Source organism: Providencia rettgeri (genome assembly GCF_001874625.1).
In the GTDB taxonomy this organism is placed as follows: Bacteria; Pseudomonadota; Gammaproteobacteria; order Enterobacterales; family Enterobacteriaceae; genus Providencia; species Providencia huashanensis.
This window is the reverse complement of sequence record NZ_CP017671.1, coordinates 2,824,524-2,882,194: the sequence shown is the minus strand read 5'-3', so window position 1 is coordinate 2,882,194 and position 57,671 is coordinate 2,824,524. Positions and strand designations below refer to the sequence as shown.

Below are 57,671 nucleotides of genomic sequence, written 5' to 3'. Positions count from 1 at the left end.
ATCAAACGTGTTCTTGCTTACTCAACCATGAGCCAGATCGGTTATATGTTCTTGGCTCTGGGAGTACAAGCTTGGGATGCGGCGATTTTCCACCTGATGACACACGCTTTCTTTAAAGCGCTATTGTTCCTCTCAGCAGGTTCGGTGATCCTCGCATGTCACCACGAACAAAACATCTTCAAAATGGGTGGGCTACGTAAGCAAATCCCATTCATTTATGCTGTGATGTTAATCGGCGGAAGCGCACTGGCTGCATTGCCATTGTTTACCGCAGGTTTCTACAGTAAAGATGCAATTTTGTGGGGTGCGCAGCTTGATGGGCAAACGGTGTTGTTATGGGCAGGTATCCTTGGTGCATTAATGACTGCAATTTATACCTTCCGTATGATTTTCATCGTGTTCCACGGTGAAGCAAAAATCAAAGCGCACAAGGTTAAAGGCATCACTCATACATTGCCACTTGGCATTCTGGCTATCCTTGCAACGTTTGTTGGTGCATTAATTCACCAACCATTAGAAGGGGTATTCCCTGCTGAAGCCGTAGGAAGTGAAGACGGTAAAGTCTTACTTGAAGCGATTTCTGGCGGGTTTGCAATCGCGGGTCTGTTGATTGCTATATTCCTCTATCTATTCAGACGTTCCATTGTTGATGCTATCGCGAAAACAGCAGTTGGCCGCTTTTTCAGTGCATGGTGGTACCAAGCATGGGGATTCGACTGGCTGTATGACGTAGTCTTTGTGAAACCTTTTAAAGGTATTGCATGGCTATTGGAGAGCGATCCGATTAACTCACTGATGAATATCCCTGCACGCTTATCAAGTTTAGCGAATAAAGGGCTTGCTGTGAGTCAAAACGGCCAGATCCGTTGGTATGTTGCCTCATTGGGGCTGGGTGCAGTGCTGATTCTTGCTCTGCTGCTTTTGGTTTAATTAAGGGACACATTGCGCCATGCTATTACCTTGGCTAATACTTATTCCCTTTATCGGAGGCCTGCTAAGTTGGCAGGCTGACCGGTTCAGTCACCGCGCTCCACGCTGGATTGCGCTGGCGACAATGGGATTAACACTTATTCTTTCCGTGCAATTGTGGTTACAAGGGAACTATTCTCTGGTTAATCCACAAGGCATTCCACAATGGCAGTCTATTTTCTTTATGCCGTGGATCCCAGCACTGGGAATCAACATTCACTTAGCGATTGATGGTTTGTCACTATTAATGGTCGTATTGACGGCTATTATGGGCGCGTTTTCGATTCTGAGCTCATGGAGTGAAAACCAAAAGAACCAAGGTGCATATCACTTTAACCTGCTGTGGATTATCACAGGGGTGATGGGGATTTTCACTGCGGTTGACTTGTTCTTATTCTTCTTCTTCTGGGAGATGATGCTGATCCCGATGTATTTCCTAATTGCCAATTGGGGGCACAAAGGGTCAGAGAGTAGAAAACATATCAACGCAGCTACCAAGTTCTTTATTTATACGCAGGCGAGTGGTTTGATTATGTTAGTGTCCATCATTGGATTGGCACTGGCACACTTCAACTCAACAGGCACATTAACATTCAATTACGACCAACTGTTAGGCACACAAATGTCTAGTAGCGTCGCATTTATGTTGATGTTAGGTTTCTTTATTGCTTTTGCTGTTAAAATGCCATTAGTGCCATTCCACGGTTGGATGGCGGATACGCAAGAACAATCCCCAACCGCAGGTTCGGTGGACATTTCTGGTATTATGCTAAAAACCGCGGCTTATGGTTTGTTACGTTTTACTTTACCACTGTTCCCAGAAGCTTCTATCCAGTTCACGCCAGTTGCGATGACACTGGGTGTGATCAGTATCTTCTACGGTGCATGGTTAGCGTTCAAACAAACCGACATTAAACGTCTGGCGGCATACAGTAGCTTATCCCATATGGGGTTTGTGACAGTAGCGATTTATGCAAGTTCAGTGTTAGCGTACCAAGGTGCTGTGATCCAAATGATCACCAACGGCCTGTCAGGTGCAGCGCTGATTATCATCAGTGGTCAACTGTATGAGCGTACACAAACGCGTGATATGCGCATGATGGGTGGGTTGTGGAAACGCATTAAATGGTTACCAGGAATGTCCCTGTTCTTTGCCGCGGCAACGTTAGGCATGCCAGGTACAGGTAACTTCATTGGTGAGTTCATGATCCTGTTCGGTAGCTTCAGCCAATTCACATTAGTGACCTGCATTATGGTATTTGGTGTGGTGTTTGCTTCTATCTACTCGTTGTGGATGATGCAACAAACTTACTATGGCACACCAAAATCAGAAAAAGAAATGAAAGGGTTAACTGCGCGTGAATTCGGTGTGCTGCTGGCTCTAGCTGCTTTACTGGTTATTATCGGTTTCTATCCACAACCAATTTTAGATACTTCAATTGGTTCAATGGAAACATTGCATAACCTGTATTCTGCTTCACTTACAACATTAGGGCTGTAATTCGCCATGACAATAACTCCTCAAGAACTGATCGCAATATTACCACTGATGATCGTCGGGTTGACGGCAGTGGTTGTGATGCTGTCCATTGCGTGGCGACGCGATCACCTGACCAGCGCCGCGCTGACAGTATCTGGTTTTATTATTGCGTTGCTTTCACTGATTTGGGTGGCTGATGGCTACCTGATGGATGTGACTTCGCTTATCCGTGTTGATAACTTTGCACTATTCTACAGTGCATTAGTCTTAGTTGCAGGTATCGGTACTAGTATCTTTGCTTACCATTGGCTAGAAGGCTTTGGTGACAATAGAGATGAGTTTCACCTTTTAGTCGCTATTGCTGTGGCGGGTGGTGTGCTGTTATCTATGTCAAACCATATGGCGTCAATGTTTATCGGTATTGAACTGATTTCATTACCATTGTTTGGCTTAGTTGCTTATACCTTCGAACGTCGACGCACCTTAGAAGCAGGGATTAAATACATGCTGTTATCCGCAGCAGCGTCTTCATTCCTGTTATTTGGTATTGCATTACTGTATGCAGAGTCAGGCAGTTTAAGCTTTGCCGCGGTCGGTCAAAGCTTATCTGACAGCCAAATCCATGCGCCATTAATTATGATTGGTTTTGGGATGCTGATTGTGGGCTTCGGTTTTAAATTATCGTTATTCCCATTCCAGTTATGGACACCAGATGTTTACCAAGGTGCTCCTGCGCCAGTATCGGCATTTTTGGCAACAGGCAGTAAGATTGCTATCTTTGCCGTGCTAGTGCGTATTTTTATGGAAGCGCCAGTGACCAATAGCGACACTTTATCGATTGTTATCTCTGTCATTGCCATTGCCTCTATTTTATTTGGTAACTTGTTGGCAATTAGCCAAAAAAGTGCAAAACGCTTACTAGGTTACTCATCTATCTCTCATATGGGGTATTTGTTGGTAGCACTTGTTGCTTTACGTACCGTACCGGAATACGCCCAAACAACCATCGCTATTTACCTTGTAGGTTATCTATTTGCAAGTTTGGGGGCCTTTGGGGTAATCAGTATCGTTTCCAGCCCTTACCGTGGTGATGACCAAGATGACTTCAGTGCGTTCCGTGGCCTATTCTGGCACAAACCTGTGTTAGCAACGGTCATGACTATTATGATGCTATCACTGGCAGGTATTCCAATCACATTAGGGTTTATTGGTAAATTTTATGTGATTGCATCCGCAGTGAAAGCTGAATTATGGTGGTTAACTGGAGCTGTGGTGGTGGGTAGTGCAATAGGTTTGTATTACTACCTACGCTTTATGGCAAGCCTATATAGCCGTGATGCAGAACACGCAGAACGTTATACAGGCCCTGAAAAAGCGACATTGGGTACTGTGGTTGCCGTTATTTGTGCCATTGCAGTTATTGCATTTGGGGTTTGGCCACAACCACTTATCGATATCACATCAACAGCTCTTGCTGTGATTAACTGACGGTTAAACACATCATGTTGATGAAAACCGGTTACCTCAACAGTAACCGGTTTTTTTTAATCTGGAAGTTGCAATTGGTATTGATATTCCACCTCATTTAAATAGGTCATAAATATCTTACTTGCGACATGAATATGCGGCACATTCAGCGTTTGTTCAGATACATGTTCATTAATAAAGTCGCACCAAGACTCTAAATAGTTCCTCAGCAGGTTAGCTTGAGTAATGACTGACTGTACATTTAGAACGATAGTGGAGATTTCTTCTGATAGACTGATGAGCTTAGACACCCTGAAAATATTCGTATCAATCGCATTCATTTCCCCTTTCAATTCGATTATTAGGTCACTTAAATAGAGCCTAACATCAACAAGTTGCAGAAATTCTAAACCGTCATCAACCACAGCTAAGAGGTTTTTAATATAGCGTAGAGCCATCTTTAAAATCTGTTTTTTGTTTTTCGGTATGTCAATAGAATCTATCGATTCTTGATTTAAAAAGTATTTTTCAAAGAAATCGGTAATTTTTGTTTTTAAAATAATATCTTCAGCGGCTTTAATAATAGAGTGTTGTTGATTAACCTCATTAATTTTCATTTGAATATTTTTTTTGGCGGAGCTTAACAACCCTTTTTGGTTATTATATTCTTGAAGTTTATTCTTATTTGGCTTATCAATATTAAATGTTTGCAATGAATCGGTGGTGAATCGTATTTTATAAATGAATTTTTCTAATTCTAATTTTAGTTCAATGAGGTCTTCTATAAAACCAACTGTTAATATCTTATTCTTTAAATTCTCAATGTTATCAAGGTGATGGTTGTCATTATTGTTTTCATTTAAATCATTAAATATTATATAATCTAATTTTATTTTTATAATTGGGATTGAATTTCTAATAAGTTGATTAAGACTTTCTGTTTTAATGGCGATTTTATTTATTTTATCATAAATAACATAGTCATAATTTTTAATATTCTTATTAAAATCAATGATGCTATTTGATATACATCTTAATTGGTATACATCAATGGAGGGCAATACAGGGATTTCGTTGTTATCATGCATATTCGTACCTTTTATTTAGAAGTGTTGTTATTTATTTGTAATTCATCAAATAATGTAATTAAATGAACTGAGTATTCTTGTATTTTATTCCAAGAGCTGATAACACGTTTAAATTGGGAGATAAACCTGATTAGTTTGTCTGCGTTATTAATTCTTTGAAAAACTTCAATTGATTGAGTAACTTCAGTTAAAATAACCAACCACATATAGTCTAAGTGGTCGATGGCTAGCCTCGCATCCTTGATAAACCCTTCAATTTTATGTAGGTTAATTTGCATATCAAACATCGTTTTTTGGATGAGTTTTTCTTGGTTAATTTTAGTGTTGATTTCTTCTATTTCTTTTAGGATGTTATTCCTTTTTATTCTTATGACTTCTGCTTTTGAACCAAAAATGCTGCTTGTAATAATAAGACCTATCACCCCACCAGCAAGCCCTGTAAAACAGAGTTTCACAAAATGGTTATATTCCTGATCAAGTTGCTGAACCTCATTTTTTTTAATTTCAATCATTTCTTTTAAGAAAGGTTCTGAGCTTTCATTATTACTTGGGTCAAGTTGCTGATAGAGACCTTTAATATTGAACAGTAATGATTCAACATGCTCGAAATTAGAAAGGTACCCCCCTGTAATATATGCCCTAAAATCAGATACGATATTTTTTATTTTTATCGTTTTAATTGACTGGTTTTTTATATCACTTTTAATTAAATTTAAAATGCTTACAAGCTCAGTCGCAATTTGTTGGTCATCGCTTTGATAAATGATTTCATCAAGTTTATTTTCTGCTAGGTCATCCAAATTATCAGACACTCTTTGTAAAATTGGCATGTGATTAATATACTCAATGACCTCATTACCAGTCTGAATGATATTTCGGCTAGTGAGTGAAAGATTAACAGATTGTTCTTTAACATGTTGTTCAACGTTATCCCATGAATTAGCATGGTCGCGAATATTTATAATTGCCGTGGCTATATCATTAGAGTTAATAGGTAATACAGTTGAATCGGTAATGCCAAACCATTTTAAAATATCAGGTTTTTTCAATGGTAAAGAAAGGGCAAATTGTACATGCTGATGGATGTTGAGTAAATCTTCTAAAGTAAAAATGCCTGCAGACCGAGTGGAAAGTGAATCTTGATTTGTTAATAATGCTAATGTTGCATTACCTATATTTTCTTTTTCGATAATTCGGTCGTAATTTTCATGTGTATTCATTATTAATTCCAATTTAATTAAGTTAAAGGAGAAAGTTGAATTTAGTATTAATAACTATAATTATGATTGTAATACCGGTTTATGATGGTCAAGTGATGAAGATTTTATAACCATTAACCTACAAGAAACTGGAAAAAAGGTTGATAATAAAAATGAAAATCAGAGACAAAAAATAATTTATAGCTATAAACAATAATATTCTGTTAAACAAACTCCCATTAAATGGGAAAGAGAGGGTTGTTACCTAATACAAGGCAATATTCATTCAAAGGGGAATTCCTGATGGAATTGTTAATTTAATCCTGAAGGTAAATTTTGGGGTACAAGATGTTTCAAAATGAAATAGACAAAGGGGGAAAGTGCCAATGGTTTAACCATAGTCAGCAAAAGATAAAATGACTGTTATCAATAGATTAAATTAATATGTAATCACCTAATATATATAATAAACTATACTCATAAACTGAGAGATTTAGCGGTCAACAAGTAACAACATGAATGTCTTAAATTCAACCCTTTTATACTGTCTGTGTGATCGCTGGTGGTTATTTGGTGACATGGTGCTTACTGTGGGTCATCAATGTATTAAAAAATTACATTGCGCTATATAATAATTCAAAGTGAATCTGTGTGATGTAGCTGTAGGGATCGAAAGTGACATATAAAAAAATTGATAAAGTGATAACGGAAATTTTGGATCATTTGTCTACATTGACACTCAAAACGAAAGAGCATACTCGTCTTACTTGGCAACTGGATGGGCAACTTACTTTTCCAGGGCTTCCATGGTTATCTGAGCAAAACTGTTATCCGCAGTTCTATTGGTATCAAAGAACTGGCGCACAGGAGTGCAGCGCGATTGGAATGGTGAAATCATTTCATTCGATTGATGATGCACAAGCTTTTTTATCGCAACACCCTGAAAACCCGGATATGCGTTTGTGGGGGCTAAATGGTTGGAATGCAGTCGGGGAAGGTATTCCCGAAACCTTAAAGCAACAGGCCACGTTTTGTTTTTTGCCTCGTCTTGAGATCCATCGATTTCGTTCAACCGTTCATATAAGCGTCAATATAGATGGGGAAGAAGACCGACTGAATGCACTCAGTTTTGTACAACAATTAACGTTAACGGCTAAAACGACATTAGCTCTTACAGCAGATATTATTGCGCAGGAACATATTCCTATGCGTGATGAATGGTGCCGTTTATTAAATTGTGCAATTGAGGATATGAAAGCAGGGAAAATGGAAAAAGTGGTGATGGCACGAGAGACTAAATTAACCCTGTCTGAACCGATTGCAGTCGCTGAACTTTTATCAAAAAGCCAGCAGGTTAATCATCATTGCTACCATTTTATGATGGCTTTTAATCAGCATTCAGGGTTTATTTCTTCTACGCCTGAACGTTTATACCTACGTCAAGGTGAGCAGCTTAATTCTGAAGCCTTAGCGGGAACGGTGGCAAATGACCCTGATGATGTCATTGCTGCTGAATATGCAAAATGGCTAATGGAAGACAAAAAAAATCAACATGAAAACCTCGTTGTAGTTGATGATATTTGCCAGCAGTTACAAGGTGCAGTGACAGGGGTCGACGTTTCTAGTGCGAAAGTCATTCGTTTAAGAAAAATTCAGCATCTTTACCGTTCGATAGTTGCAACTCTCGTCATGCCTTCTGATAGTGACTGTTTACAACGTTTACAGCCAACCGCTGCTGTTTGTGGGCTACCCAGAAATGTTGCGCGGCAATTTTTGGCTAAAAATGAACCTTTTTCACGTGGTTGGTATGCGGGAACAGGTGGGTTTATTAGTCTCAATAAAAGTGAGTTTGCGGTGTCTTTACGTTGCGCACAAATTGAAGGTGAGCATGTTTCTCTGTATTCAGGAGCCGGTATTGTGAGTGGTTCAGACCCTGAGCAAGAATGGATAGAAATAGAGAATAAAGCGGCTGGGTTAAAATCTTTATTTGGAAATAACGAAAAACCATAAAATAAAAGTGGTTATTTTCTTTTTATTTTCTTTTTATTTTCAATTAGTTCATCAAAAATTGTCCTGAGATCAAGAAATTTTTCTTAGTCAGTTTAAACTGATTGATAATTAATAATTTGCTGAGCATATTATGTCTAATTCTGCTTTTAATATCCGTTGGGCTGAAGTGATTATTGAAGCGCTTGCTCGTCACGGTATGAAACATATTTGTATTGCGCCAGGCTCACGCTCTACGCCTTTGACTCTTGCGGCAATTAATAATGCAAAATTACACTGCCATACGCATTTTGATGAGCGTGGTTTAGGGCATTTGGCCCTAGGTTTAGCGAAAGCGAGCAATGAACCCGTTGGTGTTATTGTCACCTCAGGCACTGCTGTTGCTAACCTTTATCCTTCATTAATTGAAGCGGGCTTAACGGGGGAGAAAGTTATCTTCCTGACCGCAGATAGGCCTCCAGAATTAATTGATTGTGGTGCTAACCAAGCTATTCGCCAAGCCCATATTTTTGCTTCACATCCCGCTCAGTCATTAATGTTACCGCGCCCAACGCGCGATATTTCAGCCAAATGGCTGGTGTCAGCGCTGGATAACGGTATGAATCAACTCCATCATGGCGCTTTTCATATTAATTGCCCATTTGCTGAGCCGCTTTACGGTGAAAGTGAAGGCGATTATGAATGGCAGCAGACATTGGGTGACTGGTGGAACTCAAATCATCCATGGCTAAGTGAACCCTTAACTAATTCTGTTGCGCTCGTAGCTGATTGGTATTTTTGGCGACAGAAAAAAGGGGTTGTTATTGCTGGGAGAATGAATGTAAATGAGGGTGAAAAGGTCACTAAATGGGCTGAACAATTGGGGTGGCCAGTATTAGGTGATGTATTATCACAAACAGGGCAACCTTACCCTTGCGCAGATTTATGGCTTCAACACCCCGATGCTATTCGTATTTTAAAGCAAGCAGAATTAGTCGTGCAGTTTGGCTCAAGCCTGACAGGAAAACGGTTATTGCAGTGGCAAGCGAGTTGTGAACCACAAGAATACTGGGTAATCGATACAATTCCACAGCGCTTAGACCCTGCAAATCATACTGGTCGCAAATTAACATGCTCAATTAAAGGTTGGTTAGAAAACCACCCCGCACAACCACGCAGCTTATGGTGTGAGGAGCTTGTTACCTTAGCGCAGAAAGCACAACACTACGTGCATCAACAGTTAAGCGAGCAATTTTCAGAGGCCGCCATAGCGCATCAGTTGCCCGAATTATTGCCATCTCGCGGGCAGTTATTTGTTGGCAATAGCTTAATCGTACGCTTAGTCGATGCTCTAGCTCAATTACCGATGAACTACCCTGTGTATAGTAATCGTGGCGCAAGTGGCATTGATGGGCTGATTTCAACAATGGCGGGAGTGCAGCGAGCAACGGCAAGGCCAACGCTCGGGATTGTTGGGGACCTTTCTGCATTATATGATTTAAACAGCTTAGCATTATTACGTTCACCTTCAGCACCAACTGTTCTGATTATTGTGAACAATAATGGTGGGCAAATTTTTTCTATGTTGCCCACACCGGAAGAGGCAAGAACAAACTATTATTGTATGCCGCAAAACGTGAGTTTTGAACCTGCCGCAAAAATGTTTGGTTTACAGTACTGCGCCTCAACGGATTGGCATTCGTTGAAAGAGACTATCCAGCAATTTTGGCACAATCAGCACGGTACATTACTTGTGGAACTGGTGGTTGATAGCGATGAGGGTGCTCGTACTTTAAAACAATTAGTCAGCGATATCTCGGAGTTATAATGCTGTCAGCTCAACGTTATCACACGAATGCTTCAGGCCCTTGGTTAGTGTGGTTACATGGGCTACTGGGCAGCGCAAATGATTGGCTTCCAGTGATTGAGCAATTCAATAACTACCCATCATTAGCGGTCAATTTGCCGGGTCACGGCGCGTCGAAATCGGAAACTAATCATGGTTTTTTGCATTTTGACCAACAACTTAGTGCTGTATTACAGTATTATCAAATCCATGAATATTACCTAGTTGGTTATTCATTAGGTGCCCGCCTTGCAATGCATTTTGCCTGTTATCATCAGCCAAAGGGGTTATTAGGCTTAGTGATAGAAGGGGGGAATGTTGGTTTGAGTAGTGAGCAAGAACGGGTAGAGCGCAGAGCAAATGATGCTGCATGGGCACAGCGTTTTCGCTGCGAACCGATGAAACAAGTTTTGGATAGCTGGTATCAACAAAACGTGTTTGCTGACTTATCACTACTGCAACGCCAACAGTTAGTTTTATTACGCCAACAAAATAGTCCACAAGGAATTGCTGATATGTTAGAAAATACATCATTAGCAAAGCAACCTTTTTTGGCTGACAAATTGCACCAACTGGATTGCCCTTATCGCTATTTCTGTGGCGATAGAGATCAAAAGTTTCGAAGCGTTTCGCAACAATACGCTTTGCCGTTAACGCTGATTGAAAATGCAGGGCATAATGCTCATCGGGAAAACCCAATAGGTTATGCGGCTGCACTTCACCATTTTTTATCACAATGTGGTTAAAGGAATCTGATAATGATTTATCCAAGCGAAGAAAAATTATACGCGCCAATTGAATGGCAAGATTGTTCTACAGGGTTTGAAGATATTCGATATCATAAATCTCCTGAAGGGATTGCAAAAATTACGATTAACCGCCCTGAAGTGCGTAATGCTTTCCGCCCACAAACTGTGAAAGAGATGATCCAGGCATTATCTGATGCACGTTATGATGACCAAATAGGCACTATTATTTTAACTGGTGAGGGTGAAAAAGCTTTCTGTGCAGGGGGCGACCAAAAAATTCGTGGTGACTACGGTGGGTATCGCGATGAAAGTGGCACACACCATTTAAATGTCTTAGATTTCCAACGCCAAATACGTACCTGCCCAAAACCAGTTGTGGCGATGGTCGCCGGTTTCTCTATCGGCGGCGGTCATGTTTTACATATGATGTGTGACTTAACTATTGCGGCTGATAACGCCATATTTGGTCAAACGGGCCCTAAAGTTGGTTCATTTGACGGTGGCTGGGGCGCATCGTATATGGCACGTATTGTTGGGCAGAAAAAAGCACGTGAAATTTGGTTCCTATGCCGCCAATACAATGCACAGGAAGCATTGGAGATGGGGCTAGTCAATACTGTAGTTCCTTATGCCGATTTAGAAAAAGAAACGGTACGCTGGTGTCGTGAAATGCTAGAAAATAGCCCGATGGCATTACGTTGTTTGAAAGCTGCCTTGAATGCAGATTGTGATGGTCAAGCTGGCCTGCAAGAACTGGCGGGTAATGCAACAATGCTATTTTATATGACAGATGAAGGTCAGGAAGGGCGCGATGCTTTTAACGAAAAACGCGCGCCAGACTTTTCTAAATATAAGCGTAATCCATAATGCGTAAAGCCACACTCTATTCGTTCAGCCTGCCAATGGAGGCAGGCGTCATCCTTCGTTATCAGCGTTTAAAAACTCGTGATGGGTTATTAGTCTGCTTAAAAGAGGGCGATAACGAAGGTTGGGGGGAGATTTCCCCTCTACCAGAGTTCAGTTCAGAAACATTAGAACAAGCAACCGCCGAAACTATTGTTCGATTGAATGAATGGATAAAACACGGCAAAATTTCTGAAAGTCTATTGCCTTCTGTTGCATTTGGTTGCAGTTGTGCACTTGCAGAATTGACTGGTGAATTACCTGAGTCAGCGGATTATCGCAAAGCTCCTTTATGCAGTGGTGACCCCGATGATTTAATTCTAAGCCTTGATGCGATGGATGGTGAAAAGGTGGCTAAGGTCAAGGTTGGGTTATATGAAGCGGTACGTGATGGGATGGTCGTTAACCTATTATTAGAGGCAGTACCCGAGCTTAAATTGCGTTTAGATGCTAATCGGAGCTGGACTCGTGCGAAAGCTGACGGTTTTGCTAAGTATGTTAATCCTGACTATCGAAGCCGTATTGCATTCTTGGAAGAGCCCTGTAAAACCCGTGAAGAATCGTTGAAATTTGCAATGGATACGGGGATTAACATTGCTTGGGATGAAAGCGTGCGTGAAGACGGCTTTAAAGTCGAAGCGCAGGAAGGGGTTGCGGCAATTGTGATTAAACCAACATTGACGGGTAGCCTTAATTATTGCCGCTCTTTAGTTGAGGATGCGCATCGTTTAGGCTTACAAGCTGTGATTAGCTCATCCATTGAAAGCAGTTTTGGTTTAACACAATTAGCGCGTGTTGCACAGTGGTTAACACCAAACACTATTCCTGGTTTGGACACCGTTTCATTGATCCAATCGCAATTGATCCGTCCTTGGCCCCAGTGCGAAATAGCTGTTCAGCAACTCGATGAATTAACGGTCGTATGGCAGAGTTAATCCATTTTAATGACTGGCCTTGGCAACATTGGGCCAATCTTTACCCCGACTCAATCGCATTATTGACGGATTCTGAGCGTATTACTTGGAAAGCCTTAAGCCAACAGGTCACCGACCTTGCCAATTACTTTTCAATGCAAGGGGTCAATCAAGGGCAATGTGTTGTCTTACGAGGTAAAAACTCTGTCGAATTGTTGCTAAGCCAGTTAGCTCTTATTGCTTGTGGTGCAAGGGTGTTGCCTCTTAACCCGCGTCTACCAGAAAGGTTATTAGGGGAACTATTGCCACACCTTGATGTGAGTGCTGCTATTGATTTTACTGGTGAATCAGGTGTCTTAGCTGAGTATCGAAACTTAGATTATCAGCAGTATTATCATTTTATTGATGATAATGCTTTTCAGACAGTTGATTTTTTGACCACATTAGAACAACCCGCAACACTCATATTAACTTCCGGCTCAACCGGCTTACCAAAAGCCGTCGTTCACAGTGTATTTGCCCACTTATGTAGTGCAAAAGGGGTTGTCAGTGTGATGAGTTATCAACAAGCGGATTGTTGGTTGCTTTCTTTGCCGCTATTTCATGTTTCAGGACAAGGTATTATTTGGCGCTGGCTACTCCAAGGGGGCAGTTTAGCGTTGAAAACCTCACCATTGGCCGAAGCCTTGCAGGATGTTACGCACGCATCCCTAGTTCCAACACAATTATGGCGTTTGTTAAACGAAGAAACTGCCAGTCAGCTTGTGTTAAAAGAAGTTTTGTTGGGGGGGCGATGATACCTACGACACTCACAGATTTAGCAGAAAGCCGCGGAATTGCTTGCTGGAGTGGTTATGGGATGACTGAAATGGCATCCACTGTTTGTGCTAAACGTGCAAATGGTAAAAAAGGTGTCGGCTTACCATTAAAAGGTAAGCAAGTACGTATTATTAATGATGAAATCCAAATCAAGGCAGATAGCCAAGCAATAGGGTATTGGTTTGATGGTGAGGTCAAGCCGTTAAACTGTATTGACGGCTGGTTTAAAACCAATGATAAAGGCGCTTTTACTGAAGGTGAGTACCAGATACTCGGTCGATTAGACAATTTATTTATCAGTGGCGGTGAAAATATTCAACCAGAAGATATCGAATCCGTCATAAACTCTCACCCTGATGTCAGCCAAAGTTTTATTATTCCTGTTGATGATGAACAATTTGGTCAACGGCCAGTCGCAGTCATTGAAATTAATGAAACAACGGATTTAAATAAACTGGCAGATTGGTTGAAAGATAAACTCGCCTCCTATCAATATCCTACAGCGTTTTATTATTTAGCTCCTGAGCTGAAAGCTGGCGGGATCAAAGTTTCTCGCCAACAAGTAAAACACTGGCTATATACAAAGGCAGTGTTTAGTCATTAAAAAGTGGCAGGGATTCTCCTGCCACTCAAGCGAATTATTTTTTCAGAGCGTTTAATGCTTTTTCCACGCCTGCACCATACTCAGGGTGAACTTGTTTAAATAACCCAATTTGGCGTATTTGGGTTTCTTCTGTTGTGTCAATCAGTTCCCCCGCAATACGTTTAAACATTCTTTGATGTTCTGCATCATCCAGTAGTTCATACAAGGCGCGAGGCTGGCTGAAATAGTCTTGGTCTTCACGATGATCCCAATGGTCAGCAGCACCTTCGATAGATAATGGCGGCTCACTGAAATCCGGTTGTTCTTGGAATAAGCCTGCTTCATTTGGCTCATAAGTGACATTATTGCCACTATTGCCATCCACACGCATAGCTCCATCACGATGGTAATTGTGGAATGGGCAGCGAGGTGCGTTTACAGGGATTTGGTGGTGGTTGACGCCAAGGCGGTAACGGTGCGCATCGCCATAAGAGAATAAACGCCCTTGTAACATTCTATCTGGTGAGAAACCAATACCCGGGACGATATTTGCTGGGCTGAATGCTGCTTGTTCGACATCAGAAAAATAATTATCTGGGTTACGGTTAAGTTCAAAATAGCCAACATCAATTAATGGGTAATCCTTATGTGGCCAGACTTTAGTTAGGTCAAATGGGTTATAAGGAACTTGCGATGCTTCTTTCTCAGGCATGATTTGAACCTGTAAGTTCCAGCGAGGAAAGTCACCTTTTTCAATAGATTCAAATAAATCACGTTGTGAGCTTTCTCTATCTTTACCGACTAATTGTTCTGCTTGCTCATCAGAGAGGTTTTGGATGCCTTGTTGGCAGCGGAAATGGAATTTGACCCAAAATCGCTCGTTATCACTATTGATAAAGCTATAAGTATGGCTACCAAAACCGTGCATATGACGGTAACTTTGAGGGATGCCTCGATCACTCGCATCAATGGTCAATTGGTGCAAAGATTCAGGTAACTGAGAGAAAAATGCCCACTTATGTTCCATAGTACGTAAATTAGAGCGTGGGTCGCGCTTAACCACGTGGTTTAAATCAGGGAATTTCAAAGGGTCACGGAAGTAAAAAACTGGGGTATTGTTACCAACCATATCCCAGTTACCTTCTTCTGTATAAAATTTCAGTGCAAAACCTCGGATATCACGTTCTGCATCTGCGGCACCACGCTCACCTGCAACGGTAGAAAAGCGGGCAAACATTTCGGTTTTTTTTCCAATTTGTGAGAAAATTTTTGCCCTTGTGTAACGGGTAATATCATGTGTCACCGTAAAGGTACCGAATGAGCCTGAACCTTTTGCATGCATGCGTCTTTCTGGGATCACTTCACGGTCAAAATGAGCTAGTTTTTCTAAAAACCAAACATCCTGTAATAACATAGGGCCGCGTTTACCCGCGGTCATGACATTATTATTATTGGCGACGGGAGCGCCAGAAGCGGTAGTAAGCCCTTTCTTTTTCATCAAAATACTCCTAATTCTGGATTAAATGACTACACAAACCTAACTAATAAGTTAATCTTTTGTAAAAAAATAAAATCATTACTACAATGAACCTATAAACCAGTATAATTACCATGGTATTAATAATCTAATTAATATGACCAATTACTGTGATTAACATGGCAATAGTGGTATTCATATTACTGTTATTGAATGATATACCTTTGATTTGATAAAATTATTTGAGAATTTGTCGTATTTTATGTATAGCTTGAGTAAATCTGAGTAATAAAGACTGAGGATTACGTAAAATTCGCGTAGTATCCGCATGTAATAATTTGAAGAGGATAAGATAATGCGCAAAGTATTGTTATTAGCAGCGGCCATGTCGCCATTTTTTGTTGGTACTGCACAGGCAGTTTCAGTTAGTGCTCAAGCAGGTAAACATTTTACGGAATTGTCCGCTGGGTTGGGTAACCCAAATGCCGGTTTAGCGTTTAATGGTTCTTGGGCGCGCAGTGACCATGATGGTCAAATGGGGAGCCTCGGCGCTACATTTGGTTTGCCAATTGGGCCTTTTTCTGCTCATGTTGGTGGTAAAGGGTTATATTTATCGCCTGATAACAATAGTAATGGTGCTGCATTAGCTGTTGGTGGTGGGGTAAATTGGCAAGCTTTGCCTTCATTAAATATTTATGGTGAAGCTTATGGTGCTCCTGAGCAACTGACATCAGGTAGCAAATCGTACGTAGAAGCTAAAGCGGGCGCACGTTACACGGTATTCAAGCCGCTATCTATTGATGCTGGGTATCGGTTAATTGAAATGAAAGGTAGCCATGGCAACAACAGTGATAAAGTTGCAGATGGTTGGTATGTGGGAGCAGGGCTTTCATTTTAAAACTTTTCTCGTATTTTAATCAGTTCCTAATCCGGGATTAACCCCTTAGATTGGGAACTGATAATTCCACCTTATTTTTTATTATCATAAATATTCTTTATTTAAAAGCCGCTTGAAACAAAATAATAACTAAGCTTATTTATTACGATGTTGCTCACATTGCACATACTAATAGCTGTTAGAGGGTTACTGTAATGAAACCAGTACTTCACGGCTTAACCCCGTGCTTTCCATAATAATTTCTAGGCTAACCCCTTGTTTAAGTAAATTACTCGCCAAAACAATTGTTGCCTCTTCACGCCCTTTTTCTCGCCCTCGCTCAATGCCTTCAAGTAGACCTTCTTGGCGGCCTTTATCCTGTAACCGCTGTGCAATATTCATTATAGTTTCCTTATGTTTTTCGGTTTGCTCCCCCAATGCCTGCACAATATGTTCGAAATTAGTGGAGTCCAACGCAATGAACAAATAATTCAAGATAGTCACGATATCATTATCGCTATTATAGTGTTGATTAAGTGCCTGTGCCAAGAGCGGCAGAACTTGCTGAAATTCATCCCGTAAATACTTATGTTTCATCGCCAGCTCCATGACAGCGACTTTCCGATGATTAACCAATTGACTATCCTCTATTACCGTGACATCTACCAATGGGAATGGCTGTGTGTATAGCCCATTAGCGATATCTGGGAGTGTAAAACAATCCGTCCATAATTGCGTATAGGGGTATGGAGACCGCCCACCGTGATAAAAAAGAACTGGCACCACAAGAGGGGGCGTCTTATTACCTTGTTGCAGATGTTGGTTCATCGCTAAAAACGCATAATGCATTAAACGCCAAGCCATAAGTTTATCTGGGGTTGACTGGTGTTCGACTAAAAGATAAAGGTAACCTTTTCCGTGGGTTGTTTGCACTGAATATAAAACATCGGATAAACGTGAGCGCAGTTGTTTATCAATAAATGAAGAGTTAGTTAGGGCTAGCGTATTAAAATCACATAATGACTTAATATGATTAGGGAGGTGAATATCAAAAAAGTCTCGGGCATTCTCAATTTTCGTCATAAAGCCTTTAAAAGCGGCATCATGTGCAGTAGATATCCGTTTTTTCTGCATCCAATTATCCTTATTGGCAGCCAATGATAACAAGCAGTAACGTCACTACACCACAATAGAATAAGCAGACAAAGTTGTCTGCTCGGTATTATTTACTGATAAGGAGTGATATTTTGGAGGTAAATTTTAAGAGGTGTATTAACGCAGAGTAAAATATAGGAATGATGAATGATTGGGTTAATGGATAAAGGTAATAACAATAAAACTCAATCCTGAGTAAAAGACTTCAAATGGCATGATATTGAAGTCTTTTACTTTATCGAGAGCTTACCCAACGTTTGGTAAAAAACCAGCAACAATAGCAAATTGGATAGCGATGACAGCGATACCGCAAAGTAGCACTAAACCTAATATTGGTGTGCCACCCTTAACTTGGTATTCACCTTGCGTTTCAACTTTACGCACCCGTAAGGTTAAGAGCGCAGGGATAATCAGCGCAAGAACAGACAGTGCAACAGCAGCATAAGTTAAGGCCTGCACGAAACTGCTAAAAAATAAGGCAGCTAACAGCGGCGGTATGAAGGTTAATAAACCTGTTTGAATGCGACCAAATAGGTGGTTACTGCGCTTAAATAGGTCGGCAAGATAATCAAATAGGCCAAGGGCAACACCTAAAAAGGAAGTCGCTAAGGCTAAATCCATAAATAAACTAACAGCGATATTTACACGGGGTGTAGCCACAACATCACGGATTGCAGTCAGTAGCCCGTTTAGGCCAGATTGTTGCGCAAGGATCCCGATAAATGTATGAGAGGGAATTGACCCAAGCGTTGCGATTTGCCACAGAATATAGGCGACTAGTGGGATAGCACTACCCGTAATAAAAATCATACGTAATTTACGCACATCACCATTCATATAGTTCACCAAGCTAGGCACGCTTCCATGGAACCCAAATGAAGTGAATATAACGGGTACGGCAGCAAGAAGTAGGCCTTTTTCAACAGGCATTGTGCTTAAGTTAATAGCTTCGGCATGGGGCATCATTACGACTAACATAATCACTAAAAAAACAGTTTTTGCAGTGAATAAAATTCGATTAATAAAGTCTACAGAGTGGGTGCCTATGCAGACAATCGCACCACCGATAATTGTGAACGCAATAATGGCAGTATCCGTCGAAATGTTAATACCCCACCATGAAGAAAAACTGTCTGAAATTAGAACACCGGCACCACCAATATATGCAGTCGTTAAGGCGTACATTAATAACAGCATACTGAGGCCAGTTACTATTTGCCCTGTGGGACCTAGATATTTCTTAGCAACAGACCCTAATCCCATGTTGGCTGGGTTATGTTGATATACTTCAACTAATAGTAATGAGGTATAGCTCATTAACATCCACAAACCAACAAGCAAACAGACGATGCCTGTGAAACCGACACCTGCAGCAGCAAGTGGCATTGCCAGCATCCCAGCCCCTATTGTTGTTCCTGCAACGATTAACACACTGCCAAGCGTACGATTCTTCACAAGTTCCTCTAATTGAAATTAATTTATTAATAAGTGCAGCAGATTATGCGATTGCACGTGCGCTGTCAAATGTAAATTACAGGTGGTGTATATATATATTTACACCTTAAATTTAGTTGAGACTAAAAGAATGGCTAAATAAATACAGGTTAATTAAATGAAAAAATAATGAGAGATAAACGTAAATTCAAAGAGGAGGCATATGTTAAAAAATAGAGGGTAATTAATTGATTTTTCTATATAGACTAATTAACTGGGCAGTATGGCAGTTACTTAAGGTGAATTGTGTGATGGGGCTATAACAAAAGCATAAAAAATAAAATTAAATTGATTTTGAAATTATCATAAATCAAATTAATGAATATAAATCATCCGGATAATATAGGCAGACATATCTATAAAGGATGAAACTATGGACTTCATGATACAACTTGCCATTATCCTTGTTTGCTTGTTTTACGGAGCAAAAAAAGGTGGGATGGCGTTAGGGCTTTTGGGTGGTGTTGGTCTCGTAATTTTAGTTTTTGGGTTTGGCTTACCGCCAGGAAAACCGCCTGTTGATGTTATGCTTGTTATCATTGCTGTTGTTGCCGCATCAGCAACGTTACAAGCATCAGGCGGTTTAGATGTCATGCTGCAAATTGCAGAACGATTACTACGGAAAAACCCTAAATACATCTCTATTGTGGCACCATTTGTGACATGCATTTTAACCATTTTGTGTGGTACAGGGCATGTTGTTTATACTATTTTACCTATCATTTATGATGCAGCGATTAAAAACAATATTCGTCCAGAAAGACCAATGGCTGCAAGTAGTATTGGTGCACAAATGGGGATTATAGCTAGCCCTGTATCAGTGGCTGTTGTTTCACTCGTTGCAATGTTAAATGGGGTGACGATAAACGGGCAATCTCTTGAATTTCTAGATTTATTGGCCATTACTATCCCATCAACATTATTAGGTATTTTAGCTATTGGTATCTTTAGTTGGTTTAGGGGGAAAGATCTTGATAAAGACCTCGTATTCCAAGAGTTTATTTCTGTCCCTGAAAACCATGATTATGTATATGGTGACAGTGTGACATTACTGGATAAAAAACTGCCTAAAATTAATTGGGTAGCGATGTGGATTTTCCTAGCATCTATTGCAGTCGTTGCATTATTAGGCGCTTTTTCTGAATTAAGACCACTAGTGAATGGTAAACCACTTTCTATGGTATTAGTGATCCAGATGTTTATGTTATTGGCAGGAGCGCTAATTATTATCATCTGTAAAACTAATCCAGGGCAAATATCGAAGAATGAAGTTTTCCGCTCAGGGATGATTGCTATTGTCGCGGTATATGGTATCGCATGGATGGCTGAAACCATGTTTGGTGCACACATGGATGAGATCAAAGGAACACTTGGTTCTTTAGTTAAGGATTTCCCATGGGCATATGCGGTTATTTTACTATTGGTGTCTAAATTCGTTAATTCACAAGCAGCGGCATTGGCAGCGGTTGTGCCTATCGCATTAGGAATTGGTGTTGACCCTGCTTATATTATTGCTTCTGCGCCAGCTTGTTATGGTTATTATATTTTACCAACTTATCCTAGTGACCTTGCAGCGATTCAATTTGACCGCTCAGGAACAACACGTATCGGTAAATTTGTTATCAACCACAGTTTTATCTTGCCGGGGTTAATTGGGGTGGGCGTCTCTTGCGTATTTGGCTGGGTATTTGCCGCTTTATATGGTTACCTATAAACCGATAGCAATCTCATAAGATGAAAAGCGATTGCATGGAAAGTCAATTACCATGCAATCGCTAACGATATTAAACTATCAACCAATTTCAATGTCAGAAAGCGGGTGGCAACAACAAGGTAATATTTCACCTTCTTGAACAAATGCCAAAGGTTTACGCTTATAGCCGACTTTTCCACGTAATAACATCACACGACATGAACCACAGTAGCCTTCACGGCATTGATATTCGACAGGAACACGACTATCTTCGAGAGCTTCCAATAAACACGAATGGATTTCAGTATGGAAGGGGACTTGAACACCCTGCGTTAATCGCAGGGTGATTTTATGGCTAGCCATAATTACAGTTCGAAGTCGCTCAGGTCGTCGGTATCGACTTGAGAGTCAATTTGACCAACTAGGTAAGAACTAACTTCAACTTCTTGAGGTGCGACCTGTACGTTATCTGAAACTAACCATGCGTTAATCCATGGTATCGGGTTGGAGCGCCCTTCGAAAGGTAATTTCAAACCTACTGCTTGCATACGGATATTAGTAATGTATTCAACGTATTGGCATAAAATATCTTTATTTAAACCAATCATTGAACCTTCACTAAATAGGTAATCAGCCCACTCTTTTTCTTGTTCCGCTGCTTGTACGAACAAGTCGTAGCATTCTTGTTCACATTCCGCTGCAATTTCTGCCATTTCAGGGTCATCTTGACCTGAACGCAATAGGTTAAGCATGTGTTGAGTACCGGTTAGGTGCAACGCTTCATCACGCGCAATTAGCTTGATGATTTTTGCATTCCCTTCCATCAGTTCACGCTCAGCAAAAGCAAATGAACAAGCAAAACTAACATAAAAACGGATGGCTTCTAGGGCATTGACACTCATTAAGCACAGGTAAAGTTGCTTTTTAAGTTGGCGTAGAGAAACGGTGACTTGCTTGCCATTACAATTATGAGTGCCTTCACCAAACATATGGTAGTAGTTAGTCATTTCGATTAGGTCATCATAAAAACCAGAAATGTCTTTTGCACGCTTTAAAATTTCTTCATTTTCAACAATATCATCAAAAATGATGGCAGGGTCATTTACGATATTACGAATAATATGCGTATAAGAACGTGAGTGAATAGTTTCAGAAAATGCCCACGTTTCTACCCAAGTCTCTAACTCAGGAATTGAAATTAATGGCAACAGAGCCACATTTGGGCTGCGACCCTGAATAGAGTCAAGCAGCGTTTGGTATTTCAGATTACTGATGAAAATATGCTTTTCGTGTTCTGGCAATGCATTATAGTCAATGCGGTCGCGCGACACGTCAACTTCTTCTGGTCGCCAGAAAAATGACAGTTGTTTTTCAATCAGTTTTTCAAAAATAGGGTATTTTTGCTGATCATAGCGTGCCACGTTAACCGGCTGGCCGAAAAACATCGGTTCCAGCATTTGGTCATTTTTCTTCTGTGAAAACGTTGTATATGTATGTGACATAACCATTCCTATTAAATTTTACACGCGCCGCCTTCGCAATCGGAATCTGCTGACTCAACAACTTCTTCCAGATCACCTTGCACATCTTCCGCGCCATCGCGGGTGTTGTGATAGTAAAGTGTTTTCACACCAAACTTATAGGCGAGCAATAAATCTTTTAGCAATTGGTTCATTGGTACTTTACCGCTCTCGAAACGAGTTGGGTCATAGTTTGTGTTTGCAGATATCGACTGGTCGATAAATTTCTGCATGATACCAACGAGTTGTAAATAACCGCTATTTGAAGGCATTTGCCATAACAGTTCATAAGCACTTTTAAGATTTTCGTAATCAGGGACGACCTGACGTAAGATGCCATCTTTAGATGCTTTAATACTGATGTAACCACGTGGCGGCTCAATACCATTGGTTGCGTTTGAAATCTGGGATGATGTTTCAGAAGGCATCAAAGCAGATAATGTAGAGTTACGCAGACCATGTTGTTTAATGTCTTGGCGAAGTGCTTCCCAATCATAATGTAAAGGCTCATTAGTTAACTTATCGAGTTCTTTTTTATAAGTATCGATCGGTAACACACCTTGTGCATAAGTGGTTTCATTGAACCATGGGCAAGCGCCTTGCTCTTTTGCTAGTTCATTTGAGGCTTTCAACAGGTAATATTGAATTGCTTCAAAGGTTTTATGCGTTAGATTATTTGCACTGCCATCGGAGTAACGAACACCATGTTTTGCCAAATAATAAGCATAGTTGATCACGCCAATACCTAAGGTACGACGGCCCATAGACCCTTGCTTCGCTGCAATAATTGGGTAATCTTGATAATCGAGTAGGGCATCTAACGCACGGACAGCTAACGTGGCTAATTCTTCTAACTCATCAAGGCTTTCAATTGCACCTAAGTTGAAAGCAGAAAGTGTACATAGCGCGATTTCACCATTTTCATCATTAATGTTATTTAATGGTTTTGTCGGTAATGCAATTTCTAAACACAGGTTCGATTGACGAACGGGTGCAACTTGTGGGTCAAATGGGCTATGTGTATTACAGTGGTCAACGTTTTGAATATAAATACGACCAGTAGATGCACGCTCTTGCATCATTAATGAAAATAGCTCAACGGCTTTTACGGCGGTCTTGCGAATATTTTCATCTTGTTCATATTTCACATACAAGCGTTCGAATTCTTCTTGATCGGCAAAGAAAGCGTCATAAAGACCCGGCACATCAGATGGGCTGAACAACGTGATATCTTGGTTTTTAATCAAGCGTTCGTACATCAATTTATTTAACTGAACGCCGTAGTCCATATGACGAACACGGTTACCTTCAACACCACGGTTATTTTTTAGAACCAATAAGCTTTCAACTTCTAAGTGCCAGATTGGGTAGAATAATGTTGCTGCACCACCGCGGACGCCACCTTGAGAACAAGATTTAACCGCTGTTTGGAAGTGCTTATAAAATGGTATACAGCCAGTATGGAATGCTTCACCACCACGAATAGGGCTACCTAATGCACGGATACGCCCTGCATTTACACCAATTCCTGCACGTTGTGAAACATATTTGACAATGGCACTTGATGTGGCGTTGATAGAATCAAGGCTGTCTCCACATTCAATTAGAACACAAGAACTAAATTGACGCGTAGGTGTACGTACCCCAGCCATAATTGGCGTAGGTAGTGAAATTTTGAAGGTAGATACGGCATCGTAGAAACGGCGAATGTAATCAAGACGTGTTTCTTTTGGGTAATGTGAAAATAGACAAGCCGCGACTAATATATATAAAAATTGCGCACTTTCGTATATTTCACCAGTTACGCGGTTTTGTACTAAATATTTGCCTTCGAGCTGTTTAACCGCAGCATAGGAAAAATTCATATCACGCCAATGGTCAATAAAACTATCCATTTGCTCGAACTCTGCTTCGGAGTAGTCTTCCAGCAAATGCTTATCATATTTCCCCATTTCAACGAGGTGTTTTACATGTGCATACAGTGCTGGTGGCTCAAATTGGCCATAGGCTTTCTTGCGTAGGTTAAATATCGCAAGACGAGCGGCAAGATATTGGTAATCTGGTGTTTCACCAGTAATCAAATCGGCTGCTGCTTTGATCATCGTTTCGTGAATATCAGAAGTTCTGATCCCATCATAAAACTGAATCTGTGAACGTAACTCCACCTGAGAAACAGATACGTTACTGAGGCCTTCAGCAGCCCAGGTTATTACCTTGTGGATTTTATCGAGATTAATGCGTTCTTTATGTCCATCACGTTTTGTGACTAACAGACTCTGGTTCATGAGCAAATGCACCTTGGTTGAACAACAAATAGTGTAATGCAAACATAAAAAAGCCCATGGTTAAATGCCATGAGACTAGTTGTGTTATGTTTTGCTTTACTACTATATGTAGTAGTTTGTTGAGAATACCATAACAAGATAATGTTAATATGCGATTTTATCAAGTGAACAAATTGCGGGGTTCTTGTGGATAACTGGTTGGATAAGAAAATAGATCATGTCGGTAAGCTGCATGGTAAAAGGAACTAATAAAAAAAAAGCTTCCGACATGAGGACTAAAATAAATTTTGTAAATTGCGATCGTTTGCTGCTTTCTTAAACGTACTGCTTGCGATTTATTCTTTTCGCGACTAACAGACTATTCGCTGATCGTGTGCAGCATATAATTGACATCCACATTTGGGCCAAGCCAAAATTTATCAGTCATAGGGTTATAGTGCAACCCTATGATATGTTTATCTTTTAACTGTGTTCCATCGACCCAGCTAATCAATTCTGATGGGCGAATAAATTTATTCGCATCATGAGTCCCTTTGGGGACCATTTTCATCACATACTCTGCAGCAACAACTGCCATCAACCAAGCTTTTTTATTACGATTAATAGTAGAAAAAATAACATGGCCACCTGGTTTAACTAATTTTGCGCAGGCTCTGACGACAGATTGTGGGTCTGGCACATGCTCTAGCATTTCCATGCAAGTTACAACATCATAGGCTTGAGGGTGTTTATCCGCATGTTGTTCAACCGTTTCTTGAACATATTCAACAGGAATACCTGACTCAAGCGAATGCAAACGTGCAACCATTAAAGGTTCCGCGCCCATATCTAGGCCAGTAACCTCCGCACCTTCACGCGCCATACTTTCTGATAAAATGCCGCCACCACAGCCTACATCAAGAATTTTTTTACCGAAAATCCCCTCTACACGTTGCATGATGTACCCTAAACGTAATGGGTTAATACGGTGTAAAGGGGCGAACTCGCCTTCTAAATCCCACCAGCGGGACGCGATGGATTCAAATTTTTCAATTTCTTGTTTATCGACATTAAGATACGCTGGGGTTTGGGTATCACTCATTAAAGAAGCTCCTATTTTGATCCTATTACCCGATAGACCTATTATTGATAGCCTGATTTTAATAGGGGAGGTGATAGGCGCCCGTTTATTATTGAAGGTTAAAATGCAGACAATAACTGAGTTATCGCAGCTATTCATTGCAGAACCTTCAAGTTTCGGACACATAAACTTAATTTTCCGCTATTATACATAGCTTGAAAGACAAATACCCGTCTCTTATTTTTATTAAATTGGCGAATTGTGGTATAGTTCTACTCTTTGAATCCGAAGTTATGAGGGACAGTGGTTCCATGAGCGAGATTGCCAGAGAAATCACACCAGTTAATATCGAAGAAGAGCTTAAAAGTTCGTATTTGGATTATGCAATGTCCGTTATTGTCGGCCGTGCACTTCCGGATGTTCGAGATGGACTGAAGCCAGTACACCGCAGAGTACTATTTGCGATGAATGTATTGGGAAATGATTGGAATAAACCCTATAAAAAATCTGCCCGTATAGTCGGGGACGTCATCGGTAAATACCATCCACATGGTGATATCGCTGTTTATGAGACTATCGTTCGTCTTGCACAGCCTTTCTCTATGCGTTACATGCTGGTGGATGGTCAAGGAAACTTCGGTTCAGTTGATGGAGACTCAGCTGCGGCAATGCGTTATACGGAAATCCGTATGGCGAAAATTGCTCATGAGCTACTGGCTGATCTTGAAAAAGAAACCGTTGATTTCGTTCCAAACTATGATGGAACAGAGCAAATTCCTGAAGTAATGCCAACGAAAATCCCTAACCTTTTAGTTAATGGGTCGTCAGGTATTGCTGTTGGGATGGCAACTAATATTCCTCCTCACAATTTAGGGGAAGTTATAAATGGTTGTCTTGCCTATATAGAAGATGAAGATATCAGTATTGAAGGTTTGATGGAGCACATACCGGGCCCAGATTTCCCGACTGCTGCCATCATCAACGGTCGTCGTGGTATCATCGATGCTTATCGTACAGGGCGTGGTAAGGTTTATATCCGTGCTAGTGCAGAAGTCGAAGTCGATGAGAAAAGTGGCCGTGAAACCATCATTGTCAGCGAAATACCTTATCAAGTGAATAAAGCTCGCTTGATTGAAAAAATTGCTGAACTAGTCAAAGACAAACGTGTTGACGGTATCAGTGCATTACGTGATGAGTCAGATAAAGACGGCATGCGTATTGTCATTGAGGTAAAACGTGATGCGGTGGGTGAGGTTGTCCTAAACAACTTGTATTCATTAACTCAGCTGCAAGTTTCTTTTGGCATTAATATGGTGGCTTTACATCAAGGCCAACCAAAAATACTGAATCTAAAAGATATTATTGCTGCTTTCGTTCGTCATCGTCGTGAGGTTGTTACACGCCGTACCATTTTTGAACTGCGTAAAGCACGCGATAGAGCTCATATACTTGAAGCGTTAGCGATTGCATTAGCGAATATTGACCCAATTATCGAGCTGATCCGTAAGGCACCAACGCCAGCAGAAGCCAAAGCAGGGCTGATAGCAAGGTCTTGGGACCTTGGTAATGTGGCTGCGATGCTAGAGCGTGCAGGTGATGACGCGGCTCGTCCAGAATGGTTAGAAGAACAGTTCGGTGTTCATGATGGTCAATATTTCCTTACTGAACAACAAGCACAAGCTATTCTTGATTTGCGTTTGCAAAAGTTAACGGGTCTTGAGCATGAAAAATTACTCGAAGAATACCGTGAACTTTTAATTCAAATTGAAGCTCTGTTATTTATTTTGCGCAGCCCTGAACGTTTGATGGAAGTTATTCGCGAAGAATTAGAAATTATTCGTGATACATATAATGACCCTCGACGTACTGAAATTACCGAGAATACCGCGGACATCAATATTGAAGATTTAATCAATCAAGAAGATGTGGTCGTTACGTTATCTCACCAAGGTTATGTGAAGTATCAGCCTCTGTCTGATTACGAAGCACAGCGTCGTGGAGGGAAAGGTAAATCGGCAGCGCGGACGAAAGACGAAGACTTTATTGAACGCCTCTTGGTTGCCAATACGCACGATACCATCTTGTGTTTCTCAAGTCGTGGTCGCTTATACTGGATGAAGGTTTACCAATTACCAGAGGCCAGCCGTGGTGCTCGTGGTCGTCCAATCGTTAACTTATTACCACTTGAACAAAACGAACGCATTACAGCTATCTTACCTGTACGAGAGTACGAAGAGGGCTACAACGTGTTTATGGCGACTGCAAGCGGTACGGTGAAGAAAACGCCTTTACAAGAATTCAGCCGTCCAAGAAGCGCAGGTATTATTGCGGTTAACCTAAATGAAGGTGATGAACTCATTGGTGTTAATTTGACCGATGGCTCAAATGAAGTCATGTTGTTCTCTGCGCAAGGTAAAGTGGTTCGCTTTGCTGAAGATGCAGTAAGACCGATGGGGCGCACTGCAACAGGTGTTCGTGGTATAAAATTAATGGATAACGATAAAGTTGTCTCTTTAATTATTCCTCGAGGGGAAGGCCATATCCTGACTGTAACAGAGAATGGTTACGGTAAACGTACTGAAGCAGCAGAATATCCAACAAAATCACGTGCAACTCAAGGGGTTATCTCCATTAAAGTGAGTGAACGTAACGGGAATGTAGTTGGCGCCATTCAAGTTGATGACACTGACCAAATCATGATGATCACTGATGCAGGGACGTTAGTTCGTACTCGAGTGTCAGAAGTCAGTATTGTTGGTCGAAATACTCAAGGTGTTACTCTGATTAGAACTGCCGAAGACGAAAAAGTTGTTGGCTTACAGCGCGTTGCTGAAACGGAAGATGATGAAGGTTTAGATGATGAAAATGTAGACGAAAACACCATGGAAAATGGTGTGGATGATGCAGACATCAATGAACAAGATTAATCATTTCGTTTAATCTACTCAACGGGCAGCCGATCACGCTGCCCGTTTTACTTTTCTAATTGATATCTCTCATGGTTTTTATTACTTTTCATGTTTATCGCTTTTTTATCATGTGATCGAGTATAATTAACGGTCATGGTATCGAATATACAGGAAGGCGCTTGAGATATTTACCCTCGTTTAAAACATCACTTAGACTCTCTCGAGATTTATTTCGTATCCTCGGCTTGATGTTGTGGGGGATGGGCGTTTTTATTACTTTATTTTTTCTTTATTCACAATTCAATGAGTATAAATCTGACATACGTCAGCAATTTTATTCAGGGCATGAGAATCTTCAGGCTTATATTCAACAAACCGGTGCGACCTTAAATTCTATTCAGTCAATGACTGAACAATATAAAACTAAATTACAAGAGTCTGGGAATGGAAAGGCTACATCTACAAGTTTTATGGATTTGCCTAGTGCATCAAACTATTCTTTTTATAAATTAACCGCCGATACAGATTGTGATTATTTTAGGAATAGAGCTGAAAATTATTTACATGCTTTCGAACAATTAAATTATTTCTGGAAGGATAGTATTGCGGCTCCACAAGCCTTAAATCATGTATTTTTAGTCGGTTCAAGAAGTTATTGTATGGTGGATTATCCGATCCGTTCTACAATATCCGATATTGAGATATTGAAAAAAGTGAGTTATGAGAGTGTACGTACCTATCAGGGACTAAGGCTGAGAGGCAAAGAGCGTAATTTGTTCACTATTGTGCATGGCGCCCAACCCGATAACGGCCAAGTCTATCTAATTCAACCTGTTAATCATAAAGAGATGTTGCTTGCTTTTATTGGTCTAGAACGCTCAATCAATTTGAATCAATTTAATATAAGTAAAAATAAAGCAGTTGAAATATTGATGGTGAATAATTATAACCAACCTGTTTTATATTCACCGGTGGATATGAATCCTAAAAGTTCAGCACTGTTGAATATCGCAGAGCCTTCTTTTTTTGGCTTTAATTCTGATTATTCAAAATTAATTTTTAAGAAGCGTTTAGCCCCTTCTCAAGTAACGGTTATTTTCTCAATAGCAACATCTCAAATACTCGCGAGCTTAGAAGATACTATCTTCTACGGGGTAATACTTAATATTTTTACTGGTGGGCTTATTTTCTTTCTAATCTGGTTGTTAGAAAGAAAAATGTTGGAGCCAGCTGCGAATACCGCTATTCGCCTCGAAGAACATGAACAATTTAATCATAAAATTGTGGCCTCCGCGCCTGTGGGGATCATTATCTTACGGTTAACGGATGGTGGCAATATTCTAAGTAATGAGCTAGCTCATGATTATTTTCGCTTATTAAGTGATGATGATAAGCAGCGGATTTTGACAATTATTCGCCAGAAAGCGAGTAATTATATTGATGTTGTGACAACAAATGGTACACATTTACAGATCAGCTTTGTGAATTCTCGTTATCAAAATGAAGATGTCGCGATTTGTGTTTTAATTGATATCAGTATCCGTGTGCAAATGGAGAAATCATTGCAAGATATTGCTGATGCTGCAGAGCAAGCTAACCATGCAAAATCGATGTTCTTAGCAACGGTAAGTCATGAATTAAGAACACCGCTATATGGGATCATCGGTAATATTGAATTATTGCAACGTTATGAGTTATCCGAAAAAGCAACGCGTTTAGTGTCCACAATGGATAATTCTTCTTCATTACTGTTGCAAATCATCAGTGATATTTTGGATTTTTCTAAAATTGAATCTAAACAATTGAAAATAGAAAATAAACTTTTTAATTGTCGGGAAGTATTTGCATTTGTATTAGCTAACTATTTGCCATTAGTGACCAAGAAAAAAATATCGTTGTATTCTTATATTGAGCCTGACATTCCTGATTTAATTCTCAATGATTCAGTACGGCTACAGCAAGTGGTTTCTAATATTGTTAATAACAGTATTAAGTTTACGGAATCTGGTTTTGTACTGTTGTATGTTTGGAAAGATGAGAATTATTTGAAGGTCGAAATCCGAGATTCAGGGATAGGCATGACTCAAGCAGTGGTGATGCAATTATTTGACCCATTCTTTCAAGTACATGACCAAAACAATACCGGACACAAAGGAACAGGTTTAGGTTTAGCTATATGTGAAAAACTAATCAACCTAATGGATGGTGATATAGAAGTTAGTTCCCAAATAGGTCTTGGAAGTTCATTCACAATACGTATCCCACTTTATGGGCAAGAGTACATTAAAAAAACGGTTCCCGATTATCGTACAGGCTATCGTATTGCTATTTCGTGCCAAAACGAATTCTTAATGAATTTCCTATCACGGCTATTAGCACATGAAAAATTTATAGTAGTAACTAATAACTCTATCGACAAAACAATCGATTATGACCTGTTGATAACCGATTGTGAGCATAAAGGGGAAGTGAGAAGCACTCATCATATTCAGTTGTCGAGCTTCTACGCAGGTGATCTTTATGAAGCAAAATCAAATGAATGGGTTTATAACACATATCAATTAGATAAGTTACCCGTATTAATTGATAAAGTTATTATGAAAACCGTTGAGAATTCACAGAAAAATGTTAGCTCGAATGAGCAACTAATGGCAGATTTTTCTTTGGGTGAATACCATGTACTTATTGTTGATGACCACCCAATCAATCGGATGCTTTTGAGTGAACAATTAGCCAGCATCGGCTTTACAACGGGTACTGCAGTGGATGGATTAGATGCACTGAAATACTTAGATAGCCATCATGCTGATATTATTTTAACGGACGTCAACATGCCAAATATGGATGGTTATCAATTGGCAAGAGAGTTACACCGCTTAGAATATAATTTACCTATTGTTGCACTAACAGCGAATGCGATGGCTGAGGAAAAACAACGCTGTATCGATGCGGGTATGAATGATTGTTTATCAAAACCAACCACTATTGCTATTTTGCGCGAGACATTGACCCGTTTTTGCTGAAAAATGAATGGAGTAAAAAATAAAAACCCGTAACCGGGTTTTTATCGTGTAGTAAAAGAACTTAAATATTACTCTGAAGGCGAGTTATCAATGCTGACAGAAGAAAGATAGTTCAGTAAGGCAATATCATTTTCAACGCCTAATTTCAGCATTGCTGATTTTTTCTGGCTACTAATTGTTTTGATACTACGATTAAGCTTCTTAGCAATTTCAGTGACTAAGAAACCTTCAGCAAATAAACGCAGAACTTCACTTTCTTTTGGCGATAAGCGTTTATCACCGTAACCACTCGCATTGACTTTTTCTAACAATTTACTCACACTTTCAGGAGTAAACTTTTTACCTTTCTGTAAGGCCGCTAATGCTTTAGGTAAATCTGCTGGTGCGCCTTGTTTTAACACTATACCTTCGATATCCAGTTCTAGAATTGCACTTAGAATGGCTGGATTATTGTTCATGGTGAGAACAATAATTGAAAGGTCAGGATAATGGCGTTTAATGTATTTGATTAACGTAATACCATCGCCGTATTTATCACCTGGCATAGATAAATCAGTAACTAGAACATCAGCGTTTAAGCGTGCTAAGTTATTAATTAAAGAGGTTGAGTCCTCAAATTCACCTACGATATTCACCCATTCGATTTGTTCAAGTGATTTTCTGATACCGAAAAGAACAATAGGGTGATCATCGGCAACAATGACATTTAGGTTATTCATCTTATTGGTTACCTTCTGGCATTAGTTTTTTGACTGAATTATCCAGCATGCTAATGCATTTTCTTATTTCCAATCCGTTTTCATCTGCTATATAACGCTCTAAATCTTCACAAATTTTATGAAGAACTGTGAATTCGAGCATAGCAAAAACTCCTTTTAAACGATGTGCAGTGTTTTTCAATTCGGTCAAATCCTCAACACTTTCACTATTATACAGTTTATTAATATCTATCGGTACTGTTGTTATGAATAAATCTCGATATCCACTGTTAGCTAAAACTAATTGATAACTTTTAATTGCATTTTCCATTTCTCCATCAGGGTTAGATAATGAAGTTTGAGATTCAACCTCGTTAGGTTCTGGTAAGCGTGAACATTCATCTTCGCTATCCGAATTTTCGATAAGTAATGAAATTGCACTAATAAGCTCATCAGCAAAGTTATAATTAACCTCTATGTAGTGAGGTTGCAACTCGTGCATTCCAGAAAGATTACCATTAATTTTGATAATGTGTTCAAAACATTCTTCATTATTATCAGTGATCAACAGATCCCAATCCGTATGCGGAGAACTTTCATTTAAATCAAGAAATTCTGCGCCATAATTGGCTAAGGTATTTCTGATAATACGCGAAATATCTGCATTATGAATATTTAACCGCACGTAGACATCCTCTAATAAAGCAGGATAATCCTTAACAAGGAGTTCATTGGTCGCTGGAAGTGTAATCTCATAATGTGTGCCTATCGCATCGCTAGTACGAATCGAAAATGTCCCATTCATCCTCTTTACCAATAACTTACATAAATAAAATGTCATACCAGAACGAGTGAAGTGAGATGAATTTAGTATTTTCCCAAGAAAAGGACTTTGCAAGTTATTAAGTTCTTGGTTACTAAGCCCTGAACCACTATCTCTAATGTTAAGTAAAACGACTCTTTTTTCTGAATCATAAGATAGCGTGAAAGATATCTTCCCAAAAGAGGTTGTTGCAATAGAATAATCCCAAATGAGTTGTATTAGATGCTGTAAATAAGCCAAATTGGTTTCAATTAATGAATCAGGATTGATATTGTTATGAAAATAAAGGGCTAACCCTTTATTATTAAGACGCGATAGGTTTTGTTTCAAAAACTGATTAACGACATTTGCAATCGAAATTTTTTCACTTTTTAGTGGAGTTGTTTCTGATTCTAGCTGATTTAGCAACCCTATATTTTCAAACCAACGGTTAATATAAAATAGCTGACTTTCTATTTCTAAAACAAATTTTTGGTTATTTTCACCTGAAATTTTAGCTAATTTAGTTAATTGGTCGTCAATTTGGATAAGGGCAGGAAGTATTTCACTACACATATTTTCAAATACAACCTTGCGCATTTGGATATTCTTTTTATATTCACGGTTGGCTAGTTCTTGGCGTTTTTGAGTGAGAGCTTCCTTGTCTTTATCTACAATAATAAACATGACAGTATTTGCTTTGGTTGCACTTTCAACAAGTACGATCTCATAAACAATATTTTCAATCGAAACCTGAATAACATCATGATTTTCGATTGCCATCTCTTTTATATGAACCAAATCCATTGAAGGTAGTAATTGATTTGCAATGTTATTGCTAAGGATTTTTTTGTTGGCATTAAAGTCGTAGACTAAAATACCATAGGCAATATGGTTAATCAGGGCATTGTTTAGCGCTTCGTTAAAATGGAGTTCTTGTAGCATGTTGGTATTGGGAGAAATAAGCCGTTTACGAATAAAAGCCATGATCAACAAAGCAAGGAAAATCATGATGAGCATGCCTGTCATTAACCAAAGGTTAAAGCTCACCATATTAAAAATAATGTTTTTTAATGAAGTATGATAATAAAGCTGATAGCTAGTCCCTTCAATAGGTTGCGAAAATATTAGGTTTGTTCCAACCCAAGAGGTATGAGACTCATTACTGCCAGTACTTGATGGGCGTGTATTAATGGTGAAAAAATCCCCATTAAGGCTTGCTGGGATCAGCGAATTAATGGAAATATCAAACGAAATAACACTGGTTAGCTGCCCTGGAGAGTTGAACATCAAGCGATAAGTATAATAGAAGAGGTTATCTGGAGAATATTTTTGTATATTAGATATAATTTCTCGTCTATCTAACAGTGTCGATTGAGTCAACATATCCGCACGCTTTTCTTCAGCAGTTAGAGTCAGATAGCTTTCCTTAAAACGTAGTTCAGGCTTAAGTATTGAATGAGTAGTTACTAAAACTAAAGTATTATCTAGCCCATTAAGATAATACATTGAGTTATATTCATTGCGTGCACCCCAGACAATCTCCATATAATCAGCTAGCTTAGTGGCTAATACATTATTCGCTTTTTTATTATTCCCAAATACAATCGCATCAATAGTTTGGTTTGCACTACTTAACCAAAAAATATCATGGCGCATTTCTGTCACGGAAAGTTTATCTATAGCAGTGGGAGTTGTTTTATCATTGGCAAGCTTATAAATGTGGCTAGCTTGGTAGCGGTAGTCTTCGATTTGATACGCTAACCTAGTGGCCATACTACTTAATGAGGTCTGGCGGTTTTGCACCCATGCTTGATAGTAGTTAAATAGTGATAAAAACAGCATCACAATTAACAACAGAATAAACGCAGCAAAAATACGTGAAAGAGTGCTTGGTTTTAATGATGATTGTTTGTACATACTGTAGCGTGCGTTCCCATAGGCTAAAAATTATTAGGTTAAAAATCATACGCCTAGAGAAATGATAGACACCGATTTTGCACAGATATTACCATTATTTTTCGCAAATAGAGAGTAATTGAGTGAAGATTAGCCAAACGAAGTAAAAAAATCAATTTTTTTACTTTCAGGGGTAGACAAGGCGTCGGGATTCCTCCATAATCGCGCCCCATGGAGAGATGGCCGAGCGGTCGAAGGCAGCGGTCTTGAAAACCGCCGATGGGAAACCATCCTAGAGTTCGAATCTCTATCTCTCCGCCATATTCGCCGGCTTAGCTCAGTTGGTAGAGCAACTGACTTGTAATCAGTAGGTCACCAGTTCGACTCCGGTAGCCGGCACCAAATAAGAACCCGTTATCTCATAGAGATAACGGGTTTTTTCTTGCTTGTCATTCAGGTCATTCTACTGCTTCAAATAGTCGATGGGACATATTTGAGCCATCACAGAACATTAGCTTGTCGACCTTCATTGCATACTCAGTTAGATGATTTAGTACTAAATAGGTATCGCTTCCCACTCTCATTTTTCCAACGTTAGCCGTTGGTGCCTCATATTCCCTCTAATCACTGCGATGCTTTAACATGAGTAGGTAAAAACTATTAGTGTTTATCTGGTAAAAGTATAACGTGAGAAAATATTTGGTTGCTTATTCATAGCTGAGGGTAGTGTTTATACGGATTATTGATATAATACTCGCTGTTTAAGTCAGCTTATATTGTTGTGGCATTCATTCGTTATGGCATTCATGTTGAATTTTACAGACGAAATGCAGTCTAAAATAGCGTGCATTCTGCAAAGGCGAAGTATTGGGAGATATAATGTACGCCACAAACCCGTTTTCACTGAAGTTGTTCCATCCAAAATATGCAGTAACATGGTTAGGGGTATCTCTTTTATATTTATTGGTACAGTTACCTTATACATGGCAAGTTTGGTTAGGGGCCTTCTTGGGGAAAAACTCAAGGTATTTTATTAAGCGAAGAGTCTCAATTATAAAGCGAAATTTAGAATTATGTTTTCCAAATAAAAGTAAAAAAGAAATTGATGTTCTAGTCACCGAAAATTTAAAATCATTAGGTATTGCTCTATTCGAAACTGGAATAGCATGGTTCTGGAGTGATACAAAAGTTAAAAAACTGTTCCAAGTTAAGGGAATGTCAAATTATTTGGATGCAGTGGCCAAAAATAAAGGTGTGATTATTGTTGGCGTGCATTTTATGTCGCTAGAGCTAGGTGGTAGGATCATGGGGCTCTGTTTTCCTGTTAATGCGATGTACAGGCCACATAACAATAAAGCAATGGAATACATCCAGACTAGAGGCCGCTGTCGCTCCGGCAAAGGAATGATTGACCGGAAAAATCTCAGATTCATGGTTCAAGAATTAAAAAGCGGTAAAGCAATATGGTTTGCTCCAGACCAAGATTTTGGTAGAAAAGGAACTATCTTTGCCCCATTTTTCTCGGTTAAACATAGTTCCACATCAAAAGGGACATCAACCCTTGCTCAACTGTCACATTCGCCAACTCTCACTGTTACGTTATTAAGAAATAAAAGCGGCGTTAAATATGACTTAATACTGGGAAAGGAAATACTTGGATATCCGACAACAGATGCTTTGCTGGATGCTACAACGATTAACTCAGTGTTAGAAGCTGAAATAAGAAAGGCTCCTGAGCAGTATCTTTGGGCTCATAGGCGTTTTAAAACTAGACCTGAAGGGGAGGCTTCACTGTATTTATAAATTTGCTATTCAGTAAATTTAAATCAAACAGTGAGATAACCTGTTTAAATATTATGATTAGTAAGTGGTGAGTATTTTTTGATGCTATTAAAGCAAACCCACCAAATATATGACTAATGATTTTATTGTAAGAAAGCCTCGCATAATACGAGGCTTTCTTATTAGAACCAGTTGTGTAGTAATAAAAATGATAATGAAAATATAAAAAGTACCATAAGATGCTGGAGTAATTTTAAAAATAAAAGAAATCTTCTTAATTGGTTCATTCTTTCCTGCTTGTACTAATTAAAAATGACTTATTTAGCATAGTAAAGAAATGAACAAAAAACGAATATAAAATAATTTTTTTGAAAAAGTGTGATGTAAATTAAATTTTATTAAGTAAGAGGTAAGTATAAATAACTAAATTAAGTAAGTTTTATAAGGGGTTTATATTAGTTGATTAATGGTGATATAAAAATAATAAAAATGCTCTCTATAAATTAATATAAAGAGCATTATCCTTTTTATATATTGAAATGGCTAAAAGAATTGTTCATATTCAAGTGCTTTTTTCTTATCATATTTGTGTTCCCATTTTGCAACTACTAGTGCAGCAAGGGCATTACCTACCACATTAAGGGCTGTCCGGGCCATATCAAGAATACGGTCTACACCAGCGATGAATGCAAGGCCTTCTAATGGGATACCCACACTGCCTAAGGTGGCGAGAAGAACAACAAATGATACACCAGGAACCCCTGCAATCCCTTTAGAAGTGATCATTAATGTGAATACAAGTATTAATTCTTGCCCGATAGAAAGCTCAATACCATAGAGTTGGGCAATAAATATCGCAGCAATACTTTGATATAATGTTGAACCATCTAAATTGAATGAATAACCAATTGGAATGACAAAACTGGTAATCGATTTTGGTGCCCCGTATTTTTCCATTTTATCCATAATACGAGGGAGTACTGTTTCAGAGCTTGCTGTTGAATAAGCAAGCAATAATTCGTCTTTTAATATTTTCATTAAGGTGAAAATATTTATTCGACAGTAACGAGCGACTAAGCCCAATACAACTACCGCAAAAAATATAATTGCGCAGTGGACAAGTATGACTAATTTTAATAGTGGGACTAATGATGAAAAACCGAAATTAGCGACAGTAACTGAAATTAAGGCAAATACACCGATAGGGGCATACATCATGATCATGTTAGTTACACGAAACATGGTTTCAGAAAAAGTCTGTAGCACATCAAGTAATGGTTGTTTTTTCTCTAAAGGCAAAGAAGAAAGCCCTAAGCCAAATAAAACAGCAAAGAAAATGACTGGAAGCATATCACCACTTGCCATTGCTGAAAAAATATTACTAGGAACTAAAGTCAGAATAGTATTAATAATCCCTGAAGGGTGGCTTGCAACTTCTTGGGTTGTTTTTTCATACTGGGATATATCGACTTGTGTTAATTGTGACATATCAATACCAACACCGGGTTGGAATATATTGGCGAAAGAGATCCCGACAATAATAGCAATGGTAGTAATAACCTCAAAGTAAACGATAGTTTTAAACCCAAGGGACCCTAGCTGCTTTGTATTTCCAACCCCGGCTATCCCTACTATTAGAGTAGAAATAACAATAGGAACAACGATCATTTTAATTAATTGAATAAAAATCTTACCAGCTGGAGACAGAATATTCAGAATAAGCCAATCTTTGTATTCAGTATTATCATGTAAAAGCGCCCCAGCAATAACGCCTAAAATGAGAGCTACCAATATTTGCCACCCTAGGCCAAATTTAAATGGTTTCTTTTTAGTTACTTGGTTTAATGTCATAGTGGAATCTCATTATATAAATAATATTTATGTATATGCTTTTTTATTATCATAAATTTTATAACCAATATTCGATAAAACTACAACTATTAACTCGAAAAAATAGAGTGATTACATTGGGTGATTTATTTCATTATGTATATTTTGTTATTATTTTATGTATAAACAAGTAATTGTGTAAAAATATATGACTAAATGTATCTTTTAAGGAAAGGGAGATGTTAGAGACGTGTGTTGTATTTAAGTAACTATTGGTTATTATTTTTTTAATTAATTATGTTATTAATGTTAATTAATTTGTCATAAGACTTAATTATGGGAAGGTAATGACTTAAAGTGTTTGATTTGTTGCAGGGAATAGAAAATATAATATAAAAAATAAATTTGAGGATAATTATTAATTAACAATTAGTTTTTGGCGATTATCTAACTGCCGAAAAATTAATCGAATCTATGTTGTATTATCCCGTAAAAAATATTCTGCATTAATTTGTTGAGGATTGGCTGCGCTTATATGCTGCAAGTAATGTGCGCTCTGATAAATCAAGGTAGCTACGTAGGGCACTGGCTGCTTCTACATTACGACCAGAGTCTAATAATTCAAGAATAGATTGGTTTTTATCAATATAAGGGGCATAGAGAATTTTGGGGTCATTAAGGTGACCAAATGCTAAGCGTAATTCTGCTGAAACATTACGATACAGCTTAATTAGGCGTTCGCTATCTGATAACTCGACAATCGCGGTATGAAACTGCATATTTGCGGTTCCTACACCAACCCAATCTTCTATTTTTTCATGCTCACGTGCACAGCTGACTGCCTCTTTCATTTTTTGAACTGCGGGGTGTAAAGCATATGCATGAGTGAGTGCGTCACACTCGATTAAGCGGCGTACTTGATAGATGTCAATAATAGCAGCCATATCAGGCACAGAAACAAATACGCCCCTATTTGGTGCGTAGGTGAGTAAGCCTTCTTGAGTGAGAACCCTAAACACTTCCCGCAAGGTGTTGCGTGAAATATCTAACACTTCACTTAATGTTGCTTCAGATAAGCGCTGACCTGGAGTGATTTCTCCCGCCGTAATTTTATAGCGAATAGTTTCTGCAATAGTCACGGATAAGGTTTGTGCAACAGGTTGTTTTTTCATAAAAAGAATAGTTTTAATTTAGCGATTAAATGAGTCGCTATATTCACATATTCGAGTTAGAGCGGCAAGTTTCCTTGCACAATGAGCACACTAGACTCATTTTTTGCACTGATATAGTGAAATTAAATAATTTTGCATCATTTTGGTGCTGATTATTTTGTAAGAAAGTAGACCGACCTCAATAATTTGTTAAAAAAGTGATCACGTCTTGGTTTTTAAATCATCAATAACGATTTTTATTGATTGTTTATTCAGCATCTCATATTAATTGTTCAACAATCCATTAAAGATGGATTAACAATATCTATAACAAGTAGAACAATGGCACGATAATTGCCTCAGTGATCATGACATCAACAATCACATCAATAATTAAAACAATAACTATTAGAGGAGTATGCATATGGCCGCTCAAGAAAGCGCATCAACGACCGCAGAGTATGTGAAAAGCCGCCGTTCTTCATTAATAAGTGCAATTTTTTTGATGGCAACTTCTGCCATAGGTCCTGGATTTATTACACAAACAGCAACCTTTACTGTCACATTAGGTGCGGCATTTGCGTTCGGTATTTTAGCGTCTATCGTGATTGATTTTGTTGTTCAGCAAAATATATGGCGAGTCGTGACATTAACGAAAATGCATTCATCAGAAATTGCTAATGCCACAATCCCAGGAAGTGGCTATTTACTTGCCATATTGGTTATTTTTGGTGGGCTTATTTTCAATATTGGTAATATTGCTGGTGCAGGTTTAGGGCTAAATGCACTTGTTGGTCTCGACCCAAAATGGGGAGGGTTAATCAGTGCATTGCTGGCGATTTATATTTTCTCATCCCGTAAAGCAAGCACATTTATTGACAGGCTCATTATTGGGTTAGGTGTAGTGATGATTGGCCTAACGTTATTTGTGGCTATTGCATCAAACCCACCTGTTGGCGAGGCTCTACGTCAAAGTGTATTACCGGATACGGTTGATTTTGCCATGATAACCACCATTGTCGGGGGAACCGTTGGGGGTTATATCTGCTATGCAGGCGCGCACCGCTTATTAGATAAAGGTGCAGTAGGGATTGAAAATATAAATATTGTGTCGAGTGCAGCAACCAAAGGCATCTTAGTTGTTGGTTTGATGCGCTACATTTTATTCCTTGCGATCTTAGGTGTGGTTGCAAGTGGTGTAACGATTGATATTTCAGGGCATGCGGCTAACCCTGCATCTCAAGCATTTCAGGCAGCAGCAGGTAACTTTGGTTTACGTATTTTTGGCTTAATTTTATGGGCTGCGGCACTGACCAGCGTGATTGGTGCAGCTTATACATCAATGAGTTTTTTAACGGCATTTAAATCATCAATTACCGAAAGGCAGCGTAATGTCGCGACCATCCTATTTATTGCTATTTCATTAATTGTTTATTTATTTATGGGAACAGCGCCTGCCGCATTATTAGTATTTGCAGGTGGTTTCAATGGGTTAATCTTGCCTATTGGATTGACCTTGTTTGTTTATATTGGTTGGAAAAGAACTGATTTGATGTCGGGATACCACTATCCACGTTGGTTATTATGGTCTGGGGTTATTACCTGTGCCTTAACTTGGTATATGGGTGTTATGTCTGTCAGTACAATCTTTAATTATCTGAAGTAACCCAAGGGGCGATGATGAAAAAACAAATCGATTTAAACAGTGACCTCGGGGAAAGTTTTGGTCAATGGAGTATGGGGAATGATGCAGCGATCCTTCCCGTGGTTAGCAGTGCTAATGTTGCTTGTGGGTTCCATGCGGGGTCACCAGAAGGCATATTAAAAACACTGCAAGCGGCTCAAGATAATGGGGTTGTGGTCGGTGCTCATGTTGGTTATCCCGACTTAGTTGGTTTTGGTCGTCGTAATATGGATATTGCTACTGATGAATTAATGGCGGATGTTATTTACCAGATTGGCGCTCTGCAAGGGCTAGCTACCGCCGTTGGGACTCAAGTACGTTATGTTAAGCCCCATGGGGCACTGTATAACACGATTGCTCACGATAAGCGCCAAGCGATGGCTGTGATTAATGCAATGTTAGCTGTTGATAATCAATTGATATTAGTCGCATTAGCGGGCTCGCCATTGATTGAATGGGCAAGAGAAAGTGGGTTGAATGTGGTGGCTGAAGCCTTTGCGGATAGGGCTTATAACAGCGATGGCACGTTAGTTTCACGTCGATTAGAAGGCGCAGTTTTACATGACCCGCAATTAGTTGCACAACGCATGTTGCAACTGGTTAACGAAGGCGGGGTGATGTCAATTGATGGCCAATTTACTCCGATTGAAGCTGGGTCGATTTGTGTACATGGGGATAGCCCCGGTGCGTTAGAAATGGCACAGGAAGTACGTAATGTATTAGAAAATCAAGGCATTGAAATTCAGGGTTTTGTGCATAGAAGGGATAGCTAATGACGCAACTTATGAAGGCATCGCAACAAGCGATTGATGCGGCACGCGCCGCCAGAGAAGCTATTCGTAGTGGTTATGATAAACCAACAGCAGGGCTTGCCCGCGGAATGACACAAGCCAATATGATAGCCTTGCCCCGTGACTGGGCGTTCGATTTTTTATTATACGCACAGCGTAACCCTAAGAGTTGCCCAGTGCTAGATGTATGCGAAGCAGGGAGTTGGCAAACAAGCCTTGCAGACGGAGCTGATTTACGGACAGATATTCCACGTTACCGTGTTTGGGAAAATGGGCAGTTAGCCGCTGAAATTACAGATGCGACAGAGATTTATCAACAACATCCAGATTTAGTCACCTTTCTTATTGGTTGTAGCTTTACATTTGAAACGCCAATGATTGAGGCGGGTATTGATATACGGCATATCACTGATCAATCGAATGTCCCCATGTTTAAAACGAATCGATTATGTCGCCCCGCGGGGCGTTTGCAGGGGGAATTAGTTGTTTCAATGCGCCCAATCCCCGCTGACCGCATCGCGGATGCCGTGAGTATTACTGGGCGCTTTCCCGCGGTTCATGGAACGCCTGTTCATGTTGGTGCACCTGAGCAGCTTGGTATTCAGGATATTATGCGCCCTGATTTCGGTGATGCCGTCAGAATTGAAAAAGGGGAAATTCCGGTATTTTGGGCATGCGGAGTGACGCCACAAGCGGCAGTAATGAAGTCTGGTGTTCCTTTTGCTTTGAGTCATGCACCCGGTTATATGTTTATTACTGATGTTCCTGATGCTGCATATCATATATAGAGGTGCCCATTGCGATTTTTACCCGTCAATTTAAGTGCCTTCATGGTTGAATTGGATAGCCTTGAACAAACAATGGCACTGACAGACTCTTTAACAGAGATACCAATTCATGGGGTTGAAGAAATAATCCCCGCAGCGCGAACCATTTTAGTCCGCTATAACCCGTTTATTGCGGAAGAAGACAACTTGGTTAAATTGATTTCCTTGAGGGATATCACCAAAGCTAAAGCGAAGGCTAGCAAGCTTGTGACAATTCCTGTCCATTATAATGGACAGGATTTACCTGATGTTGCCCAGTTCCTCGGTGTTTCTGTTGATGAGGTGATCCGGCGACACACACAAAATGAGTATCAAGTTGCTTTTAGTGGTTTTGCGCCGGGTTTTGGGTACATGGTTTCTAAGCATGCTCAGTTAAATGTCCCAAGGCGCCAATCACCTCGAGTGCGGATACCCGCAGGTTCAGTGGCTTTGGCAGGGGAGTTTAGTAGTGTTTATCCGCAAGCAAGCCCCGGGGGCTGGCAGTTAATTGGTGTAACCGAGTTATCAATGTGGGATATCAACCGCCCTGAACCAGCCTTAGTGCAGGCAGGGACCCGGGTCAACTTTGTTGATGCACAGAAAAGTCAGGTTAGTTATAGCTTACCCACAAAGAACCTAAGCATAGAGCAACCTGAAAATACGAAAGCAGACATAATCGTGTTGGCTACGGGTTTACAGACGTTATTCCAAGATTTAGGCCGAGTAGGCCAGTCGGCATTAGGGATTTCAGAATCCGGTGGTATGGACAAATCAGCACTACGTAGTGCTAATCGTATTGTGGGGAATTTATCTGACGCAGCGGTATTAGAAATTACTCAAGGTGGCTTTAAAGCTCAAATAAATAGAAATTTAGTTGTTGCTGTTACAGGCGCCTCCTGTGTGATTGAGGTGACAACCGCTAGCAATCAACAATATCAAGTTAATCCTTATCAACCTGTACATTTAATCAAAGGGGATGTGATTAAACTTGGGAGTCCAAATAAAGGTGTACGCAGTTATTTAGCTGTACGGGGTGGGTTTAATGTTAAACCTATTTTATCCAGTTGTTCATTCGACACTTTGGCACAGGTTGGTCCTGCGCCTCTTAGGGTTAATCAGGCACTAAGCATTAAGACAAGCTCACCGATATCAGCAGTTTCTTTATCAGAAACCCCTGCATTTGATTACCCAGATGCAGATGATGTTGTTGTGCTTGATGTGGTTTTAGGCCCTAGAACTGATTGGTTTACAGAGCAAACCATTGATAAGCTAATAAATCAATTGTGGCAGGTAACAGCCGCATCAAATCGTATAGGTTTGCGTTTGTCAGGTGAGAAACCTTTTGAGCGTAAAAAATTACAAGAATTGCCGAGTGAGGGGACTTGTATAGGCGCTATCCAAGTTCCAGCGAATGGCCAGCCAGTTTTATTTTTAAATGACCATCCATTAACCGGAGGGTACCCAGTTATTGGGGCCGTATGTGAATATCATTTAGATTTAGCAGGGCAAATTCCTGTCAATGCAAGAATACGCTTTAATCCACTTGGTGAATTTAAAGAATTACATGGGAGTGATGGTACTGATGAACAAGAATAAAAAGACACACAAAGTATTGATTGCAAACCGAGGTGAAATCGCTGTTCGTATTATTCGTGCTTGCCGTGATTATGGTTTCCAGTCTGTTGCGGTGTATGCAGACAGCGATATTGATGCATTACACGTTAAAATGGCAGATGAGGCATATGGGCTAAACGGGAACTCACCTGCACAAAGTTACTTAAATATTGAAAAGTTAATTGAAGTCGCTCAGAAGTCAGGTGCGACGATGGTGCACCCAGGTTATGGCTTTTTGTCTGAGCGTGCGGAATTTGCCCGTGCGGTGAATGATGCGGGTTTAATATGGATAGGACCAAGTGCGGAGAGTATTGATATCTTAGGTGATAAGGTTCAGGCTCGCCATATTGCTATGCAAGTAGGAGCCCCACTGGTTGTGGGGACGAAAGACCCGGTTATTGATGCGCAGGAGGTAGTTAAATTTGCTCATCAACACGGTTTGCCTATCGCAATAAAAGCTGCGTTTGGTGGAGGTGGTCGAGGTCTCAAAGTCGCGTGGCAATTACATGAAGTTGAAGAACTTTATCATTCTGCTGTACGCGAAGCGGTTGCCGCTTTTGGGCGTGGTGAGTGTTTTATTGAACAGTTTTTGCATAACCCGCGCCACATTGAAGCACAGGTGATTGCAGATACACATGGTAATGTGCTGGTGGTGGGGACAAGGGATTGTTCATTGCAGCGTCGTAATCAAAAATTGGTCGAGGAATCACCCGCGCCATTTTTATCTGAGGAACAACAGCAACAAATTATTAAATCCTCAACAGATATTTGCCGTAAAGCTGGCTATGTTGGCGCAGGCACCGTTGAGTTTTTGCTGAGTCAGGACGGGACGTTATCATTCTTAGAGGTGAATACTCGGCTACAAGTTGAGCATCCGGTAACTGAGGAAACGGCAGGGATTGATTTAGTTATTGAGCAATTACGTATTGCCAAAGGTTTACCTTTAAGTATTAATGAGACTCCGAAGCCTCGCGGTCATGCTTTTGAGTTCCGAATTAATGCGGAAGATGCAGGTAATGGTTTTTTGCCAACACCAGGGACAATTACAACTTTTGATGTTCCAACAGGGCCTGGAGTTCGTATTGATAGTGGTGTTGCTGCTGGTACGACGATCCCAGGGACATTTGATTCGTTAATGGCAAAACTGATAGTGGTGGGAAATACGCGAGAACAAGCTATTTCACGCGCCCGTCGCGCTTTAGCAGAGTTTAAGATTGAGGGGGTCGCATCGGTATTACCGTTCCACCGCGCGGTCATGGAACAAGCCGACTTTTGTGACCGTTTTAATGTACATACACGTTGGATTGAAACAGAATTTAGTGTGGAGATCCCCCCTGCAAAGCGCCAAATTCCATCTGCAAACCATCAATTGACTCGCACCTTTATTGAAATTGATGGCAAACGTTGTGAATTAGGCTTACCGGCGCAGTTAATGTCCGGCCTTACCGCAAATAGTGTGCCTCCAACTAATATGATACCACCTAACGGTGAGCTTCAAGCTGCTAGCAACCCTGATGTGGTGAATGCGCCTATCTCCGGTGTGTTGTTTAACTGGTTGATCCCTCAGGGGGACAATGTCGTAGAAGGGGATGTTATTGGCGTAATGGAAGCGATGAAAATGGAAGTGCAAATTATTGCTCATCGTACTGGAACGCTGAAATACCATGCAAATAAAGGTGAGTTTATTGAAGCGGAATCTCCAATTGCTGAAATTATCTAACATGTAATAGTTGTATGGCTTGGGCTGGAAAACGGCTCAAGCTAACGAGACTGGCGCTTAGGTAACGACCTTAATGGTGGGTGTGGTGCAGGAACCGCATGTTGTTCTTCAACGGCCATCTCTTCACTATCACGATAAACCTCACCGCAGAGAAAATAAAGGTTTGGTCGTTTTGATTCTAAGTATTTTTTTCGGCTGACACATTGCTCTTGTGTGAAAATGGTTTCAGTCACGGGCAATGCATCACATGAATCTGTGCCGCAAGGACTAACCCATAATGCCCAACCAATAAGTACCATATGTCCTGCCATTTACATTGCCTTCCTTAAATAAAACCAATATGAAACGCTGATGAGTTATTACGACTATTGAGTATCGGCGGCACCTGATTTACTCACACATTATAAGTGGAATTCTAACATTGAGTTAAATAAATGTATGTATTTAGACATGAAGAATGGCCATATTGACACTAAACAACAAATAGCCAGTGGTAAAAATAACGGTTACAAAATTCACGAGTAGTCAGTGCATGATTTTTTAGTGATAGCACGCAAAGAAACAAAATAATTATCTGCAAATAGCCATTTTTAGAGCTCAAGCCTATTAATTAAAGTGATTTTTAACTAGGATTTAAATAACCTCTATTAAGAAAAGTGATAGGAATAAATTATGAATACCATGGAAGACGTGCTTTCCTTTTGGTTTGAGGAATCTACGCCCAAACAGTGGTTTGAGAAAAGTGCTAAATTTGATTTGGCGATAGCACAGCGTTTTTCGCAAATCTGTGAGCGTGCAGCTAAAGGTGAGTTGGCTTATTGGCGAGCGTCTATACGGGGGCGGTTAGCGGAAATCATTGTGTTGGACCAATTTTCACGTAATTTATGGCGCGATACGCCAAGGTCTTTTGCTCAAGATGGTATGGCATTAGCTTTAGCTCAAGAGGCGATTAAACAGCATGATTATAATTTGCTGACCTTATCACAACGTAAGTTTATTTTGATGCCTTATATGCATTCGGAATCTAGCTTTATTCATTTGCAGGCTGTTGAATTATTTCGCATGTTAGGTGATGACGCGACTCTGGATTATGAAATGCGCCACAAGGCTATTGTTGATAAATTCGGGCGTTACCCGCATCGCAATAACATTTTAGGCCGGGTATCAACACCAGAAGAAGTTGCATTTTTACAAGAACCTAACTCTTCATTTTAGAGGCACTTGAATAAATGCATTGCTAAATGGGCCCCCAGCTATCTATTGAGAAGCTCATTTAGCAACATTAATTATTTAGCGAAATAATTCAACTTTCGCGGGGGATAACCCTAATTCTTGTTGTAGTGATTTTAAATATATCTCAGTGATTTGGGCTAGGCATGGATAGAACAGTGTTTCTGTTTTGGACTGCTGAACGAGAGCTAAGTAACGGTACGCCCAAGGTAATAAATGTTGCTCAAATAATACCGTGATTGCGGCTTCTTGCCCTTGTTCTGCTAAAGCTGAAATTGCCATCATCATTAAACCAAATTGGTCTTCAGGCTCACGGACCCCAGTGTCTGTCACTAACCCTTTGCTTTGTAAGAAATTACGATATTCTGCCGTTGATTCACCCATGACAGTATTGTCATGCTCTAAGTATACTGACCCCCATGGTGGAGCTGGCATACTACCTTGTCCTTCAAATAGGATTGAATAATCATAGCTAATTTCATCAGCTTGTATTGCTGATAATTTAGTGCAAAGTTCTTGTATTTGTTCTGCGTCTTGCCATGAATATAGGGTCGGGATTTCAGGTAACACGGGGAATAAGTTTTTTAAAGTTTCGGATTGGGGTGAATAATAGAAGCAAGCACCCAAAATGCGCAGTAATGTCGTATCAATCATTTTATATCCGTTAATTTATCCGTCATATTTTGAGCTACAGCAGTGTTGACTGCGCTCGTCTATTCAGGCCGCATACTAATGTATGCTTTCTCAGTTATATTCATTTGTCTCCTAGCTGTCATTCAAACTATTTAGGGTAAACGAGTTAAAGCAAAATATATCTGGCAGCTTGAATTTAGTCAGGGCAATGAAATTAAAGTAAAGAACCCCAAATGGGGTTCTTTGATAAACAACTATAACATAGTAACAACAATAGGTTACATGGTGATTTGCCACAAATTGTAGAACGCAATACGACCGGCAAGTTCAGCTAGTAATACTGCTGCTGCACAGGTGGCTAAAGTCGCTTTTGGTGCGCGTTGCTTTAAGGCCATACCAACGAAAGCCGCTAAGGCGATTGCCAGTACAACAACTTGAAATCCCCAAAAACCAGTTTGTTCACTACTCAGTGCCGGACCTGTTTCGGTTAAGAAAGCTTGGTAACTAGCTCGGCTTGCAAAAATAGCAAATGTACCGACCAGAAACGATGCAATACCTAAACCTCGAGCACCAATAACAATAGCTAACGCACCGCCACCGACTAACATGGTCATCCACATTTGTAAGGTGGTGTAGCCCGTATTCCAGTTAGCAATAGTTGCGATATTGTAGACTTGCGGGATTGACCAAACAAAAGCAAGCCCTGAGATCACCGCAGCAATATTTGCCAGCTCACGCAATAGCGTGTGCTTGAAAAATAAGGTGAAAAACAGTGTTGCGGCAGCACAACCAACAAAAACGCCACTTAAGAAGGCTTCATTACTCATTGGTGAGCGACCAACGCCAAGCAGCATATTGAAGAAACGTAGGGGTTGCCCTACGTGTAACCCACCGATACCTAAGCCGATGATCATGATGATAAAGGCAATAATATTGGCTGTTTTTAATTGGTTATCGTCAATCGAACCCATTTTACGGCTTAAATAAGCAAGCAAGAAAAGCCCAGCGGCTGATTGTCCTAAGACAGTGAAAAAAACCAGTGGTAATTCATGCATTTTACACCTCCGCAGGGTTTTTTAGTTCGCCACTTTTATCGCCAAATGGCTTCGCATCTTTATGTGGCTTAATGACAATATTTGGGTTTGTTAGGCTAGGATCTGGCATTGGAGCAATACCACATTCAGTGCCATGTAGTTCACGTAGAACATTAATATCATCAAAATCTAAAGCACGCTGTGGGCAAGACTCAACACAAACGGGTTTCATTCCTTGTGCCACTCGTTCATAACATCCGTCACACTTGCTCATCAATTTTTTCTTTTCATCAAATTGCGGTGCACCATATGGACATCGCAATTCACAGTAGCGGCAACCAACACAAATTGATTGGTCAACAACGACTAAACCATCTTCTTCCCGTTTATGCATGGCGCCTGTTGGGCAACCCGCGACACACGTTGGGTTTGAGCAATGGTTACATGAAATAGAAAGATAGTAATTGAAAACGTTTTGCTGCCATATACCATCTTGTTTTTGCCAACTACCACCACCAAACTCATAAACACGACGGAATTTGGGGCCTAAATCTAAATCTTTTTCATCCTTACAACTGACTTGGCAAGTTTTACAGCCAGTACATTTTGTGGAGTCAAAGTAAAAGCCATATTGTTTCATCATTTAACTCCTTAAGCGCGTTTAACTTCAACAAGGTTGGTATGTTGTGGCGTTCCTTTTGCAAGTGGCGAAGGAACATGTGAGGTTAGCGTGTTGATACAACCGCCTATATCTAACCCCTCATTATTGAGAGCTCGCCATGCACCTTGTGGAACAGCGATAACACCGGGTAATACACGCTCTGTAACTTTCACTTTGATTTGAATACGACCACGGTCATTAAAAATTTCAGCAATATCACCATTGTTCAATCCACGTTGTTGTGCATCGATTGGGTTAAGCCAAAATTGGTGAGGAATCGCTTCACGCAGCATGGCAACGTTATAATAAGACGAATGCACATGGCCTTTATCGTGGAAGCCAGTCATTAATAACGTATGTTTTTGTTGCGCTGCTTGTGCTTCAACGCCTTCTTTATTCACACAATATTCTGGAATTGCAGGAATACGCTGACCTTCTGGTAATTCCCAGTTTTTCACACGTTCAGCTAATTGTTCCGAGTAGATTTCGACTTTACCTGACGGTGTTTTCAACGGGTTGTTTATTGGGTCTTCACGGAATTTCTGTAGTGCGACATTTTCTGCACTATTCAGGAATTTACGGTCGATGATACCCGCACCATCGGTTTCACTGAACTCAGGTAAATGCGGCATTTTTTCACGCGTTTTGTTATAGCAGAACTCAATCCACTGTGCGTATGTACGCCCTTCGGTAAATTGTTCTTTAACGCCCATTTTTTCAGCAATTTCAGCTAGGACATCATAGTTAGGGCGGTTTTCCCATAGTGGCTCAATTGCATTTTGTAGGCGAACTAAGTAATGGTAGGCCCCACTTGCATAGGAGTTATTAATCAAATCGTTAGTTTCAACGGTTGTTACATCCGGTAATAGCAAGTCTGCATATTTTGCTGATGGGGTGTCATGGTTATCCCAAACTAAAATGAATTCACATTTTGATTCATCTGCAAGAATTTCATGGGTTTTGTTTAAATCACCATGTTGGTTACCAATCACATTACTTGAGTAACACCACATAAACTTGATGTCGTTATTTAATTTATCGACACCTTTGATACCTGCGTTTTCAGCCGTAAGCTCTTTACCCCTTACAATGGCTTCAGACCACATATAAGTTGGGATCAGTGCCTTGACTGGGTTAGGTAAGCCAAAACCCGCTACAGGATATGCATAGCTATTACCCCATAAACCAGTATTGGTACCTGCACGACCGATATTGCCAGACATTAGCGGTAACATCATAATTGAGCGACAGGCTTGCTCACCATTTTCGGTGCGTTGTAAGCCCCAACCTTGTGAAATCCATGCGTGATTAGCATTACCAATTTCGCGAGCAAGTTGTTTTATCCGCGCGACTGAAATTCCAGTCAGTTTGCTCGCCCATTCTGGCGTTTTAGCTATTCCGTCAGGGCCATTACCTAAAATATAATCTTTGTAAGATGCATTGCGTGGCGCAGAAGCGGGTAATGTAGATTCATCCCAGCCAACACAGTATTTATTTAGGAACTCTTCATCCGTTAGCCCTTCTTGGATCATTACATAGCCCAATGAAGCAACTAATGCCGCATCAGTCCCCGGGTAAATAGGGACCCATTCTGCGCCTAGTGTTGTCACACTATCGGTGCGGCGAGGGTCAATAATAATCACTTTTGCTTTGCTTTTGTCCAAGGCATTTAGCGTTTCATAGAATTGACCACCACCTGACATACGAGTTTCTGCAAGGTTATGACCAAACATGACAACTAAATCTGAGTTTTGGATCTCAGATAAATAAGACTCTTCAATGCCGCCATACACATAAGGAGTAATTTCCATTAATTGAGCGTATGAATAAGTCCCATAGTCACCTAAGAAGCCACCCGTTAAACTTAATAAACGTTTACACGCTGCACGCCCGTGCAAGTTCGCCCCTGTAGAGCCGGAGCCATACTGATAATAGATGGCATCACTACCATACTTATCAATGGTATATTTCAACTTCTCAGCGATGATGGTAGTGGCTTCATCCCATGTGATTTTTTTGAATTTCCCTTCACCACGTTTACCAACGCGTACCATTGGGTATTTTAAACGATCAGGGTTATAGGTTTTCCAACGAACTGAGCGACCGCGTAAGCATGGACGAATTTGGTGTTCGCCTAAAGTAGAGTCGTCATACATGGTCTCATTTGAGATACGGCTGATAACACCATCTTTAACATGAACCTTTAATGGACAACGGCTACCACAGTTAACTAAGCATGCGCTATAGCTGATTTTTTCGCTGACTTCGTCAGGCATAATTGCTGGTGCTTTTGCTTGTGCAGCAAAGGGAAGGGTGATTGAGCCAGCAACTGCGGCGACACCCGCAACTGTTGCAGAGGTTTGTATAAACTCCCTCCTGCTCAGTTCTCCAAATTGAGTATTTTTTTAATTTTATGCATTGACATTGCCTATATGTAAATAACAACATTACTATCTTGTTTTATATGTTAAAAAAAGTTTCTGCTGAGTTACATGACTTACATCAATGTTACCCCTGATAAGTAAAATGTATTTATATAATTTATAAGGCTTTTTTCTGTCAAGAAGAGGGTGGTAGTTCTGTTTTAATTAACTATCGCTATATTTGATTTTATATAATGGTAGGAGGGGAAAGCAGGCAAAAGAGGGATTTCTCCCTCTTTAAATTACTACTTTAGTTGTAGATAAATAAGAAATATTAACTAATCACTAAGTGTTAACTATTTTTCTGTAGATTTACCTATCATTCTAACATCATTTCCGGTAGGTGATTGATGTACCGCTAAATTAAACTGTGGCAGGATAGAAAATATATGGTCAAAGATATCGGACTGAATTCGTTCATACTCGACCCATACCGTTGTATTGGTAAATGCATATATTTCTATTGGTACACCATTTGAATCTGACTCAAGTTGCCTAACCATAATCGTCATATTTTTATGAATATTCGGATGGGATTTCAAATAGGCTTCAATATAAGCACGGAAAGTCCCAATATTGGTTAACTTACGTTGGTTCAATGGGATAGCTTTATCATCAGGAATATTAGAATTATAAATTTGAATTTCTGATATCTTTTTATCGAGATAAGGCTCAAGTAAATTGGCTTTAATGAACAGCTCTGTTTCATCAGGTTGTAAAAAATGCACGCTGTTGGCATCTAATCGGACACTACGCTTAATACGGCGGCCACCTGAATCTGTCATTCCTTTCCAGTTTTTGAACGAATCGGAAATGAGAGCATAAGTTGGGATTGTTGTAACGGTATTATCCCAGTTTTGTACTTTCACAGTCGTTAAACCAATATCGATGACTGCACCATCAGCGCCATATTTAGGCATTTCTAACCAATCACCAATGTTCACCATATTATTGGCTGAAAGTTGGATCCCTGCGACTAAACCCATTATAGGGTCTTTAAAGACTAACATCATGACCGCAGTCATTGCCCCAAGGCCACTTAAAATAATTAGCGGAGATTTGCCAATTAATAGGGCGATGATCATGATACCAATTAGAATAGAAGCAATTAGCTTAATACTTTGGAATATGCCCCGAAGTGGCAGGTGGGCTGTTCTTGCAGCCCGCTGCAATACACCGAGGATAATATCAAGAATAGAGTAAAGCGTTAATAAACCAAATAATAAACACCACGCCTGTGAACCGACTTTAAGAACAGCTTGTGCCGTTGAACCAGGATGCAACCATAAAGTTGCTTGGATATTGACGACCACCCCTTGAATAACAAACGCAAAGCGATTGAAAAGGTTATGTTGAGTAATTAAGTGAGGCCAACTACCTGCAAATTTTTGCCCACGCTTTTCTAACCGTGGAAGTAATAGTTTATGCAAGATAAGGTGTAATACACAGGCAACTATGAGAATTAACCCGAGCACCATGAGTAAAGAGGCGAGGTTAGCATAATCTTGGTTGAATTGACGTACCCAGTCTAGCAGTTGCTGCTGCATGTTTTCTCCTTTTATGTCGTTCTGAGATATGTTCCGCTATAAATTCTTTTTTAATCGATAAACCTTATCATATGTATAGTAAAATTTCATCATTGGTAATATTAAACACTGTCCTAATTTTCATAAGTAGTATTAAGTATGAGTAAATGTATTACTGAATATAAGGGCTAAAGGGCATCAATTATAAATGAAGGTATTCTGTAAGTTAGGTGAATGGATAACATTTACATAACATTACTTACGATAAGCATTATCTGATTGTGGTGGTTCATTACTAAGCATAATGTTCTATAAATTACACGACGTAGGTCTAATTCTGTAGGAGCTTGTTATGAACACATTTAAATTGAAAAAATCGGCATGTTTGTTTCTCTTGCAGTTCATCTTATTGCCTGCGGTCTTTATTACGCCATTAGCAGCTAACTCATCCCCGAATGGTAATCAGGGACAAGGGAATGGTAATCATGGCGCCGGAAATGGCAAGGGACATCAGAAAATCCATGGTAATAATAAAGGGGCTCATGTCCAAGCAAAAAATAATGCTAAATCCAATAAATATTATGACAAGCAAAGAAATGCTAATGTTAATTTTACCGTGAGTTTTGGTAACGTTAGGCCTTTAGCAATTGAATATGGTTTAACCGGATATCAAGGTTTACCACCGGGTATTGCTAAACAAGTTAGTCGGGGGAAACCACTTCCTCCAGGTATTGCTAAGAAATCACTACCAGCGGGTTTCACCTCTCAATTACCAGTGTATGTAGGTTATGAATGGAAAATAAGTGGAAGAGACTTGCTTCTTGTTGCGGTTGGAACAGCAATAGTTGCGGAAGTTATTGAAAATGTTTTTGAATAAAAAAACGACCTTGATTTCAAGGTCGTTATGCAAAAACTATGCAAATTAACGCTAATGATGAGGTAAATAAACGGTTCGGTTGATTAAAAAATAAGTTACATAAAACGTTTTGACAGCAATTCAACAACTTCTTGTACACTACTGATAAATTCTTTAATGCTATTCATCATTGACTCCGAATATGAAAACGTGATCCAGATCACTTAAGGCTATTTTAGCTTTCAGCGTGTTAATGTCAAGGTGATATATAAAATATATTTTAATTTTTAAACATATTTTTTAAGCTGAAATGGCGTAAATGGGTTCAAGTGTATTTGCCTGCAAACCTACGAGAAATAATCATACAAAAATGAAATATGTGAAGGGATAAAAAGCATTAATTTCAATATGGTGTATGGTTAATCTTATAAAAGATAAAAGTTGATTGATAAAGGAATCTATCTCAATGATTACTTATGTTAACGGTCAGTTCTTACCTGAAGAACAAGCGTCTGTATCGGTTTTTGACCGGGGGTTTCTCTTCGCAGATGCCGTGTATGAAGTGACGGCCATTATCAATGGTAAGCTAATTGATTTTGAACATCACATGGCTCGTTTACAGCGTTCATGCAAGGAGCTACAACTTTTAATGCCTTGTAGCGTAGCGGAGTTAAAACAGATTCATTTGCAGTTAATTCAACAAAATAGCTTACAAGAAGGGCTTATTTATTTACAACTGACTCGTGGTAATGCAAAAGTACGTGATTTTTTATATCCAGAGACAGGTATTAAGCCAACCTTAGTATTATTCGCACAACAGATGAATATTATTGATAGCATAAAAGCTAAGACTGGAATTAAAGTGGTCACAGTGGAAGATATTCGTTGGCAACGTTGTGATATTAAAACGGTTTCATTGCTTGCGGCGTCAATGGCAAAAGAATTTGCTAGGCAGCAAGGCGCTGATGATGCTGTTTTTATTAAAGATGGTTATATTACAGAAGGAAGTTCTAGTAATTGTTTTATTGTGAATCGTGATAATCAACTACAAACTCGAGGCTTGAGTAATATAATTTTACCTGGAATTACTCGCCGGGCTGTTATTGAACTTGCTGGGGAGCAGGGAATAGAGCTTATTGAAAAGGCTTTTACACTAGATGATATGTTAGCAGCAAAAGAGGTATTTATTACTTCAGCGACAACATTAGTTTGGCCTATTGTAAAAGTAAACAATCAAGTTATTGGTAAAGGTGAGCCGGGAGAAATTGCAATCCGGCTACGTGAAATTTACCTACAAAAAACCCAATAAAATAAGCAGATATGGAGGTGGATTGATTATTTTATTTGCATAAATTCTTTAACAGAAGAAATCGATATCAATCCTTCTAATGCCTCAAGACTTTGCTCATGAAGCTCAGGTGTTGGGGCTGCGCATAAGTCTTCTAAAACTGTGACATAGTAACCTAAGTCATGAGCTTGTCTGGCACTACTTTGAATCGCTTTTACTGTACTGACTCCGCCAATAAATAGCTGTGTAATGTTATTATCCGTTAGCCATTTATTTAGCTGGTTACCAGCAAATGCGGATACACCTTTTTTAATCATTACTAGGTCGCGAAAATGAACTTCTAAGTCATTTACCCAATTACAGCCATTTTCACTTAATTTTAGAGCGCCTATGTTTTTAGCGTGCTGAAACATGGGGGAGCCGGCAGGTATATCATGGTAATTATCCGCAAAGCCAACTTTAACCCAAATAATCGGGATATTATGATTACGTGCATGGTTTGCTGCTTGGTTTGCTTTTTCGACTATTTTACGAGATTGAGTTTGTTGATAACTTGAGTTAGATAAGCCATTTTTACCAATTATTTCTTCGATAAGATCAATAATTATTAATGCATTGGACATTATTGCCTCTTTATATTGTAAGTATATTAACTTAAAGAGGCTATTGTAAAGGTTAAGTAGAAGCTATGCTGTTAAGTCAATAACATAATTGGGTTTAGGGTAAGTCAATAATAAACCCGATACCCTTATCTTCTAATCCATCCGTTACTCTAATCACTGCGCCTATTTTTGTTGCTAAGTTATGGGCTATGGATAAGCCTAACCCACTCCCAATTTCCATTGTTCCCGGTACTCGATAGAAACGGGAAAAAATAAGCTGTCGACTTTCTTCGGGAATGCCGCGTCCATTATCTTGAACTAAAATAGTGGCACCAAAGGGAGTAAGGTCTTTTAGGGTAACTTTTATTTTCCCATCTTTAGGACAATATTTAATCGCATTTTCAATCAGGTTAGTAAAAATATTACTCAAAGCAAGCTTGTCGGTGAGTATATTAAAGGAACCAGAGCTTTGAAGCTCGACATCAATATTTTTGTTAATAGCATAAGGTACATGAGTGGCAATTAAGTTACTGATGAGCATAGGTAGGTCGATATTTTCTTTATTTAATAAGAAATCCTCAGTCTCTAAACGGGCAAGGTCAATTAGTTGATGGGAAAGTGACGCTGCACGATTTAATGTTTCTTGCATGTCATTAATAATTTCTTCTTTTTCTTTCGGATGGTCGATCTGCATTAATAAGTGTAATTGGGCGATAACGGCTGCAATCGGAGTACGCAATTCATGAGCAGCATCTGCCATAAAGCGTTTTTCTCGTTGGTTTGCGGCATCAACACGTGCCATTAAATTATTAATAGCAGCAATAATAGGGCGAATTTCTTTGTATTGTTCTTTGGTTTCTATCGGCGTTAAATTACCGGGCTGACGGCTAGAAATAAGTTTTGCGGATTGCCTTAAAGGACGCAGGCTAAAATATGCGGTAATTAACATAGCAAGTAGCATGATCCCTAAAATAAAAGCGAGTGGAATAGCCGTGCCTTCAGCAGGAGTACCTAACAAAGATTTTCTATCACTATAAGATTCAGCAATGACGATTTCAAACGTGTTATTTTTATTCCATGCAGAGGTAAAATGCCAATCTTTATGTAAAGCCGTTAGTTCGGCTACTGATTTAAGAGATGGGACA

Annotated in this window: 42 protein-coding genes, 2 tRNA genes and 1 pseudogene (2 of these 45 cut by a window edge); 24 read left to right on the top strand and 21 right to left on the bottom strand. The window is 39.7% G+C overall.

Features of this window, described 5'->3' with window-relative positions; all coding sequences use genetic code 11:
* The 3 genes in view from nuoL to nuoN are tightly spaced (at most 19 nt apart) and all read left to right on the top strand, a layout consistent with a single transcriptional unit that may run on beyond the window.
* A protein-coding gene (nuoL, locus tag RB151_RS13255) for an NADH-quinone oxidoreductase subunit L (RefSeq protein ID WP_048607505.1) crosses the window boundary here: on the top strand, positions 1-930 show its 3' portion. Its footprint begins 927 nt before the window's first position; the window shows 930 of its 1,857 coding nt (coding positions 928-1,857); its start codon lies beyond the left edge, outside the window; the stop codon is at positions 928-930.
* 19 nt (positions 931-949) lie between these two features.
* Positions 950-2,470 (top strand): NADH-quinone oxidoreductase subunit M, encoded by a 1,521-nt coding sequence (nuoM, locus tag RB151_RS13250; RefSeq protein ID WP_071548186.1) that lies wholly within the window; start codon positions 950-952, stop codon positions 2,468-2,470.
* Positions 2,471-2,476: 6 nt separating this feature from the next.
* The gene (gene nuoN, locus RB151_RS13245; RefSeq protein WP_042844432.1) at positions 2,477-3,937 is read left to right on the top strand and encodes an NADH-quinone oxidoreductase subunit NuoN; all 1,461 of its coding nucleotides are present in this window, start codon (positions 2,477-2,479) and stop codon (positions 3,935-3,937) included.
* 56 nt (positions 3,938-3,993) lie between these two features.
* Here nuoN and RB151_RS13240 read toward each other — a convergent pair whose 3' ends face one another.
* Both RB151_RS13240 and RB151_RS13235 read right to left on the bottom strand, forming a co-directional pair.
* A complete protein-coding gene (locus RB151_RS13240; RefSeq protein WP_042844431.1) occupies positions 3,994-5,004 on the bottom strand; it encodes an alpha-xenorhabdolysin family binary toxin subunit B in 1,011 nt (336 codons plus the stop codon).
* An 11-nt stretch (positions 5,005-5,015) separates the two neighbouring features.
* Complete coding sequence (locus RB151_RS13235) at positions 5,016-6,224, bottom strand: alpha-xenorhabdolysin family binary toxin subunit A (protein WP_071548185.1); 1,209 nt, start codon at positions 6,222-6,224, stop codon at positions 5,016-5,018.
* A 654-nt stretch (positions 6,225-6,878) separates the two neighbouring features.
* Between RB151_RS13235 and RB151_RS13230 the strand changes: the two genes are divergently transcribed.
* The 6 genes and pseudogenes from RB151_RS13230 (at position 6,879) to menE (ending at position 14,024) form a co-directional block, all read left to right on the top strand.
* Entirely contained in the window at positions 6,879-8,213 is a 1,335-nt protein-coding gene (locus tag RB151_RS13230; RefSeq protein WP_071548184.1) for an isochorismate synthase, read from the top strand.
* A 130-nt stretch (positions 8,214-8,343) separates the two neighbouring features.
* The gene (gene menD, locus RB151_RS13225) at positions 8,344-10,017 is read left to right on the top strand and encodes a 2-succinyl-5-enolpyruvyl-6-hydroxy-3-cyclohexene-1-carboxylic-acid synthase (protein ID WP_042844428.1); all 1,674 of its coding nucleotides are present in this window, start codon (positions 8,344-8,346) and stop codon (positions 10,015-10,017) included.
* Entirely contained in the window at positions 10,017-10,781 is a 765-nt protein-coding gene (menH, locus tag RB151_RS13220) for a 2-succinyl-6-hydroxy-2,4-cyclohexadiene-1-carboxylate synthase (protein WP_042844427.1), read from the top strand. Before menD ends, menH begins: the two co-directional genes overlap by 1 nt.
* A gap of 12 nt (positions 10,782-10,793) precedes the next feature.
* Positions 10,794-11,651: a 1,4-dihydroxy-2-naphthoyl-CoA synthase gene (menB, locus tag RB151_RS13215; protein WP_071548183.1), complete on the top strand. Its 858-nt coding sequence runs from the start codon at positions 10,794-10,796 to the stop codon at positions 11,649-11,651.
* Positions 11,651-12,622 (top strand): o-succinylbenzoate synthase, encoded by a 972-nt coding sequence (gene menC / locus RB151_RS13210; RefSeq protein WP_042844424.1) that lies wholly within the window; start codon positions 11,651-11,653, stop codon positions 12,620-12,622. The genes menB and menC overlap by 1 nt, the downstream gene beginning before the upstream one ends.
* Positions 12,610-14,024 (top strand): annotated as a pseudogene (gene menE / locus RB151_RS13205) (o-succinylbenzoate--CoA ligase). The gene menC and the pseudogene menE overlap by 13 nt, the downstream one beginning before the upstream one ends.
* Positions 14,025-14,058: 34 nt before the next feature.
* On the opposite strand, the gene RB151_RS13200 reads toward menE, so the two are convergent.
* Complete coding sequence (locus RB151_RS13200) at positions 14,059-15,501, bottom strand: catalase (RefSeq protein ID WP_071548182.1); 1,443 nt, start codon at positions 15,499-15,501, stop codon at positions 14,059-14,061.
* Positions 15,502-15,835: 334 nt separating this feature from the next.
* Between RB151_RS13200 and RB151_RS13195 the strand changes: the two genes are divergently transcribed.
* Positions 15,836-16,378 carry a YfaZ family outer membrane protein gene (locus RB151_RS13195; RefSeq protein ID WP_042844420.1) on the top strand — a complete coding sequence of 181 codons (543 nt, stop codon included), beginning with the start codon at positions 15,836-15,838 and terminating at the stop codon, positions 16,376-16,378.
* A 186-nt stretch (positions 16,379-16,564) separates the two neighbouring features.
* Here RB151_RS13195 and RB151_RS13190 read toward each other — a convergent pair whose 3' ends face one another.
* Together RB151_RS13190 and tyrP are read right to left on the bottom strand one after the other, a co-directional pair.
* Entirely contained in the window at positions 16,565-17,491 is a 927-nt protein-coding gene (locus RB151_RS13190) for an Rpn family recombination-promoting nuclease/putative transposase (RefSeq protein WP_042844419.1), read from the bottom strand.
* A 267-nt stretch (positions 17,492-17,758) separates the two neighbouring features.
* Positions 17,759-18,967 (bottom strand): tyrosine transporter TyrP, encoded by a 1,209-nt coding sequence (gene tyrP, locus RB151_RS13185; RefSeq protein ID WP_042844418.1) that lies wholly within the window; start codon positions 18,965-18,967, stop codon positions 17,759-17,761.
* A 412-nt stretch (positions 18,968-19,379) separates the two neighbouring features.
* Between tyrP and RB151_RS13180 the strand changes: the two genes are divergently transcribed.
* Positions 19,380-20,720, top strand: a complete 1,341-nt coding sequence (locus tag RB151_RS13180) for an anaerobic C4-dicarboxylate transporter (protein ID WP_071548181.1) — start codon at positions 19,380-19,382, stop codon at positions 20,718-20,720.
* Positions 20,721-20,798: 78 nt separating this feature from the next.
* On the opposite strand, the gene yfaE is transcribed toward RB151_RS13180, so the two are convergent.
* The 4 genes from yfaE to ubiG all read right to left on the bottom strand — a co-directional run bounded on the left by yfaE (position 20,799) and on the right by ubiG (position 25,585).
* The gene (gene yfaE / locus RB151_RS13175; protein ID WP_042844415.1) at positions 20,799-21,062 is read right to left on the bottom strand and encodes a class I ribonucleotide reductase maintenance protein YfaE; all 264 of its coding nucleotides are present in this window, start codon (positions 21,060-21,062) and stop codon (positions 20,799-20,801) included.
* Positions 21,063-21,064: 2 nt separating this feature from the next.
* A complete protein-coding gene (nrdB, locus tag RB151_RS13170) occupies positions 21,065-22,201 on the bottom strand; it encodes a class Ia ribonucleoside-diphosphate reductase subunit beta (protein WP_042844414.1) in 1,137 nt (378 codons plus the stop codon).
* 11 nt (positions 22,202-22,212) lie between these two features.
* On the bottom strand, positions 22,213-24,504 hold the full coding sequence (nrdA, locus tag RB151_RS13165; protein ID WP_042844413.1) for a class 1a ribonucleoside-diphosphate reductase subunit alpha: 2,292 nt from the start codon (positions 24,502-24,504) through the stop codon (positions 22,213-22,215).
* A 358-nt stretch (positions 24,505-24,862) separates the two neighbouring features.
* Positions 24,863-25,585, bottom strand: a complete 723-nt coding sequence (gene ubiG, locus RB151_RS13160; RefSeq protein WP_042844412.1) for a bifunctional 2-polyprenyl-6-hydroxyphenol methylase/3-demethylubiquinol 3-O-methyltransferase UbiG — start codon at positions 25,583-25,585, stop codon at positions 24,863-24,865.
* Positions 25,586-25,875: 290 nt separating this feature from the next.
* Here ubiG and gyrA point away from each other — a divergent pair, with 290 nt between their 5' ends.
* Positions 25,876-28,491 (top strand): DNA topoisomerase (ATP-hydrolyzing) subunit A, encoded by a 2,616-nt coding sequence (gene gyrA / locus RB151_RS13155; RefSeq protein WP_042844411.1) that lies wholly within the window; start codon positions 25,876-25,878, stop codon positions 28,489-28,491.
* Between the two features lie 218 nt (positions 28,492-28,709).
* Positions 28,710-31,496 carry a two-component system sensor histidine kinase RcsC gene (gene rcsC, locus RB151_RS13150; protein WP_237071540.1) on the top strand — a complete coding sequence of 929 codons (2,787 nt, stop codon included), beginning with the start codon at positions 28,710-28,712 and terminating at the stop codon, positions 31,494-31,496.
* 68 nt (positions 31,497-31,564) lie between these two features.
* On the opposite strand, the gene rcsB is transcribed toward rcsC, so the two are convergent.
* Both rcsB and rcsD read right to left on the bottom strand, forming a co-directional pair.
* Positions 31,565-32,215 (bottom strand): response regulator transcription factor RcsB, encoded by a 651-nt coding sequence (gene rcsB / locus RB151_RS13145; RefSeq protein WP_004259923.1) that lies wholly within the window; start codon positions 32,213-32,215, stop codon positions 31,565-31,567.
* 1 nt (position 32,216) lies between these two features.
* Entirely contained in the window at positions 32,217-34,916 is a 2,700-nt protein-coding gene (rcsD, locus tag RB151_RS13140) for a phosphotransferase RcsD (protein WP_042844408.1), read from the bottom strand.
* Positions 34,917-35,128: 212 nt separating this feature from the next.
* Here rcsD and RB151_RS13135 point away from each other — a divergent pair.
* The 3 genes from RB151_RS13135 (at position 35,129) to lpxL (ending at position 36,698) form a co-directional block, all read left to right on the top strand.
* Positions 35,129-35,216: transfer RNA gene (locus RB151_RS13135), tRNA-Ser, on the top strand.
* A gap of 5 nt (positions 35,217-35,221) precedes the next feature.
* Positions 35,222-35,297, top strand: a tRNA-Thr gene (locus RB151_RS13130).
* A 477-nt stretch (positions 35,298-35,774) separates the two neighbouring features.
* Entirely contained in the window at positions 35,775-36,698 is a 924-nt protein-coding gene (lpxL, locus tag RB151_RS13125) for an LpxL/LpxP family Kdo(2)-lipid IV(A) lauroyl/palmitoleoyl acyltransferase (RefSeq protein ID WP_042844407.1), read from the top strand.
* 522 nt (positions 36,699-37,220) lie between these two features.
* On the opposite strand, the gene gltP is transcribed toward lpxL, so the two are convergent.
* Both gltP and RB151_RS13115 read right to left on the bottom strand, forming a co-directional pair.
* On the bottom strand, positions 37,221-38,528 hold the full coding sequence (gene gltP, locus RB151_RS13120; RefSeq protein WP_042844406.1) for a glutamate/aspartate:proton symporter GltP: 1,308 nt from the start codon (positions 38,526-38,528) through the stop codon (positions 37,221-37,223).
* A gap of 485 nt (positions 38,529-39,013) precedes the next feature.
* Positions 39,014-39,679, bottom strand: a complete 666-nt coding sequence (locus RB151_RS13115; protein WP_042844405.1) for a GntR family transcriptional regulator — start codon at positions 39,677-39,679, stop codon at positions 39,014-39,016.
* A gap of 403 nt (positions 39,680-40,082) precedes the next feature.
* On the opposite strand from RB151_RS13115, the gene RB151_RS13110 reads away from it, so the two are divergent.
* The 5 genes from RB151_RS13110 to RB151_RS13090 are packed head-to-tail and all read left to right on the top strand — an operon-like array spanning position 40,083 to position 46,273.
* Positions 40,083-41,324, top strand: a complete 1,242-nt coding sequence (locus RB151_RS13110) for an NRAMP family divalent metal transporter (protein WP_042844404.1) — start codon at positions 40,083-40,085, stop codon at positions 41,322-41,324.
* Positions 41,325-41,338: 14 nt separating this feature from the next.
* Positions 41,339-42,115 (top strand): LamB/YcsF family protein, encoded by a 777-nt coding sequence (locus RB151_RS13105; protein WP_042844402.1) that lies wholly within the window; start codon positions 41,339-41,341, stop codon positions 42,113-42,115.
* The gene (locus RB151_RS13100) at positions 42,115-42,921 is read left to right on the top strand and encodes a putative hydro-lyase (protein WP_042844401.1); all 807 of its coding nucleotides are present in this window, start codon (positions 42,115-42,117) and stop codon (positions 42,919-42,921) included. Before RB151_RS13105 ends, RB151_RS13100 begins: the two co-directional genes overlap by 1 nt.
* 9 nt (positions 42,922-42,930) lie before the next feature.
* Positions 42,931-44,535 (top strand): 5-oxoprolinase/urea amidolyase family protein, encoded by a 1,605-nt coding sequence (locus RB151_RS13095; protein ID WP_042844399.1) that lies wholly within the window; start codon positions 42,931-42,933, stop codon positions 44,533-44,535.
* Positions 44,513-46,273, top strand: coding sequence for an acetyl/propionyl/methylcrotonyl-CoA carboxylase subunit alpha (locus RB151_RS13090; RefSeq protein ID WP_410054828.1), 1,761 nt, complete (start codon positions 44,513-44,515; stop codon positions 46,271-46,273). Before RB151_RS13095 ends, RB151_RS13090 begins: the two co-directional genes overlap by 23 nt.
* Before the next feature lie 41 nt (positions 46,274-46,314).
* On the opposite strand, the gene RB151_RS13085 is transcribed toward RB151_RS13090, so the two are convergent.
* Positions 46,315-46,584 (bottom strand): hypothetical protein, encoded by a 270-nt coding sequence (locus tag RB151_RS13085; protein WP_048607480.1) that lies wholly within the window; start codon positions 46,582-46,584, stop codon positions 46,315-46,317.
* Positions 46,585-46,945: 361 nt separating this feature from the next.
* On the opposite strand from RB151_RS13085, the gene RB151_RS13080 reads away from it, so the two are divergent.
* Positions 46,946-47,488 (top strand): DUF924 family protein, encoded by a 543-nt coding sequence (locus RB151_RS13080; RefSeq protein WP_042844397.1) that lies wholly within the window; start codon positions 46,946-46,948, stop codon positions 47,486-47,488.
* A 75-nt stretch (positions 47,489-47,563) separates the two neighbouring features.
* On the opposite strand, the gene RB151_RS13075 is transcribed toward RB151_RS13080, so the two are convergent.
* The 5 genes from RB151_RS13075 to RB151_RS13055 all read right to left on the bottom strand — a co-directional run bounded on the left by RB151_RS13075 (position 47,564) and on the right by RB151_RS13055 (position 53,801).
* Complete coding sequence (locus RB151_RS13075) at positions 47,564-48,157, bottom strand: TorD/DmsD family molecular chaperone (RefSeq protein ID WP_042844396.1); 594 nt, start codon at positions 48,155-48,157, stop codon at positions 47,564-47,566.
* 257 nt (positions 48,158-48,414) lie between these two features.
* Entirely contained in the window at positions 48,415-49,191 is a 777-nt protein-coding gene (locus tag RB151_RS13070; protein ID WP_042844395.1) for a dimethyl sulfoxide reductase anchor subunit family protein, read from the bottom strand.
* Position 49,192: 1 nt separating this feature from the next.
* Positions 49,193-49,810 (bottom strand): DMSO/selenate family reductase complex B subunit, encoded by a 618-nt coding sequence (locus tag RB151_RS13065; protein ID WP_042844394.1) that lies wholly within the window; start codon positions 49,808-49,810, stop codon positions 49,193-49,195.
* A gap of 11 nt (positions 49,811-49,821) precedes the next feature.
* Positions 49,822-52,215, bottom strand: a complete 2,394-nt coding sequence (locus RB151_RS13060) for a DMSO/selenate family reductase complex A subunit (RefSeq protein WP_071548179.1) — start codon at positions 52,213-52,215, stop codon at positions 49,822-49,824.
* Positions 52,216-52,550: 335 nt separating this feature from the next.
* Positions 52,551-53,801 (bottom strand): mechanosensitive ion channel family protein, encoded by a 1,251-nt coding sequence (locus RB151_RS13055; RefSeq protein ID WP_042844392.1) that lies wholly within the window; start codon positions 53,799-53,801, stop codon positions 52,551-52,553.
* A gap of 331 nt (positions 53,802-54,132) precedes the next feature.
* Here RB151_RS13055 and RB151_RS13050 point away from each other — a divergent pair, with 331 nt between their 5' ends.
* On the top strand, positions 54,133-54,657 hold the full coding sequence (locus RB151_RS13050; protein ID WP_048607476.1) for an anti-virulence regulator CigR family protein: 525 nt from the start codon (positions 54,133-54,135) through the stop codon (positions 54,655-54,657).
* Positions 54,658-55,096: 439 nt separating this feature from the next.
* Entirely contained in the window at positions 55,097-55,945 is an 849-nt protein-coding gene (locus RB151_RS13045) for a D-amino-acid transaminase (protein ID WP_042845346.1), read from the top strand.
* A gap of 26 nt (positions 55,946-55,971) precedes the next feature.
* On the opposite strand, the gene RB151_RS13040 is transcribed toward RB151_RS13045, so the two are convergent.
* On the bottom strand, positions 55,972-56,547 hold the full coding sequence (locus RB151_RS13040; protein WP_042844391.1) for a cysteine hydrolase family protein: 576 nt from the start codon (positions 56,545-56,547) through the stop codon (positions 55,972-55,974).
* Between the two features lie 94 nt (positions 56,548-56,641).
* On the bottom strand, positions 56,642-57,671 hold the 3' portion of the coding sequence (locus tag RB151_RS13035; RefSeq protein WP_042844390.1) for a sensor histidine kinase. 332 nt of this gene lie beyond the right edge of the window; 1,030 of the gene's 1,362 nt are visible here — the last part of the coding sequence; its start codon lies off the right edge, out of view; its stop codon occupies positions 56,642-56,644.

Bases quoted from the DNA above. Each gene is read 5' to 3' on its own strand.
- nuoM (WP_071548186.1), top strand. From the start codon at position 950: ATGCTATTACCTTGGCTAATACTTATTCCCTTTATCGGAGGCCTGCTA.
- nuoN (WP_042844432.1), top strand. From the start codon at position 2,477: ATGACAATAACTCCTCAAGAACTGATCGCAATATTACCACTGATGATC.
- RB151_RS13240 (WP_042844431.1), bottom strand. From the start codon at position 5,004: ATGCATGATAACAACGAAATCCCTGTATTGCCCTCCATTGATGTATAC.
- RB151_RS13235 (WP_071548185.1), bottom strand. From the start codon at position 6,224: ATGAATACACATGAAAATTACGACCGAATTATCGAAAAAGAAAATATA.
- menD (WP_042844428.1), top strand. From the start codon at position 8,344: ATGTCTAATTCTGCTTTTAATATCCGTTGGGCTGAAGTGATTATTGAA.
- menH (WP_042844427.1), top strand. From the start codon at position 10,017: ATGCTGTCAGCTCAACGTTATCACACGAATGCTTCAGGCCCTTGGTTA.
- menB (WP_071548183.1), top strand. From the start codon at position 10,794: ATGATTTATCCAAGCGAAGAAAAATTATACGCGCCAATTGAATGGCAA.
- menC (WP_042844424.1), top strand. From the start codon at position 11,651: ATGCGTAAAGCCACACTCTATTCGTTCAGCCTGCCAATGGAGGCAGGC.
- RB151_RS13200 (WP_071548182.1), bottom strand. From the start codon at position 15,501: ATGAAAAAGAAAGGGCTTACTACCGCTTCTGGCGCTCCCGTCGCCAAT.
- RB151_RS13195 (WP_042844420.1), top strand. From the start codon at position 15,836: ATGCGCAAAGTATTGTTATTAGCAGCGGCCATGTCGCCATTTTTTGTT.
- RB151_RS13190 (WP_042844419.1), bottom strand. From the start codon at position 17,491: ATGCAGAAAAAACGGATATCTACTGCACATGATGCCGCTTTTAAAGGC.
- RB151_RS13180 (WP_071548181.1), top strand. From the start codon at position 19,380: ATGGACTTCATGATACAACTTGCCATTATCCTTGTTTGCTTGTTTTAC.
- yfaE (WP_042844415.1), bottom strand. From the start codon at position 21,062: ATGGCTAGCCATAAAATCACCCTGCGATTAACGCAGGGTGTTCAAGTC.
- nrdB (WP_042844414.1), bottom strand. From the start codon at position 22,201: ATGTCACATACATATACAACGTTTTCACAGAAGAAAAATGACCAAATG.
- nrdA (WP_042844413.1), bottom strand. From the start codon at position 24,504: ATGAACCAGAGTCTGTTAGTCACAAAACGTGATGGACATAAAGAACGC.
- ubiG (WP_042844412.1), bottom strand. From the start codon at position 25,585: ATGAGTGATACCCAAACCCCAGCGTATCTTAATGTCGATAAACAAGAA.
- gyrA (WP_042844411.1), top strand. From the start codon at position 25,876: ATGAGCGAGATTGCCAGAGAAATCACACCAGTTAATATCGAAGAAGAG.
- rcsB (WP_004259923.1), bottom strand. From the start codon at position 32,215: ATGAATAACCTAAATGTCATTGTTGCCGATGATCACCCTATTGTTCTT.
- rcsD (WP_042844408.1), bottom strand. From the start codon at position 34,916: ATGTACAAACAATCATCATTAAAACCAAGCACTCTTTCACGTATTTTT.
- lpxL (WP_042844407.1), top strand. From the start codon at position 35,775: ATGTACGCCACAAACCCGTTTTCACTGAAGTTGTTCCATCCAAAATAT.
- gltP (WP_042844406.1), bottom strand. From the start codon at position 38,528: ATGACATTAAACCAAGTAACTAAAAAGAAACCATTTAAATTTGGCCTA.
- RB151_RS13115 (WP_042844405.1), bottom strand. From the start codon at position 39,679: ATGAAAAAACAACCTGTTGCACAAACCTTATCCGTGACTATTGCAGAA.
- RB151_RS13110 (WP_042844404.1), top strand. From the start codon at position 40,083: ATGGCCGCTCAAGAAAGCGCATCAACGACCGCAGAGTATGTGAAAAGC.
- RB151_RS13105 (WP_042844402.1), top strand. From the start codon at position 41,339: ATGAAAAAACAAATCGATTTAAACAGTGACCTCGGGGAAAGTTTTGGT.
- RB151_RS13100 (WP_042844401.1), top strand. From the start codon at position 42,115: ATGACGCAACTTATGAAGGCATCGCAACAAGCGATTGATGCGGCACGC.
- RB151_RS13090 (WP_410054828.1), top strand. From the start codon at position 44,513: ATGGTACTGATGAACAAGAATAAAAAGACACACAAAGTATTGATTGCA.
- RB151_RS13085 (WP_048607480.1), bottom strand. From the start codon at position 46,584: ATGGCAGGACATATGGTACTTATTGGTTGGGCATTATGGGTTAGTCCT.
- RB151_RS13080 (WP_042844397.1), top strand. From the start codon at position 46,946: ATGAATACCATGGAAGACGTGCTTTCCTTTTGGTTTGAGGAATCTACG.
- RB151_RS13075 (WP_042844396.1), bottom strand. From the start codon at position 48,157: ATGATTGATACGACATTACTGCGCATTTTGGGTGCTTGCTTCTATTAT.
- RB151_RS13070 (WP_042844395.1), bottom strand. From the start codon at position 49,191: ATGCATGAATTACCACTGGTTTTTTTCACTGTCTTAGGACAATCAGCC.
- RB151_RS13065 (WP_042844394.1), bottom strand. From the start codon at position 49,810: ATGAAACAATATGGCTTTTACTTTGACTCCACAAAATGTACTGGCTGT.
- RB151_RS13055 (WP_042844392.1), bottom strand. From the start codon at position 53,801: ATGCAGCAGCAACTGCTAGACTGGGTACGTCAATTCAACCAAGATTAT.
- RB151_RS13050 (WP_048607476.1), top strand. From the start codon at position 54,133: ATGAACACATTTAAATTGAAAAAATCGGCATGTTTGTTTCTCTTGCAG.
- RB151_RS13040 (WP_042844391.1), bottom strand. From the start codon at position 56,547: ATGTCCAATGCATTAATAATTATTGATCTTATCGAAGAAATAATTGGT.